Here is a 45,972-nt window from a genome sequence, read left to right on the forward strand (position 1 = left end):
CGGACCCGCGCTGGGCCGACGTGGTGGCCGCGCTGGACCTGGATGCCCCGCCGGCCGCGCTGTGGGAGCCCGGACCGGCCGGCGGGCGCTGGCTGCCCGGGGCGCGGCTGAACCTGTCGGTGCAGTGCCTCGACCGGCAGCTGCCCGAGCGGGCCAGCACGGTCGCGCTGCACTGGGAGGGCGAGCCCGGCGACCGGCGCAGCCTCAGCTACGGCGAGCTGCACCAGCAGGTGCGGGCGCTGGCACGGGCGCTGCGCGCGATGGGGGTCGGCGAGGGCGACCGGGTCGGGCTGCACCTGGGGTGGCTGCCGGAGACGGTCGTGACGATGCTGGCGTGTGCCCGGGTGGGTGCGGTGCACAGCCTGCTGCCGGTGCCGCTCCCGGTGGAGCCGCTGGCCGACCGGCTCTCCCAGCTGGACCTGAAGGTGCTGTTCACCCAGGACGGCGCGTGGCGGCACGGTGCCGTGCTGCCGCTGAAGGCCCGCGCCGACGAGGCCCTGCTGGCCGCCGGCAGCGTCGAGCACACGATCGTGGTGCGGCGCACCGGGATGGACGTGGCCTGGTTCGAGGGCGACCGCTGGTGGCACGACGTCGTGACCAGCGCCCCCGCCGACGAGCCGGCCGGTCACGACTCGCCCGTCTCGGTCCCCGCCGACCACCCGGTCGTGATCGTGCCGCTGGCCAACCGGGGCGGGGAGCCGGTCTTCACGGTGCACGGCACCGGCACCGTGCTGACCGCCGCGAGCGCGGTCCACGCCCACCTGCGCACCGGCGGGCCGTTCTGGTGCGCCGGTGACATCGCCTGGGCGGTGACCCAGTTCCACGGCATCTACGGGCCGCTGGCCTGCGGCGACACCACGGTGATGTACGAGGGCACGCTGGATGTGCCCAACCACCGGCGGGTGTGGGACATCATCGACCGCTACGGCGTGGAGTCCCTGCTCACCTCCCCCTCGGTGGTGCGGACCGTCCGCGGCTGGGCCCGGGAGATGCCGGCCCCGAACGCGGCCCCGTCGCTGCGGCGGCTGGTGACCGCCGGCGAGCCGGTGGAGCCGGAGCTGGCCGAGTGGCTGGTCGACGCCTTCGCCGGCCGGCGCATCGAGCTCGGTGACGCCTGGGGGCAGCTGGAGCTCGGCGGCATCGTGCGCGTCACCGGCCTCTCCGGCACCCCGATGCCCGACTGCGGGCTCGACCTGGTCGACCACGACGGCCGGCCGGCACCGGACGGCGAGCCCGGCGAGGCGGTGCTGCGCCGCCCCTGGCCGGGCACCGTCGTGGGGGTGGAGGGCAGCCAGGCCGCGGTCGCTGAGACGCACTGGACGCGGCATCCCGGCTGCTACTCGACCGGGGACATGGCGGTGCGGCGCACGGGTGGCGGGCCGGGCGGCGACCTGGTCTTCCTCGGCCGCACCGACGACGTGGTCTCCATCTCCGGACAGCTCGTGTCGCTGCGGGAGGTGCAGGAGGTGCTGACCGACCACCCGTACGTCCGGCAGGCCGAGGTCACCTGGCGCAAGGACCCTGAGCTCGGCCGCAGCATCGTGGCCGCGGTCGCCCTCGAGCAGGGCGCGCCGACCGGGGACCTGGACGGCGTCGCCGTCGAGCTGATGGACAACGTGCGGGAGCTGATGGGCGGCCTGGCCCGGCCGCGGGCGGTGCTGGTGGTGGACCGGTTCGGCGACGAGCTGAGCCGGGACCAGCGGGCGCGGGCGTTCGCGACGCTGGCGACGCCGGACCGGCGCGGCGGGCCGCGGCAGGTCAGCTGGGCGCAGGTGCTCGCCGCCGCCGGTCACCCGGTGGTGTAGCGGCGGCCGGACCCCTGTCCTCCCCCGATCCGGCTGGCCTACCGCACGGTGGAGTGAAGGGTGCGCTGGAGCGCACGGTTTGCCCTACCGAGGCGGTCACCGGCGGCCGCGTCACGCCCCCACCCGGTCACCGCCTCACCCCACCATCCCGATCCGCCGCTGCGCCGCGACCCGCAGCGCCCGCGCCACCTGCTGCATGAACGCCTCCGGCTGCAGCCGCAGCCCCAGGACGGGCAGCCGGAGCACCACGACGTCGGCGATCATCAGGTCGTTCTGCCGCAGCGCGTCGTCCACCGCGGCGAGCCCCCAGGTGTGCTGGGCGCCCTCGACCTCGACGGCGATGCCGAGCTCCTCCCACAGGACGTCCAGGTAGACCCGACCCCGCCGCCCGCGCCGGACCACCTGCCGGGTGGGCGCGGGCAGCCGGTAGCGGCGGCACAGCGCGGCGAAGTCGAGCTCACCGAGCGCTTGTGCACCCTCGCAGGCGTCACGGACGACGGCGTCGACGAGCCGCCGCCGGCGGGACCGGCGTCGCCGCGACCACGCCCGGAGCAGCCGGTCCGGTGCGACGAGGCCCTGCTGCACGCTGCTGACCACATAGAGCGCGGCCTGCCGGTCGGTCCGCGCCCACTCGGCCGCGTTGAGCACCGCCACCTCGGTGGGCGCACGGGGGAGCCGCTGTCCCGGCGCGCGCACGACCTGCCTGGTCTGATGACGCCGGACACCGGGCAGGTCGACACGGGGGGCACCCGACGGAACGGTCACATGGAGTCGCCGCTCCTCCACCCTGACCAGCCCGGCCGCCTGCAGGGCGGACGGCCCGTCCAGCACCGCGCCCGACCCTGACTCCCACACCGCCCAGAACGCCCGTGCCGGCCAGTCCGCCGGGCCGCGCTCGGGCGCCGGCCACGACGCGGGACCGGTCACCGCGACGGTGTGCCGGCCCAGGACGCTCCAGCGACCACCGGCCACCTCGTTGCGCACCGCCCACCGGTCGATGCCGACGTCCCGCAGCTGCGCCCGGTGCACGACACCGCCCTGGCCGGCGGCGATCCGGCCGGCGAGCTGCTGGCGGCGGGCGGACCGGGAGAAGGTCACGCACGCCACCCTGTCGGTGGCCGGGAGCCGCTACCGGCCGGCGCCCTCGGCGCTGTGGATGCCGGCCGTGGCCGTCCATCGCTGCGAAGCCCGGACGGTAGGACAGGGAGTGCGCTCGAGCGCACCCGTTGTCATCCCGTCCGGGATGGAAGCGGGAAGGAAGGGGAGAGCGCCGCTACGCGCCGGGGAGCTGGTACACCCGTTCGGCGGTGCGGTGCCAGATCGCGGCGGACTCGTCACCGGACAGGCCGTCCAGCACCTCCTGGAGCACCTCCAGCGTCGGGGCATAGCCGCCGTCGGGCACCGTCATCGGCCAGTCGCCGCCGTACATCAGCCGGTCCGGCCCGAACGCCTCCAGCGCCACCTCGACGGCCGGGCGCAGCGTCGCCGCGTCGTAGTGGGAGCCCGGGATCCGCAGCCCGGAGACCTTGGCGACCGCCCGCGGGGCGCGGGCGATGCGCCGCATCAGCTGCTCCCACTCCTCGAACGCGGCCGCACCCGGCCCCTGGTCCAGCGGCGGCTTGGCGAGGTGGTCGACGACCACGGTCAGCTCCGGCAGCTCCTCCACCAGGGCGGCCACCTGCGCCAGGTGCCTCGGGTAGGCGTCCGGCACGTCCAGCGGCAGCTCCCGCTCGGCCAGCAGCCCCAGGCTCTCCCGCACCGGCGGCAGGTCGAGGAAGTCGGCGCGCGGGTCGCCGTGCACCAGGTGGCGCACGCCCCGGAACGCCGGGTGCTGCTGCCACCGGTCCAGTGCCGCCTCCGCCTCCCGCGGGACGTCCAGCGGCACCCAGCCCACCACGCCCACCGCCCATCCGAACCGGTCACAGGTCTGCAGCATCATCGCCGTGTCGGCCAGGGTGTCGTCGGCCTGCACCAGCACCGCCGCGTCCACGCTGGCCGCGGCGAGCTCGGCCTGCGCCTCCTCGGGCTGGTAGTCGCGGTAGAGCACCCCCATCTCCGGGGTGATCCAGGCGTAGGGGCTGTCGCCGCGGGCGGTGGGCAGCCGCCACACGTGCAGGTGGGAGTCGACGACGCGGGTCATGGCTGCCCCACCGGCAGCGGCGGCTGGGCCAGCAGCCCCTGGTCGACCAGGTCCCGCCACAGCGCGTCGGGGATCTCGGCAGTGGCGTTGGCGACCCCGGCGCGGATCTCGTCGGGGTGCCGGGCGCCGAGCATGACGACCTCCACGGCCGGGTGGCGCGCGACGAACTGCACGGCCGCCTGCGGCACGGTCACGCCGTGGGCACCGCAGACCTCGTAGAGCCGGCGCACCTTCTCGACCACGTCCGGTGGCGCGGCCAGATAGTCGTAGGTCAGCTCCTCCGGCGCCGGCATCACCGGCCGGGCCAACGCCCCGGAGTTGTAGACGCCGGCGGCGACGACCCGCACCCCCCGCTCCAGGCAGAGCGGCAGCAGGTCGGCGGCCGCGGGCTGCTCCAGCAGCGAGTAGCGGCCCGCGCACATCACCACGTCCAGGTCGGCCGCGCGCACGCAGCGGGCGATGACGTCCTGGTCGTTGCAGCCCACCCCGACCCGGTCGACCAGCCCCTCCTCCCGGAGCGCGACCAGCGCCGGCAGCCCCTCGCGGATGCCCTGCTCCAGGTCGTACTGGTCCGGGTCGTGCAGGTAGAGGGTGTCCACCCGGTCCAGCCCCAGCCGCTCCAGCGACTCCTCCACGCTGCGGCGCACGCCGTCGGCCGTGGGGTCCCACACCCGACGGGTCGTGGCCGGCACTGCGAACCACTCCGGGTCCCGGTCGCCCTCGCGGTAGTCAGGGTTGTCACGCAGCAGCCGGCCCACCTTGGTGGAGACGCTGACGCCCTCCCCACCGTGCTGGGCCAGCAGGGGGGCCAGGACCCGGCCCATCCGCCGCTCGGACAGCCCCATCCCGTAGTGCGGGGCGGTGTCGAAGTCCCGTACCCCCAGCTCCCAGGCGGTGCGCACGGTCGCGTCGGACTCCTCCTCGGTGAGCGGCCGGTACAGGTTGCCCAGCGGGGCCCCGCCCAGGCCCACCCGCGCGGGCGTGCCGGCCGACGGCGTCCCGGCGCTCACGCCGACGCCCCCGCCCCGCCGCTACCCGGCTGCTCGCGCCAGACCGGGCCGTCCGGGAAGGAGTAGTCCGCGCGGGTCCCGGCCAGGATCTCGGTGCCGGCGCCCGGGGCCAGCGGGGCCCGGTAGCGGCCGCCGGCCACCTCGGTGGGGGTGACGAAGTGCTCGTGCAGGTGGTCGACGTACTCGATGACCCGGCCCTCGGTGGTGCCGGAGACGGCGACGTAGTCCAGCATGCTCAGGTGCTGCACCGCCTCGCACAGGCCGACGCCACCGGCGTGCGGGCAGACCCGGACGCCGAACTTGGCGGCCAGCAGCAGGATCGCCAGGTTCTCGTTCACGCTGGCGACCCGGGTGGCGTCCAGCTGCAGCACCGACAGCCCGCGGGCCTGCAGGAACTGCTTGAACAGCACCCGGTTCTGGCCATGCTCGCCGGTGGCGACCGGCGTCGGCGCGATCCCCTCGGCGATGGCGGCGTGCCCGAGCACGTCGTCGGGACTGGTCGGCTCCTCGACCCAGGCCAGCTCCCCCTCGGCCGCGAGCGCCCGGACCCACTCGATCGCCTCCGCCACGTCCCAGCGCTGGTTGGCGTCGACCGCGATCCCGATGCCGGGGCCGACGGCCTCCCGGGCGATCCGCAGCCGGCGCAGGTCCTCGGCCAGGTCCGCGCCGACCTTGAGCTTGACCTGGCCGAACCCCTCGGCGACCGCCTCACGGCACAGCCGGGCCAGCTTCTCGTCGTCGTAGCCGAGCCAGCCGGGCGTGGTGGTGTAGGCGGGGTACCCGCTGCGCAGCAGCTCGGCCTCGCGCGCGGCGCGGCCCGGCTCGGCCTCCCGCAGGATCGCCAGTGCCTCCTCGCGGGTGAGCGCGTCGGTGAGGTAGCGGAAGTCGACGAGGTCGACCAGCTCCTCGGGGGTCATCGAGGCCAGCAGCCGCCACAGCGGCTGGCCGGCACGCTTGGCCTTCAGGTCCCACAGCGCGGTGATGACCGCGCCGATGGCCATGTGCATGACGCCCTTCTCCGGACCCAGCCAGCGCAGCTGGGAGTCGTGCACCAGGGCGCGCCAGGTGCCGCCCATGTCCGCCAGCAGCGGCTCGACCTGCTGGCCCGCCAGGTGGGGGCGGAGCGCGTCCAGCGCGGCGCGGACCACGTCATTGCCGCGGCCGATCGTGAAGACGAACCCGTGCCCCTCGTGCCCGTCCCCGGCGTCGGTGCGCACGACCACGTAGGCGGTGGAGTAGTCCGGTTCGGGGTTCATCGCGTCCGAACCGTCCAGCTCGCGCGAGGTCGGGAACCGCAGGTCGGCGGTCTCCAGCCCGGTGATGACGCTCACGTACTCCTCCTTGAGTCGGCCGTCGGTGGCTGCGCCACCCGGCCCGTCGCACTATACATCCGATGTTTTCCGGTGGGAACGGGCCAGACCCGGGCCGGCCGGGCCCGACACCCCGCTCCCCGTCCGGACAGCGGCGCGCACCGCGGACCGAGCCGCGGTGCGCGCCGTCGTGACGGTGGAGTCGTCAGCTGCTGCCAGCCGCCGGCTCACTCGTAGAGCATCGCCTGGATGTCCTCGTCGTCGATGTTGCTCTGGTCGACCCAGTAGGAGCCGGTGTCGATCTCCTCGGGCAGCTCCTCACCCTCGATCGCCTTCACGGCCGAGTCCACGGTGGCGCGGCCGATGCCCTGCGGGTCCTGGGTGATCAGGCCGGCCATGACGCCGGACTTGATGGCGTCGATCTGGGCCTGGCCGGAGTCGAAGCCGACGATGGTCAGCTCACCGGGCTGCATCCCCAGCTCGTTGACGGCGTTGACGACGCCGATCGCCGAGCCCTCGTTGGTGCCGTAGAGGCCCTTGAGGTCGGGGTTGGCCGAGATCATGGCCTTGGCGATGTCGGCGGACTTCAGGTGGTCGCCGTCGCCGTACTGGATGTCGACCACCTCGATGTCGGGGTAGTCCTCCTCGATCTTGTTGACGAAGCCGTCGCGGCGCTCGACACCGGTGCTGTTGATCTGGCTGTGCGCGACGACCGCGACCTTGCCCTCGTTGTCGATGAGCTCGGCCATGTGCTCGGCCGCCAGCGCGCCGGCGGCCAGGCTGTCGGTCTTGGCGATGGTCTTCTCGATGTCGGTGTTGCACCCGGCGTCGAACTCCACGACCGGGATCTCGGCCTCCTGGGCCTGCTCCAGCAGCGGGATGCAGGCCTCGGGGTCCAGGGCCGCGTAGCCGATGGCGTCCGGCTGCCGCTCGATCGCCGAGCGCAGCATCTGCAGCTGGGCGTCGACCTCGGTCTCGGAGGCGGGGCCGTCGAAGGTGATGGAGACGCCGAGCTCCTCGGCCTTCTCCTCCGCCCCCGACTGCACCGCCTGCCAGAACTGGTGCTGGAAGCCCTTGGAGACCAGGGCGATGTCGTACTCACCGTCCTGGGCGCCGCCCGACTCGCCGCTGGCAGCGGCGGCGTCGCCGCCCTCGCCCTCGGCGGCAGGGTCCTCCACGAGCTCGTCGGAGCCGCCCCCGCCGCAGGCGGACAGGGTGAGCGCGGTCGCGGCGGCCATCGACAGGAGGGCCACTCTGGTGTTCTTCATGTCTGCTCCCTTGCAGGTGTGGGGTGCCCCGGGTGGGGCCTCACGGGTGGGTCTTGGTGCAGCTGTGTCGTCGCGGGTAGCGGCTGGGCTGGGTGGTCGGCTAGACGGGGCCACCACCCTCGGCGCGGCGCTTGCGCAGGTTGTCGGCGAAGACCGCGACCAGCACGACGATGCCGGTGACCACGGTCTGCCACTCGGACTGCACCGCCATGATCCGCAGCCCGTTGATGAGCACGCTCATGATGAGCGCACCGATCAGGGTGCCGAGGATGGAGCCGCGGCCGCCCATCAACGACGTCCCGCCGATGATGACCGCCGCGATCGCCTGCAGCTCGTAGCCCATGCCGAGCTGCGGCTGCGCCGAGCTGAGCCGGGAGGCCATCACGACGCCGGCCAGGCCGGTGCAGGCGCCGGCGAGCGCGTAGACGCCCAGCAGCCAGCGGCGGGTGTTGATGCCGGAGAGCCGGGTGGCCTCCGCGTTGCTGCCGATGGCGTAGGTCATCCGGCCGAGCACCGTCTTGGTGAGGATGATGCCGAGCAGCAGCGCCAGCCCGAACAGGATGAGCACCGCGTTGGGGATCCGGGGGACGAGCTGGCCGAGCGCGATCTGCTGGAAGCCCGGCACGCCGCTGAGGTAGATCGGGCGGACACCGGAGAGGACCAGCGCCAGCCCCTGGGCCATCATCATCATCGCCAGCGTCGCGATGAACGGCGGCAGCCCGAGCACGGTGACGTTGAAGCCGTTGACGAACCCCAGCAGCGCGCCGAAGGCGATCCCGCCGAGCACGCCCACCACCAGCGGCATCCCCATGTTGGTGAGCAGCAGCCCGGTGACCACCGAGCACAGCGTCATGCCGGTGCCGATCGACAGGTCGATCCCACCGGTGATGATGACGAAGGTCGTGCCCACGGCCAGGATCCCGATGACCGCGGTGGCCAGCAGGATCGAGCTCAGGTTGCTGATGGTGAAGAAGTTGGGGCTGGCGACCGAGAAGAAGGCCACCAGCGCGATCAGCGTCCCGAAGGCCAGCGCCTGCTGCAGCCGCTGGCCCAGGCTCTGCCGCCAGCCCGGGCCAGCGGCCGTGGGCGCCGTCGAGGTCGCGGCGGCGTCGGTGGTGGTGGTGTCGGTCATGCTGCCGCTCCCTCGTCGATGTTCTTGGTGGCCAGCTCCATCACGGCCTCCTGGTCCAGCCCCTCGTTGTCCAGCACCCCGGTGACCCGGCCCTGTGACATCACCACGATGCGGTGCGACAACCGCAGCACCTCGGGCAGCTCGGAGGAGATGACGATGATCGCCTTGCCCTGCTCGGCCAGGTCGGCGAGCAGCCGGTAGATCTCCTCCTTCGCGCCCACGTCGATACCTCGCGTGGGCTCGTCGAAGATCAGCACGTCGCAGTCGCGGGCGAGCCACTTGGCGATGACGACCTTCTGCTGGTTGCCGCCGGAGAGGTTCTTCACCCGGGCCCGCCCGGAGGGGGTCTTGATGCGCAGCGACTCGATGTAGGAGTCGGTGACCTCACTGGCCTTGCGCCCGCGCAGGAACCCGGCCGGTCCGCGGAAGGAGCGCAGCGCCGACATGGTCAGGTTGAACACGACGTCCTGCTCCAGCATCAGCCCGTGCCGCTTGCGGTCCTCGGGCAGGTAGCCGATGCCGTGGCGCACCGCCACGTCCGGCCCGGTGATGCGCACCTGCTTGCCGTGCACGGTCACCGTGCCGTCTGTCATCGGGTCGGCCCCGATGACGGCGCGGGCGGTCTCGGTGCGCCCGGCGCCCATCAGCCCGGCGAAGCCCAGGATCTCCCCGCGGTGCAGGTCGAAGGACACCTCGCGCAGCAGCGTCCGGGTCGACAGGCCGCGCACCGAGAGCACCACGTCCTCGGCGGCGCGCCGGGGTCGGGGACGGTCGTCGTGGCGCTGGCTGAGCTCGCGACCGACCATCATGGCGATGATCTCGGCGTCGGTGACGTCGCTGATGTCACGCGTGCCGATGTACTGGCCGTCGCGCAGCACGCTGACCCGGTCGGCGATCTGGCGCAGCTCCTCCATCCGGTGCGAGATGTAGACGATGCCGACGCCGCGCTCGCGCAGCGAGCGGATGAGGCGGAACAGCACCTTCGTCTCCGACAACGAGATGGCCGAGGTGGGCTCGTCCATGATCAGGATCTTGGTCGACTCGAACGACAGCGCCTTGGCGATCTCCACCATCTGCTGCTGGGCCACGGTGAGGTCGCCCACCATGGCCGTCGCCGACAACCCGATGCCCAGCTCGTCCAGCAGCGCCTGGGTGCGCCGGCGCAGTGCCCGCTCCTGCACGAACGGGCCGAGCCGGGGCTCGCGACCGATGAAGATGTTCTGCCCCACCGTCAGGTGCGGCAGCAGGTTCATCTCCTGGTGGATGATGCTGATACCCAGCTGCTGGGCCTCGCGCGGCCCGGCGATCTCCACCTCCTGGCCGTCGACGGTGATGGTGCCGCTGTCGCGGGTGTAGATGCCGGAGAGGATCTTCATCAGCGTCGACTTGCCGGCCCCGTTCTCGCCCACCAGGGCCAGGACCTCACCGCGCGACAGCTCCAGGGTCACCCCCTGCAGCGCCTGCACGCCGGGGAATCCCTTGGACACGTCTCGGATCTCCAGGAGCCGGGTCACGTTCCACCTTCTTCGTCGAGGTGTGGGTCGGGGAGGATGCTGGTCGGCGTCGGGCTGGTCGGGCTGGTCGGAAGGGTGCCGTTGCCGCGGGCTACGGTACCGCGAAACATCCTATGTTTGAACACGTCCGTGCTTCGCGCCGGGGCGTGCGGCTACACCACGCCCTTGCGGAGCAGGTAGCAGCTGTAGGGCACCGTCTCCCCGGTCTGCACGAACACGGTGGCCTGGGCCGCCTGCTCGTAGAACGCGAACCGCTCGACGGAGGCGATCGTGACCTGCCGCCCCTCGGCGGCCGCGGCGATCTGCGCCAGCGCCCGGGTGGCCTCGTGCTCGGTGTCCGGCTCGCCGTCGATCTCCATCCGGTGCACGCTGTGCTCGACGAAGCCGTCCAGCGGCAGCACCGACAGCAGCGCGCGGGCCGCGGCGGCGGTGTCGGCGCCGCGCAGGTCCACCACCGGGCGACCGTAGCGGTAGGCGGGGAAGTTGCGGTCGACCAGCCCCAGCACGTCCCCGTGGCCCAGCTGGTCCAGGTGGTGCAGCAGCTCGCCGGTGAGCAGCGGGTCGATGTCCTTGAGCATCAGGTCCTCCGGTAGCCGGTGTGGTCGGGGTTGGGGCGGGTGGTCCACCCGCCGGTGCCGTCGGTGACGACCAGGCTGGCCATGCCGCCGGCCTGCTCGATGAGGGCGTAGTCCTGGCCGGCGTCCGCGGGGTAGCAGAACAGCGTGACGAACGGCTCGTCGCCGGTGTTGACGCTACGGTGCACCCAGTGGCCGGGCACGTGCACCGCCTGACCGGGGGTCAGCGGCAGCGCCTCGCTGCGGCCGTCGACGGTCTCCAGCAGCATCACCCCCTGCCCGGACAGGCAGTGGTAGAGCTCGGCCCGGTCGGCCCGCGCGTGCAGGTGGCCGCGGGTCATCGCGAACTCCGCGCCGACCCGGCCCGGCAGCAGCGTGCTGGTGCCGATGATGATCGCCCCCTCGGAGCTGAGGTTGCGGTGCTCCTGCACGGTGTACACCAGCGCGTCCGCGCCGCGCTCGGCCAGCAGCGCCTGGTAGGCGTCGGCGTCCCGGTAGACGCCGGCCATGTCCCCCAGCTGCTTGGTGTAGGAGCCGGTCGCCCCCGTCAGCGAGCCGTCGGCGCCCACGACGAGGGCCCCGGGGTCGGCCACCGGAGAAGTGGCACCGGGGCTGCCGCTACTGCTCAATGCACTCTCCTCGGGCATCGGGGACGGAGCCTCACCGTAAAGCCTGCGCGCTTGTCATGACAAGACCTTGACATCCTGTCATGACAACTGGAACGGTCGGATCAATCGCCCCGTCCGCCTGTTCTCGTTCGAGCACCCTGGAGCGCCGGCATGATCATCGCCCACGACCTCGGCACCACCGGGGACAAGGCCTCCCTGCACGATCCCGACGGCCGCGCCGTCGCGTCGGTCACCGTGGACTACCCCACCCGGTTCGCCCCTGGGGGCGTCGCCGAGCAGGATGCCGAGCGCTGGTGGCTGGCAGCCGCCGAAGCCACCCGGACGCTGCTGGCGCGGACCGGGACTCCAGGCTCGGCCGTGCAGGGCGTGGGGCTGTCCGGGCAGATGATGGGCGCGGTGCTGCTGGACGCCTCGCTGCGCCCGGTGCGCCCGGCGATCATCTGGGCCGACCACCGCAGCACCGTCGAGGCCGACCGGCTGCTGGCCGCGGTCGGGCAGCAGGAGGCCTACCGGGAGCTGGGGCACCGCATCCACCCCACCTACACGCTGGCCAAGCTGATGTGGGTACGCGAGCACGAGCCGGAGGTGTGGCGGCGCAGCCACCGGGCCTGCCTGGCCAAGGACTACGTCGCGCTGGCGATGACCGGCCGGCTGGTCACCGACCCCTCCGACGCCTCCGGCACCGACGCCTGGGACCAGGCCAACGGCCGCTGGTCCGCCCGGCTGCTGGGCGCCGCCGGGGTGGCGGAGGACCTGCTGCCACCGGTCGTGCCGTCGACCACGGTGGTGGGCGGGCTCACCCCGGAGGCGGCCGCCGCCACCGGGTTGCCGGTCGACACCCCCGTGGTGATCGGCGGCGGGGACGGGCCGATGGCCGGCGCGGGCGCCGGGGTGGTCGCGCCGTCGGACGGCCCGTACGCGTGCCTGGGGTCCTCCTCCTGGGTGCAGGCGGCCACGACCGCCCCGCTGCACGATCCGGCGATGCGGTCGATGACGTTCGACCACGTCGTGCCCGGCCTCTACGCGCCGACGGCCACCATGCAGGCCGGCGGTGCCAGCCTGAGCTGGGTGGCCGAGCTGCTGGGGGCCGAGGACGACATGGCCGCGCTGCTCGCCGCCGCCGGTGAGGCGGCCGCCGCGGACGAGGGGCTGTACTTCCTGCCGCACCTGCTCGGGGAGCGCTCGCCCTACTGGAACGCGGCCGCGGCCGGGGCGTTCGTGGGGCTGGAACGGCACCACGGCCGCGGCCACCTGGTGCGCGCGGTCCTGGAGGGAGTGGCCTTCAACCTGCGCACCTGCCTGGACGCTTTTACCGAGAACGGTGTCGCGGTCACCGGGCTGGACGTCATCGGCGGCGGCGCCCGCAGCGAGGTGTGGATGCAGGTGCTGGCCGACGTCTGGCAGGTCCCGGTCCGCAGCCGCAGCATCGTCGCCGACGCCAACTCGCTGGGCGCGGCGGTCACCGCCGCCGTCGGCCTCGGCCTGGTCGACGACTTCGGTGTCGCCCGGGAGCTGAGCACGATCACCGCCGAGTACGCCCCGGACACGGCCCGCGCCGACCGCTCGGCCGAGCAGCACCAGCGCTTCCTCGACGCCTACGGCCGGCTGGAGCCGTGGTTCGGCGGCCGGGTGGTGGGCGCGTGAGCAGCCACCACCCGGCCGCGCCGGACCGGCGCCCGGTGGTCCTGGTGACCTCTCGCTCCTTCGGCACCGGCGGGGCGAACCTGGTCGCGTGCCTGGAGCAGGGCGGCTACCAGGTGGTGCGCGCCGGCTCCGACCACGACCTCGCGGGGCTCGCCCCCGCGCTGGGCCGTGCCGTCGGCTGGGTCGCGGGCACCGGCCCGGTCACCGCCCACCACCTCGCGGCCGCCCCGGCGCTGCGGGCCATCGCCCGCTACGGGGTGGGCGTGGACGCGGTCGACCTGGCGGCCGCGGAGTCGGCCGGGGTGACGGTGACCAACACCCCCGGCGCCAACACCGAGGCGGTCGCCGAGCACGCCCTGGCGTTGCTGCTGGCCGTGCTGCGGCGGGTCCCCGACGGCGACGCCCGGCTCCGGGCCGGCGACTGGACGGTGCGCCGGGGCCGCCAGCTCGGCGGCAGCACGGTCGGCGTGGTCGGCTTCGGGCGGATCGGCCGGGCCAGCGCCCGGCTGCTCGCCGGGCTGGGCTGCACGGTGCTGGTGCACGACCCGTACGTGCTGGAGGAGCAGGTGACCGCCGCGGGGTACACCCCGGTGCCACTCGCACGACTGCGGACCCGGGCGGGCGCGGTGTCCCTGCACTGCCCCGGCGGGGAGGTCCTCGTGGACGAGCGCTGGGTGGCCGAGGCGCCCGCCGGCCAGGTGATCGTCAACACCGCACGGGCCAGCCTGGTGGACGAGGCGGCGGTGGCCGCGGGCCTGCGGTCCGGCCGGCTGCACGGCTACGCCGCCGACACGCTCGCGACCGAGACGGCCGGCGCCGGCGCCGACGGGGTCTCCCCGCTGCTGGACCCGGCGCTGCGGGACCGGGTCGTGCTCACCCCGCACCTGGGCGCGCAGACCGAGGAGGCGATCGACCGGATGGGCCGGGCGGCGGTCGAGGACCTGCTGGCGGTGCTCGCCGGCCGCGAACCCGCCCACCCGGTCGTCCAGCCCCGTCCCCGACCCTCGGAGGTTCCCGCGTGAGCAGCCCGACCGGACCGGCCCCCGGACCGCACCTGCGGTTCGTGGGCGTCAGCACCGGCTCCTCCTCGATCATGACCGTCTTCCCGCGGTGGGCCGAGGCGCTCGGGCTGCAGGCGAGCCTGCGGGGGGTGGACCTGCCGCTGGACGCCGACCCCAGTGACTACCGGGCCGCGCTGGTCGACATGCGCGACGACCCGGACTGCCTGGGCGCGCTGGTGACCACGCACAAGATCGGTCTGCACGACGCGGCGCGGGACCTGTTCGACGAGCTGGACGAGTTCGCCGACCAGGTGGGCGAGGTCTCCTCGGTGGCGCTGCGCCCGCCGGCCGCCCCCGGGCGGCCGCGGCAGGTGCTCGGGGCTGCCAAGGACCCCATCACCGCCGGGCTGGCCCTGGAGGAGGTGCTCGTGCCGGACCACTTCGCGCGCGGCGGGGAGCTGCTCTGCCTCGGCGCGGGCGGTGCGGGCACCGCCATCGGCTGGTACCTGGCGGGGCGCCGCGACCGGCCGGGACGGCTGACCTTCCTCGACGTCGACGAGCACCGGCTGGCGCACCTGCGGCAGGTGGTGACCGGGCACGCCCCCGGCGCGGCCGTCGAGACCGTGCCCGTCGCCGGCGCCGACCTGCCGGCGCTGCTCGCCTCGCTGCCGCCCCACAGCGTCGTGGTCAACGCGACCGGCATGGGCAAGGACCGGCCGGGCAGCCCGCTGCCGGGGGGCGCGGTCTTCCCCGGGCAGGCCGTGGTGTGGGAGCTGAACTACCGCGGCAGCCTGGAGTTCCTGCACCAGGCCCGCGCCCAGGCGCAGCACCGCGAGCTGCAGGTGGTCGACGGCTGGCGGTACTTCATCCACGGCTGGACCCAGGTGATCGCCGAGGTGTTCCAGGTGCCGATGGGCCCCGACGTGGTCGAGGAGCTGGCCGCGCTGGCCGGGGACGGACGCCGATGACCGTGGTGCGCACCGTGCTCGGAGACATCCCGCCGGAGCGGCTGGGCGTCACCGACTACCACGAGCACCTCTTCCAGCGCAGCCCGCTGCTGCCCGGTGAGGACCTGGACGACGCAGCGGCCAGCGAGCAGGAGGCCGCCGCGCTACGGGGGGCAGGCGCCGACGCCATGGTGGACGCGACCCCGATCGGGCTGGGCCGTAACCCCGTCCAGGTGGCGGCCATCTCCAGGCGGACGGGGCTGCACGTCGTGCACGTGACCGGGCTGCACCGCGAGCCGCACTACCCGGTGGGCAGCGAGGTGCTGGCCGCGCCCGTCGACCGGCTGGCCGCCCGACTGCGCGGAGAGCTGCTGGAGGACATGCGCTCCCCCGGCTGCGACGACGGGGCCGAGGGCAGCCCGGTGCGGGCCGGCGCGCTCAAGGCCGGGATCGGGCTGTGGTCGGTGACGCCGTTCGAGCGCCGAGCGATCGCCGCCGTCGGCCAGGTAGCGGCCGGGACCGGTGCCCCGGTGATGGTCCACCTGGAGCACGGCAGCGCCGCCCACGAGGTGCTCGACCTGCTCGCCGAGGACGGCGTGGCGGCGGACCGGGTCGCCCTCGCCCACGTGGACCGCAACCCCGACCCGGGCCTGCACGCCGAGCTCGCCGCCCGGGGCGCCTACCTGGGCTACGACGGCGCGGCCCGGCACCAGCGCTGGCCCGACTCGGTGCTGCTGGACTGCCTCGCGGCCGTCGTCGCGGCCGGGTACGGCGAGCGGCTGCTGCTCGGCGGCGACGTCGCCCGGCGGTCCCGGTACGTCGCCTACGGGGGCATGCCGGGCCTGGCCTACCTGCTCACCAGGTTCGTGCCGCGGGTGCGCGCCGCCGTGGGCGAGGCCGCTACCGACGCCGTGCTGCGCGGCAACCCTGCTCGCTGGCTCGCGTGGGCGCCGCCGCGATGACCGGCCACAATGGGCGCGTGCAGGAGTTCGACGCGGTGGTCTTCGACTTCGACGGCGTGCTGGCCGACACCGACGCCGGGTGGGCGCGGACCGAGGCGGCGATGCGGGAACGCTACGGCCTGCCGTACACGGCCGCCGTGGCCGAGCAGACCCACGGCGTGGGGATGCTCGACTCGGTGCGGCTGCTGACCGCGGACGCCCCGCACCCGGTGGACGAGGACGAGGCGCTGGCGGCGATGCGCGCGCTGGCCGCCGAGGCGGTGCCCGCAGCGGCCCGTCCGTTCCCAGGGGCCCGGGCGGCGGTGGCCCGGATCGGCGAGCAGCTGCCGGTGGCCATCGCCTCGAACTCCGAGCGCCCGATGCTGGAGCTGCTCGTCAACCGGCTCGGCCTCGACGACCTGGTCGACGCGGTCGTGTCCGCGAGTGACGTCGCCGCGGTGCTCGACGCGGACGTCGACGGCGAGGCGCCCTACATCGTGACCGAGTACGTCCCCGGCCGGCCGCTGGACGAGATCATCGCCCGGGAGGGGCCGCTGGAGGGGGAGGCGCTGGTCCGGCTGGGCCGCGGCCTGTCCGAGGCGCTCGGCGCGATCCACGGCGCGGGCGTGGTGCACCGCGACCTGAAGCCGGGGAACGTGCTCATGGTCGGCGCCGACCCGGTGGTCATCGACTTTGGCATCGCCCAGGTCGCCGACGACGCGCGGCTGACCATGACCGGCATGGTGATGGGCACCCCCGGCTACCTCTCACCGGAGGTGGTCGAGGGCGGTGAGGTCACCGAGGCCACCGACTGGTGGGGATGGGCCGCGACGCTCGCGTTCGCGAACAGCGGCGACCCGCCGTTCGGGCGCGCCCCCGCCAGCGTGGTGCTCGACCGGGTGACCCGGGGCCGGACCCGGCTGGACGGCGTGGACCCGCAGCTGCGGCCGCTGCTGGCGGCGGCGCTCGACCCCGATCCCGGCTACCGGCCGCACGCGCAGGAGGTGATGGACGCCCTGCAGCTGTACGCCCAGCACCGGCCGGTCACCGGCGCGCTGACCCGGCAGCTGGGGCGTCGGGGGCCTGGTGCCGGTCCGGTCCCGGAGGCGTCCGGCCGGCAGCACACGCCGCCGGAGCCCTGGGCCGGGGACGCGCGCGCCATGGACCTGACCTCGGCCATGCCTCCGGTCGACCCCACCCGGGTGCAGCAGCTCCCGCCGGCCTCCGGCCATGTCCGCCGTGAGCCCGCGGCCGACCGCGCGGCGCGGGTGCTGCCGCCGCCGGCCGACCCGTGGTCGCCAGGGCCAGGACCGCAGCCGCCGGAGCCGCTGCGACCGGGAGCCGAGGACGACTACGGGCGGGACCCCCGCATCGGGCGGCCCCCGCGTAGCGGCACCGTGGCCGCGATGACGGTGGGCCTGGTGGGGCTGGCCTCGTTCGTGCCGCTGCTGGCGTGGGCGGCGTTGGCGGTGTGGTCGGTCGCGGCCCGCACCACCGACCACGCCCTCACCTCCCTGGTGCTGCGCCGGCACGACGCGGGGCCCCGCCGGTCCGACGTGCCGGTGCTGGTGCTGAGCTCTCCGTGGCATCTGCTGCAGGCGCTGCTCGGGACCGCGCTCGCGCTGCTGCTGCCGCTGGCGCTGGGCGCCGCGGTCACGGTGGTGACCGCCCTCGGCCTCACCGAGTTCGCGGGCTGGCCGGTCGGCTATGAGCACCCGGTGCCGGTCGCCACCGGCATGCTCGTCGGCGGCGTGTTCGCGTGGTGGGGGCCCGGTGGCCTGTCGCTGCGACGGGGGAGCCGGACGCTGTTGCGCGGGATGCTGCCCGGGCACCACACGACGACGCTGGTGGTCGGGTTCCTGCTCGCCGCCGGCGCGGCCCTGCTGGCCTGGACGATGCTGGAGGGTGGGTCACAGGGCACGGTGTCCTGGTGGCCGCTGCCGCCCGGGGCCCGGCCGCTGGAGTCCTGGATCCCGCCCGGGCTGCTGCCCTGACCGGCGCGACCCGGCTCGCTGCGCGCCGGTGACCGGCACGCGCGGGCACCCGGAGCGTCCGCGCAGCGGACGCCGGGGCTTCCATGATGGTCACGATTCGGTTACGGTGGTCCGCGTTCTCGCCCCCCGTGACCCCGGAGCGCCGCCCCGCGCCCTCTGCCCGGAAGGACCCCCCCATGGCTCGCATCGCCAAGCACCGTGCGCCCAGCGCCACCCGCCGCCAGCTCCCCAGGCTGGCCGGCCTGGTGGCCGTGGGCGCGACCGCGCTCGCGTCCCTCGGCGTCGCCGCCCCAGCCAGCGCCGCCGCGGCGCCCGCCCCGGCCACCGTCAAGACCGCCACCTCCGGCAACGTCTGGGACCGCGTCGCGGCGTGTGAGTCCAGCGGCAACTGGTCCATCAACACCGGCAACGGCTTCTACGGCGGGCTGCAGTTCTACCAGCCCACCTGGGTCGGCTTCGGCGGTCAGCGGTACGCGCGCTACGCCCACCAGGCCAGCAAGTCGCAACAGATCGCCGTCGCCCAGCGGGTGCTGCGGGTGCAGGGCCCGGGCGCCTGGCCGGTCTGCTCGGTCCGGGCGGGGCTGACCCGCACCAACGGCTTGGCCGTGTCCACCACCTCGTCGACGGGCAGCCGCACCTCCACGGCGCCCTCGCGCACGTCCTCCCGGTCGATGGCCGAGCTGGTCATCGACGGCAAGCGCGGCCCGCTCACCACCAAGGCGATCCAGCGCTGGGTCGGCACCTACCGGGACGGCATCTTCGGCCCCATCACCACCCGGGCGCTGCAGCGCAAGGTCGGCACCGTGCCGGACGGCATCTGGGGGCCCAAGTCCCAGGCCGCGCTCCAGGACTACCTGGGCATCCGCCGCGACGGCTCCAGGTTCATGAACTACCGCACCGTCGTGGCGCTGCAGAAGTACCTGAACGCCAACGTCATCCGCTGACGGCAGCAGCCTCCGGCGCCCTCCCTCCCGCCCGGGAGCGGAGGGCGTCGGCGCGTGTCCCGTGCCAGCTCCGAGCAGATAGCATCGACGGGCCGCGCTCGGCCGAGTCACCGGGCGCCCGGCCCCTGTAGCTCAGTTGGTAGAGCATCCGCCTTGTAAGCGGACGGTCGCGGGTTCGAATCCTGTCGGGGGCTCCGCGTGACCGCCCTGGCGGGGTGCGCGGCGGACCAACCGCCGGTCAGCGGCGCGTCCTGCCAGTCGCGTGCCCGGGGGTGGCCCGGTTGGACATTCGCCCGCATGGTATGTAACGATTTGGTAACGACGCGGAGATGCGTCGTCGCCACAGTACGTGTGCGTGCCCGCCGCGCCTGACCTTGTCAGCGGGCACCTCGGCCGGAACGTCCGGGCACCGGCAAGGGCGGGAGACCGCGGTAGGCCCCCCTGTCCGCCACCGCGGCGGTCGCGACCAAGCGGCCGAGTGAGTCACGGCCAGCAGCGCCCGACCCCTCTCGCCGGCGTGCGTCAGGAAGGAAACCCCCTGCATGAAGTACACCCCCAAGCACGCGGCTGCGCCCATGCGCCGCCGTCGCCTCGCCGGCGCCGCCCTCACCGGCGCCGCCAGCCTGGTCGCGATGGGCATGGCCGCCCCGGCTGCCCAGGCGTCCTCGGTCTGGGACCGCCTCGCCGAGTGCGAGAGCAGTGGTAACTGGTCCATCAACACCGGCAACGGGTTCTACGGCGGGCTGCAGTTCGCCCACTCCACCTGGGTCGGCTACGGCGGCCAGGAGTACGCGCAGTACGCCCACCAGGCCAGCCGCGCGCAGCAGATCGACATCGCCCAGCGCGTGCTCGAGGGCCAGGGGCCCGGCGCGTGGCCGGTGTGCTCCGTCGAGGCCGGGCTGACCGCCTCCAACGGTGGCAGCAGCGACGGTGCCAGCGGTGGGGCCGCCGCCTCCACCGAGACCGAGACCGAGTCCACCGAGACCGAGACCCAGAGCGAGCCCGAGCCGCAGCCCGAGCCGGAGACCTCGACCGAGGCCCCGGCGCAGTCCGCGCCCGCCCCGACGCAGTCCGCCCCGCAGCCGCAGGCCGCGGGCCAGCAGGTCACCGTCCGTCCGGGCGAGACCGTGGCCGGCATCGCCCAGCAGCACGGCGTGACCGTGCAGGCCATCGTGGAGGCCAACGGCCTGGCCGACGCCGACTTCGTGGTGGCCGGGTGGACCCTGGTCATCCCGCAGAGCTCCGAGGTCCACACCATCCAGCCCGGTGACACCGTCGCCGAGCTGGCCCAGGAGCACGGGGTCGCCGTGCGCGACATCGTGACCGCCAACGGCCTGAACGACGCCGACTTCATCGTCGTCGGCGAGCAGCTGCAGATCCCCGCGAACTGAGGATCTGCCCCCGCGGTGCCCGCACCGCAACCCTCCCTCACGACGGACCCCCGGCGGCCAGCAGGCCGCCGGGGGTCCGTCGTGCTGCGCCCCGCCTCCGCGGGGCGAGCGGCTCACCGCGGCGGCATCCGCAGCGCCCCGTCGAGCCGGATCACCTCGCCGTTGAGCAGCGGGTTGTCGACGATGTGTGCCACCAGCGCGGCGTACTCCTCGGGGTGACCCAGCCGGGAGGGGTGGGGGACCAGCGCCTCGAGGGTCTGCCGGACCTCGCCCGGCATACCGGCCATCATCGGCGTCTCCATGACGCCCGGGGCGATGGTGACCACCCGGATGGCCTTGTCGGCCAGGTCACGGGCCGCCGAGAGGGTCAGCCCGACGATACCGCCCTTGGACGAGGCGTAGGCCGCCTGGCCGACCTGACCGTCGAACGCCGCCACCGAGGCGGTCATCACCACCACGCCCCGGTCCTCGTCGACCGGCTCGTTGCCGGCCATCTGCTGGGCGGCCAGCCGGAGCACGTTGAAGGTGCCGACCAGGTTCACCTCGACGACGCCGCGGAAGGTCTCCAGGTCCAGCACCCCCCGACGGGACAGGATCCGGCCGGGCGTGGCCACCCCGGCGCAGGCGACGACCACCCGCAGGTCGCCGATGCCGGTGGCGCGCTCGACGGCCGCCGCGACCTGCCCCTCGTCGCGCACGTCGGTCGGGACGAAGTGGGCCCGGTCACCGAGCTCGGCGGCCAGCTCCTCGCCGCGGCCGCCCGCGAGGTCGGCCAGGACGACGTGGCCGCCCTGCTCCAGCAGCCGGCGGGCGGTGGCCTCGCCGAGCCCGCTGGCGCCGCCGGTCACGAGCGCGACGGTGGTGGGGGTGATACGCACGGGTGCTCCTTTGCGGTGCGGTGTCGGTGTCGGGTCCGTGGGCGGCTCAGCCGGCCGCCTGGGTGACATCACGCACCAGCTGGCGCGCGATGACCATCCGCTGGATCTGGTTGGTGCCCTCGAAGATCTGGGTGACCTTGGCCTCCCGCATCAGCCGCTCCACGACGAAGTCGCTGGTGTAGCCGTAGCCCCCCAGTACCTGCACCGCGTCGGTCGTGACCCGCATCGCGGCGTCGGAGGCGACCAGCTTGGCCACCGACGCCGCCTGGGTGTGCGACCGGCCGGCGTCCTTGAGCCGGGCAGCGTGCAGGTAGGTCGCCCGGGCGGCGCCGACCGCCGCGGCCATGTCGGCGAGCAGGAACGCGACGCCCTGGTGCTGCACGATCGGCTTGCTGAACTGCTCGCGCTGGGTGGCGTACTCGGTTGCCTCGTCCAGCGCCCGTTGCGCCAGCCCCGTCGCCGCGGCGGCGATGCCGAGCCGGCCGGAGTCCAGCGCCGTCAGCGCGATCGCCATCCCCTGGCCCTCGCTGCCGATGCGCCGGTCGGCCTCCAGGACGACCCCGTCGAGCAGCACCTCGCGGACCGTGTCGCAGGCCAGCCCCATCTTGTTCTCCGGCTCGGCGAACCCCAGCCCCTCCGCGTCGGCCGGCACCAGGAAACAGCTCAGCCCGCGGGTGCGGTCCTCGGACGTGCGCGCGAAGACGGTGTAGAAGTCGGCGTGACCGGCGTGGCTGATCCAGGCCTTGGTGCCCGACAGCCGGTAGTGGCTGCCGTCGTCGGAGCGGACCGCGCGGGTGCGGATGCCTGCGACGTCGGAGCCGGAGTGCGGCTCGGACAGGCAGTAGGCCCCGAGCAGGTCGCCGGAGAGCATCTCCGGCAGCCAGCGCTCCTGCTGCTCTGGGGTGCCGAACGTGGCCAGCGGGTAGCAGCTGAGGGAGTGGACCGAAACCCCCACCGCCACCGACGTCCACGCCCAGGCCAGCTCCTCCACGGCCTGCAGGTACACCTCATAGGGCTGGCCGCCGCCACCGAACTGCTCGGGCCAGGGCAGCGACAGCAGACCGGCGCGGCCGAGCTGGCCGAACACCTCCCGCGGGAAGCGCGCCTCGGCCTCGGCCTGGTCCACCTGGGGCAGCAGCTGCTCCCGGGCGATCTCACGCACCAGCGCGATCAGGTCCTCGGACTCCTCGGTCGGCATGACACGGCTCACGGGCATGCCTGGACTGTAGCCCGGGGCGGCCCCCGCCCCTGACCATCGGTCGCCGGTGTCCGGAGCGCCCGTGCGAGGATCGGCGGGTGGAGCTGCGCCGTCTCCTGCGCGAGGGCGCCGGGGCGCTGGGCGACCTCGGCGTGCTGGTGCCGATCGCGGTGGCGCTGGTCGTCGTCAACGGGCTGTCCGCGACCGCGGTGCTGCTGCCGGCCGGGCTGCTCTACGTCGCTGCGGGGCTGGCCTACCGGCTGCCGGTCCCGGTCCAGCCGCTCAAGGCCTTCGGCGCGCTCGCGGTCGCGCTGGGGCTGGGACCGGACGAGGTCGCCGCCGGGGCCATGCTGCTGGGCGGCGTCTTCCTGGTCCTGGGGCTCGCCGGCGCCCTGGGCGCGGCGGCACGGTGGGTGCCGTTGCCGGTCGTGCGGGGCGTGCAGCTGTCGGTGGGGCTGCTGTTCCTGCGGATCGCCTGGGACCTGGTCACCGACCCGCCCGCCGTGTTCACCGACGCGGGCCGCCCCGGCTGGTGGTTGGTCGGCGGCGCGGCTGCGGTGGCCGTGCTCTCCGTGCTCGCCCGCCGGCACCTCATCACACTGCTGTGGGTGCTGCTCGCGACCGGGGCGGTGCTGTGGCACGGGGCCGACCTGCGGCCCGGGCCGGCGCCGCTGACGACCCCGGCGCTCTCGGCCGAGGTGTGGGTGACGGCGGCCACGGCCCTGGTGCTGCCCCAGCTGCCGCTGACGTTCGCCAACTCCTGCCTGGCCACGGCGGACGTGGCCCGCCGCTACTTCGGGGCCGCGGCGTCCCGCGTCACCCCCGACCGGCTGGCGGTCTCGCTCGGACTGACGAACCTGCTGGCCGGCGCGATCAGCGGGATGCCGGTCTGTCACGGCGCGGGCGGGATGACCGCGCACCGTTACTTCGGCGCGCGCAGCGGCCTCGCCCCGGTCCTGCTCGGGTCGGCGCTGCTGGCGCTGGCGCTGCTGGCCGGTGCCTCGCTCGCCGGCTTGCTCGCTGCGTTCCCGCTGCCGGTGCTGGCCGGCCTGCTGGCGGTGGCGGGGCTGGCGCACATCGGGCTGGTGCGCGACGTGCGCGGGCGCCGCTCGTGGCTGGTGGTGCTGGTCGTCGCGGCCGCCGGCGTGCTGGGCCAGCTGGCCCTCGGGCTGCTGGCCGGGGTCGCCCTGGCCGCCGCGCTGGGGTTGTCCCGTCGCCGGGAGCCGTCCCTCGTCGGCTGACCGGTGTCAGAGCCGCGGCGGGGGCGTGGGGCGTGGCCGCTTGGGGTCAAGGTGGTCGCCGGAGGAGCGGCCCTGCAGCCGGCGCTGCACCCACGGCGCGACGTAGGTCCGGGCCCACTGGGCGTGGCCGCGGACCGTCTCCAGCCGGCCGGGGGCCGGCTGCGGGGGCAGCGGCACCTGCCAGTCCGCCTCGGCGGGGTCGTGCCCGAGCGCCTCGTAGGCCGCCAGTGCCACCCGCCGGTGCCCCTCGGTCGTCAGGTGGATCCGGTCCTCGGCCCACATCCGCCAGTCGTGGAGGAACTCCAGCCCCCACTGGTGGATGACCGAGCAGTCGTGGCGCTGGGCGATCGACCAGATGTGCGCGGTGTACACGGCGGCACGCCCCCGGGTCCGCCGGATGACCGGGGCGTGGACCGGGTCGGTGGGCGTGGCCAGCAGGACGTCGGCCCCGGCGGCGCGGGCCTCGGCGACCGCCTCCTCGAGGCGGGCGGCGAGCGCGTCGACGTCCGCGCGGGGGCGCAGGATGTCGTTGCCGCCGCCGACGATGCTGACCAGGTCCGGGCCCAGCTCCAGCGCCGCGGGCAGCTGCCGGCCGACCACGTCCTCCAGCTTGCGGCCGCGGATGGCCAGGTTGCCGTAGCTGAAGTCGTCCACCTGGGCCGACAGCAGGGCGGCGAGCCGGTCGGCCCAGCCCACGTAGCGGCCGGCCTGCTCCGGGTCGGGATCGCTCATGCCCTCGGTGAAGGAGTCGCCGACCGCGACGTAGCGGCGCCACGGCCGGGGCTGCGGACGGGTGCGGGCGGTCCGGCGGGCCGAGGCGGTCGGGTCACTGGGGCCGGTGGTGCCAGTCGGGTCGGTCACGGCAGGCTCCACTCGATCGGCTCGCCGCCCTGGGCGACGAGCAGCTCGTTGGCCCGGCTGAACGGGCGGGACCCGAAGAACCCGCTGCGGGCCGACAGCGGTGACGGGTGGGCGCTCTGCACGGTCGGCACGTCCCCCAGCGCCGGCGCCAGCGACCGGGCGTCCCGGCCCCACAGGACCGCCACCAGCGGGCCGCCGCGCCGGGCCAGCGCGGCGATCGCCAGGTCGGTGAGCTGCTCCCAGCCCTTGCCGCGGTGGCTGGCGGGGGCACCCGGGCGGACGGTCAGCACGCGGTTGAGCAGCATGATGCCCCGGTCGGCCCAGGGCGAGAGGTCGCCGGTGGTGGGCGGCGGCACGCCCAGGTCGGTCGACAGCTCGGCGTAGATGTTCTGCAGGCTGCGCGGGATCGGGTCCACGTCGGGCGCCACGGAGAACGACAGCCCGACGGCGTGCCCGGGGGTCGGGTACGGGTCCTGGCCCACGATGAGGACGCGGACCTCCTCCATGGGGTGCTGGAAGACGCGCAGCACGTGCTCGCCGGCGGGCAGGTAGCCGCGCCCGGCCGCTACCTCCTCGCGCAGGAACCGCCCCAGCCCGGCGACCGCCTCCTCGGCCGGGGCCAGCGCCTCGGCCCAGCTGGGGTGCACCAGCTCTCGCAGTCCCCGGGCCGTGCTCACGGGTGGCACTGTATGACGGGGTCGTGGCCGCCGCCGAGAGGGGGCGCGGTGAGCGGGGGCCGGGAGCAGGGCTCGCCCGGGACGGCGGCGGGGCGGAATGACACTCCTGTAGTTCGGTGCGTACAGTGGTCGCGCAGCAGGCACCAGCAGGAGTCGAGGAAGGAGCTGCGCATGGGCGCCGCCCCGCAGGTGAGGTCCCAGTCGTCGGCGGAGGAGCTGACCGAGCGTGACCGCCGGATCATCGACTTCGAACGGCAGTGGTGGAAGTACCCCGGCGCCAAGGAGCAGGCCATCAAGGACCTGTTCGACATGTCCTCGACCCGCTACTACCAGGTGCTCAACCAGCTCATCGACTCCCCGGCAGCGGTGGAGCACGACCCCATGCTCATCAAGCGGCTCCGCCGGATGCGCGCCCAGCGGCAGAAGTCCCGTTCAGCGCGCCGGCTGGGTTTCGAGCTCTGAGGGCGCTGGCTGGGCCGTGACCGGCCGCGGCGGACCGCGATGACCGCCGGGGGATGGCAGGAGGTCGGCCCGGGCGTCCTGGTCCGCCGGCACCAGGAGCTGGACCTCAACTGCGGGCTGGTGGTGGGCCAGGAGCGCGCCCTGGTCATCGACACCCGCGCCACGACCCGACAGGGCGAGGCGCTGGCCGCCGCGGTGCGCGAGGTCACCTCGCTGGAGCAGGTGGTGGTCAACACCCACGCCCACCACGACCACTGCTTCGGCAACGCCGCCTTCCGGGACTCCCAGGTGTACGCGCACGCCGGTGCCGCCGACGACCTGCTGCGCACCGCCGAGCACCAGCGCGCCCAGGTGATGCAGGCGCTACGGGCCGCGGGGCGGCAGGACGAGCTCGCCGACGTGGCAGCGACCGAGGTGGTGCTGCCGTTCTACCTGGTCGAGCAGGACACGCCGCTCGACCTCGGTGGGCGGCAGGTCCACCTGCTGCACGGCGGCCGCGGCCACACCGACCACGACCTCGTGGTCGCGGACCCCGGGGGCGGCGTCGTGTTCTGGGGCGACCTGGTCGAGGAGGGCGCCGACCCGGCGATGGAGGACTCCTACCCGCTGGAGTGGGCCGCCACGGTGGCCCGGCTGCGCCAGCACCCGCAGGTCCGGGACTGCCCCATGGGGGTGCCGGGACACGGAGCGGTGGTCGACACCGACTTCGTCGACGAGCAGTGCCAGGTCCTGCACCGGCTGGCGGCCCAGCTGGCGGAGGCGGTCGCGGAGGGGGAGGGCGACGTCGCCCGGCTGGTGCAGCGGTGCCAGGGCCTGGGGCTGCAGCTGGACACGGTCCGCACGACCGCGGTGCGGGTGCTGGAGACGCGGGGCAGCGGCCCGGGGCCGGGACCCGGCTGACCGGTCCGGTCCTCCGGCTGCGCGCGGGTGGGTCCACGGCATTTGCACTCGGGGGGCCCGAGTGCTAATCATTGGGTTAGCACTCGACACATCAGAGTGACAACCGACCGAACGGTCGAGGATTCGTGCGCCGGGCGACGTGAGCCCGTCACGCGGGTCCGTCCGTCGCGGGCGACCACGGTCGGCAATCCGTTCAGCGTGTGGGAGGAACCACCCGAATGGCCAAGACCATTGCATTCGACGAGGAGGCTCGCCGCGGTCTCGAGCGAGGGATGAACACCCTCGCCGACGCCGTCAAGGTGACCCTGGGCCCGAAGGGCCGCAACGTCGTGCTCGAGAAGAAGTGGGGCGCGCCCACCATCACCAACGATGGTGTCAGCATCGCCAAGGAGATCGAGCTCGAGGAGCCGTACGAGAAGATCGGTGCCGAGCTGGTCAAGGAGGTCGCCAAGAAGACCGACGACGTGGCCGGTGACGGCACCACCACCGCCACGGTCATCGCCCAGGCGATGGTCCGCGAGGGCCTGCGCAACGTCGCCGCCGGCGCCAACCCGATGGCCCTGAAGCGGGGCATCGAGGCCGCCGCCAAGGCCGTCAGCGACGAGCTGCTCTCCCAGGCCAAGGAGGTGGAGACCAAGGAGCAGATCGCTCAGTCGGCCTCCATCTCGGCCGCCGACGAGGAGATCGGCAACATGATCGCCGAGGCCATGGACAAGGTCGGCAACGAGGGCGTCATCACCGTCGAGGAGTCGCAGACCTTCGGCCTGGAGCTGGAGCTCACCGAGGGCATGCGCTTCGACAAGGGCTACATCTCCCCCTACTTCGTCACCGACACCGAGCGCATGGAGACCGTCCTCGAGGACCCCTACATCCTCGTGGTCAACTCCAAGATCAGCGCGATCAAGGACCTGCTCCCGCTGCTGGAGAAGGTCATGCAGTCCGGCAAGCCGCTGATGATCATCGCCGAGGACGTCGAGGCCGAGGCGCTGGCGACGCTGGTCGTCAACAAGATCCGGGGCAACTTCAAGTCGGTGGCCGTCAAGGCCCCTGGCTTCGGTGACCGCCGCAAGGCCATGCTGGCCGACATCGCCATCCTCACCGGTGGCCAGGTCATCTCCGAGGAGGTCGGCCTCAAGCTCGAGAACGCCGACCTGGACCTGCTGGGCCAGGCCCGCAAGGTCGTCGTCACCAAGGACGAGACCACCATCGTCGAGGGCGCCGGCGACGGCGAGGCGATCGCGGGCCGGGTCAACCAGATCCGCGCCGAGATCGAGAACAGCGACTCCGACTACGACCGGGAGAAGCTGCAGGAGCGGCTGGCCAAGCTGGCCGGTGGCGTCGCGGTCATCAAGGCCGGTGCCGCGACCGAGGTCGAGCTCAAGGAGCGCAAGCACCGGATCGAGGACGCCGTCCGCAACGCGAAGGCGGCCGTCGAGGAGGGCATCGTCGCCGGCGGTGGCGTGGCCCTGATCCAGGCGTCCTCGGCCTTCCACAACCTCCAGCTGGAGGGTGACGAGGCCACGGGCGCCAAGATCGTGCGGCTGGCGATCGAGGCCCCGCTGAAGCAGATCGCCATCAACGGCGGTCTCGAGGGCGGCGTCGTCGCGGAGAAGGTGCGGAACCTGACCCCGGGCCACGGCCTGAACGCCGCGACCGGTGAGTACGGCGACATGCTCGCCTTCGGCATCGCCGACCCGGTCAAGGTCACCCGCTCGGCGCTGCAGAACGCCGCCTCCATCGCGGCGCTCTTCCTCACCACCGAGGCGGTCATCGCCGACAAGCCGGAGAAGCAGCCGGCCGGTGCCGGTGCTGACGCCGGTATGGGCGGCATGGGAGGCATGGACTTCTGAGCCGACCCTGAGACTCCCGCGTTCCTCGCGGACTCTCGCGGAGGGCGGTCCCCGTACGGGGACCGCCCTTCGTGCTGCTCGGGGGTGGGCAGCGCGCCGCCGGGCCGGTCGGGGCCCACTAGGGTTCGCTGCTATGACGCTCGCCCGGTCGGTGCTGCTGTTCGGTCTGGCTGCCCTCCTGGAGATCGGCGGGGCCTGGCTGGTCTGGCAGGGAGTGCGGGAGCACCGCGGCTGGCTGCTGGTCGGACTGGGGATGGTCTCGTTGGGCCTCTACGGGCTGGTGGTCACCCTCCAGCCGGAGCTGCACTTCGGACGGGTGCTGGCTGCCTACGGCGGCGTGTTCGTCGCTGGGTCGCTGCTGTGGGCGGTCGCGCTCGACGGGTTCCGCCCCGACCGCTATGACCTGGCCGGAGCCGCCCTCTGCCTGCTGGGGGTGGTCGTCATCATGTACGCCCCCCGCGGCGGGTGAAGCGACAGCGACTACGGTCGGCAGACCGGCCCGGGAGCGACCGTCAACCTTCCTTGGCTTCCTGTTGCCATGTCTTGAGGAGTGGGTGAAACTGGGCCTGGCAGCTCAACATCACGGTGACCCTCAGTCGGGTCGCCTGTCAGGAAGGGCGGGTCGGCGTGAGAGGCAGGGTCGCAGCCGGGCACCGACAGGTGCTGCGCGGCCTGTTGCGTACCGGTGGGGTGGCCGCCCTCGTGCTCTGTGGCGGCTGGCTCTCTGTGACGACCGCCGCCGCCGACGACTCATCCGGGTCGCTCACCGTCGGTGGACTGGTCGACACCGCCGAGGACCTGATCGGGGACACCGTCGGGGCCGTCGCTGACCCGGTGACCACTCCCGTGGGACGGTCGGGGGCATCGGACGCGGCCGAGAACGCGGAGGTGCCGGACACTGCCGTCGGAGGGGTCACGCAAGTGGTGTCCGAGGCCGTGGAGGGAGGCGCTGAGGTCGTCGAGCCGGTCACCGAGTCACTCGGGGAGGTTGTGGAGACGGTCGCCCCCGTTGTCGACTCCGCTGGGGAGCAGCCGCAGCTCGTCACCGAGGATGTCGCTGAGCCAGTCGCGGAGACGGTGGCCACGGAGGTGGAGCGCGCCGTCGAACCCGTCGTGGCGACGGCGAGCCCGAAGGCAGAGCGTGCCGTCGAGCCTGCTGCGGATGTCGTCGCCCCGGTCGCCGAAACGGTCGCTGAGGTTGCCCGGCCGGTGACCGGCGCGGCTGCGAAGACGACCAAGCCGGTGGTGAAGGAGCTCGCGCCGGGCACCGACACCGTGGAAGACGTCGGGAAAGCACTGCCAGAGGTCTCGGACACGCCGACCCCGGTCGCCGACGCCATTGCGCCGGTGCTGCAGGCAGCCGACCCCGTTACCGAGGCGGTGGCTCCCGCGGTCGAGGGCGTGCAGGCAGCGCTCGACCCGGTCGGACGTATGGGGACGGCGGTCGTGCCTGTCGCCGAGGCGTTGACCCCCCTCGTCGAGGCGCTGGATCCGGTCGTCACGGCGGTCATGCCGGTGGCGGACGTGTTGAGCCCGGTGGTGGAGGCACTGGACCCCACCATCGAGGCGCTCGACCCGATCACCGAGGGCCTGGAGCCGGGTGTCCCGGGGCCGCAGCCCGCCTCTCCGGCTCCCGGACCGGATGACCCGCCAGGGGTGGCAACCTCACCGGAACCGGTCTCCGAACAGAGCAGCTTGGTCGGGGGCGCCGCGCTCGACTTGCTGCTGCCAGGCGACATCACCCGGTCCGCGAGCGTGCCGACCGAGGCCAGCGCCGCGTTGCTCTCGCCGACGGGCATCGCTCCGGCAGCGACCGACCGACCACACACGGTGACGTTCGCCGACCCACCGGCCAGGGCGACGACGCCAGCGATGGTCCCGTCCAGCCGCTCGGCCCCCGCTGTCACGGCTGCCCCTCACGACGCCACCGGAACCGTGGAGCGCGGTCCTGGCGCGGCCGCCGACAGCGCGCCGCGTTCGCTTGCTGCGCCGTGTGCCGAGGCCGCGGCCTCGGCGACGCGTCACGCTGACTCGACCGCTGCCGCCTTCGGCAGTGAACCCACGCTGCTGACCGGGGTCTCCTCGGCCAGCACCTCCGTCCTCGGTCCGCGAGACCGGGCCGAGGAGATTCCGACCTCTCCCGCCTGAGGGATACCGCGGTCGGCCGCTCACGCAGCCGACCTGTCCAGCCGCGCCCTGGTGCGCGGCTCCCTCAGACCAACTCGTGATGAACGGGAGAGACAGACATGCACACACAGACACGGCGAGCGCTGCGCTGCGCGCTCGCGACAGGAGGGCTGGTCCTGCTCGGCGCGACCGGAGCGCAGGCCCAGCAGCAAGGACTGCTTGACGACACGGCAGTGAACGCTGAGGTCACCGTCACGGCCGACGTCGACGCTGGTCAGCCACAACGGCTGGCCGATGACGTCATCGACGCCGCGGAGGAGACCCTCGGGTCCGCCATGGTGGAGGCGGACCTCGAGGCGGAGGTCTCGGCAGACCCCGCAGGAGCCCATGGTGACGTCGATGCGGAGGCTGTGGTCGAGACCGCCACGAAACCGGCGGCTGAGCCGGTGGCGGAGACGGTCGAGGACGTCAGCAGCACCGCACGATCGGCTGCTGAGGTCGACGCCACGGTGGACGTCACCACCGAGGCGAGCGCACCCGACACGGCTACCGACGCTGAGGTCCCGGCGGAGAACGCGGGAGCCGATACCGACGTCGATGCGGAGGTCACCGTGGACACCGCCGCGGAACCGACGGCTGAGCCGGTGGCGGAGACGGTCGAGGAGGCCAGCAACACCGCAGGTTCGGCCGCCGAGGTCGACGCCACGGCGGTCGTGGATACCGAGGCGACGACTGAGCACGCCACAGTGGCTGACGCCACCGTCGACCCGGGTTCTGTGGTGCAGCCGGACACACCGGACATCACAGACCTGTCCGTCGACGCCGACCTCACGGTCGACCCGGATAACGCACTCGTCGACGGTGACGTGGACGCCACGGTGGACCTGGGCACCACTCAGGCACCTGCCGGTGACGCGACTGACGGTACGGCCGGAGACGGTGTGGTCGGTGGTCTGCTGCCGGAGGACTCGTTGTTGGAGACCGACCTCGATGCTGTCGCCGGGGTGGGTGAGCTGGTTGGCGTGGAGACCGTGGACCAGGTCACTGTGCTGCCGGACGGGCAGTTGGGTGCTGAGGCCGATGTCTGTGTGGGCGTCGTCGTGGGCGGCTCGCTCGAGGGTCGGTGCGGGGCCACCCAGCAGCCAGCTGACGGGGCGGTCGGTGGTGACGTGGACCTCACGGTGGACCTGGGCACCACTCAGGCACCTGCCGGTGACGCGACTGACGGTACGGCCGGAGACGGTGTGGTCGGTGGTCTGCTGCCGGAGGACTCGTTGTTGGAGACCGACCTCGATGCTGTCGCCGGGGTGGGTGAGCTGGTTGGCGTGGAGACCGTGGACCAGGTCACTGTGCTGCCGGACGGGCAGTTGGGTGCTGAGGCCGATGTCTGTGTGGGCGTCGTCGTGGGCGGCTCGCTCGAGGGCCGGTGCGGGGCCACCCCGCAGCCAGGCGACGGGTCGGTCGGAATCGGCGCCGACGCCGAGGTGGTCGTCGACCCGGGAACCATCGGCCGGGTCGAGGCGAATGCCTGCGCCGAGATCGTCATCGGCGCGGGACTGACTGGATTCTGCTCGGACCCGAGGGGCCCGACCGAGCCGACGGACCCGACCGAGCCGACGGACCCGACCGAGCCGACGGAGCCGACGGAGCCGACGGAGCCGACGGAGCCGACCGAGCCGACCGAGCCGACCGAGCCGACCGAGCCGACCGAGCCGACCGACCCGACCGAGCCGACCGACCCGGCGGAACCCGTGGGCTCTGCGGGTGACCCCACGGACGTGAGCGAGCCGACGGGCTCGGTGGGGCCCTCCGGCGCTGCGGGAGACCCCACGGACCCGGTGGGCCCGCTGGACTCCGGTGACCGTGCTGACCAGGGTGCCTCCCGAGGTGACGGCCGGGGGACTCCCTCGGCCCCGCTGGCCTCCGGCGTCCTGAGCGGTGGTGGTGACCTGCGCACTGATGGTGATGAGGTGACCGCGCGCCGCGGTGTACTGGCACAAACCGGTGCGGACGCCAACCTCATGGCAGGCCTCGCCCTCGTGCTGCTGTCGCTTGGTGGGCTCATGCTGGGCCTCCGGCGGCGGCTGAACGGCTGACCGCAGAACCCCAACAGGTGGCCCCGGCGACAGGATCGCCGGGGCCACCTGCCCCGGCCCGCGTGTGCCCCGCTGGGAGGACCCGACAGCAGCCGCTAGCGTGGCCTCGGTGCTCCAGGGAGGTGCGGCGCGAGGCGAGGAGGTGGGGCGGCAGTGATCTGGATCGACCCGCCCGTCTGGGCCGCGCACGGCCGGCTGTGGTCCCACCTCATCAGCGACGCCTCGGTGGAGGAGCTGCACGCCTTCGCGGCGCGGACCCACCTCCCTTCCCGGTCCTTCGAGGGCGACCACTACGACGTCCCCGCGGAACGGCACGCCGAGCTCGTCGCCGCGGGAGCCGAACCCACCAGCGGCGGTGACCTCGCCCGTCGGCTGCGGGACAGTGGGCTTCGCTTCCGCAAGCGCCGCGGGGAGCGGCCGCTGGCCCGGATCGTCGACGGCCTCGCCGCGGTCGGTGGACGGCACACCCTCGAGGTGATCGCCTCGACGCTGGAGCCGCCGGCGTCCTCCGGCGCCGCCGTCGTCCTGGTGCACGACGGGGAGGGCCACGTGGTGCTGGTACGCAGCCACTCGCGCCCCGGGTGGGCCCCGCCCGGTGGCAAGCGCGAGCCCGGCGAGACGATCCGGGCGTGCGCGGTCCGGGAGGTCGCCGAGGAGACCGGGCTGCAGCTGGACCCGGTGCTGCTGTCCCCGGTGGGCTACGAGCGCGTCGTGGTCCGCGCCGGCGAGCAGGTGCCTCCGTGGGACGCCGGGGACAACCACATCGCGGTCTACGCTGCGCGGGTCAGCCGCCGGCCGGTGCGGCCGGTCGCCGACGACGTCGCAGAGGCCGGCTGGGTGCCGGTGGACACCGTGCGGCAGCAGTGCGGCAGCCAGCCGTGGTGGGTGCTGGTGGACCACTGGCTGTGGCGGCTCAGCGGGGCGGGCGCCCCGAGCTGAGCCTCAGCGGCTGGCCGCCAGCCGCTGCAGCTCCCGGGCCACGTTGGCGCGGGCCCGGTCCTCCCACCTCGCCGTGCCGTGCCGGGTGCGGTAGACCGGTCCGGCGACCAGCTGCTCCAGGATCTCGCTCCGTGCGCTGGCGTAGCGTGCTGGCGGCACGTGGGCGTACTCCTGCCGCACCTGGCGGCAGTACTGGTCGAACCGGCCGGTGGGCGCCGCGAGCACCCACAGGTCGGCGTCGTGCATGACCGCCAGCGGCCCCGTCGGTCCTCGGCCGGCGGTTCCGTGCGCGAGCGTCATCAGCACCAGCCGCTCGACCGCGTCGATGACCTCCTCGGCGGCCCCCAGCCGGTGCAGGTGGTCGCGGGCGATCGCGGCGCTGCGGTGCTCGTTGCTACCGGCGGCGGCCCGCGGGTCGTAGACGACGTCGTGGTACCAGGCCGCCAGCCGCGCGGTGGTGGCCTCCGACGGCGTGCAGCTCCCCGCACCGGCCAGCTCCTCGACCGCCGCCAGCACCTCCGCGAGGTGCCGCACGGTGTGGTAGCGGCGGGCAGGCTCGGACCAGCGCTCGAGCAGGAAGGCGGTCTCGGCCCGCCAGCGGTCCGGGCCGGCGTGCGGGGCCGCGGTGGCCAGGTCCGCCGCACCGGAGGCCGCCAGCTGCTGGCGGGCAGGCTCAGGCGTCTGCGTCACGCTGCCCAGTGTGCCGCCCGAGCGCTACCGTGCCGATATGTGGCAACGCATCCTGAGGCGCGGCGCCCGCATGGCAGCACGGACCGCCGCCAGGGAGGCCCGGCGGGCACGGCAGCGACAGCGCCGGGCCGGCCGGGCCGAGCAGGCCCGGCCTGTCGACCATCGCGAGCCGCCCCGCGGCTACCCAGGGGACTTCTCCGGGACGCCGCGCATGGCGTACCGGCCGGTGGACGACGGGCAGCCCGACCCCGGCGAGATCATCTGGACGTGGGTGCCCTTCGAAGAGGACCACTCCCGGGGCAAGGACCGGCCGGTGCTCGTCGTGGGCCGGGACGGGCGCTGGGTGCTCGGGTTGCAGCTGACCAGCAAGGACCACGACTTCGACGCCGAGCAGGAGGCTCGCGCGGGCCGCTACTGGGTCGACATCGGCACCGGCGACTGGGACCACCAGGGCCGGGCCAGCGAGGTGCGGGTCGACCGGGTGCTGCGGCTGGACCCCGACCGGCTGCGCCGGGAGGGCGCCGCGCTGGACCGTGCCCGCTACGAGCAGGTCGCAGCCGCCGTCCGCCAGCACGCGGGCTGAGGCTGTGGAGGCCGGTGGGGTGAGCGCGAGCGGAGCGCGCGAGGAGTCGGTGCGCCGGGCCGGTCGCCGGTTCCTCCGTCCGATCCTGCTGGACCGACGGTTCGCGCTGGCGGTCAAGGCCGGCGTCGCTGCCGCGCTCGCCTGGAAGCTCGGGGACATCCTGCCCCCGGACTGGATGGCCGAGTACGCCTACTACGCCGCCATGGGCGCGATGTCGGTCATCTACCCGGTGGTCGGCGACTCGTTCAAGGAGGCGATGCGGGCCACTGCCGCCATCCTCATCGGGACGGTGCTCGCCTCGCTCATGCAGTGGTTCACCTGGCCCAACACCTTCACCGTCGGCCTGATCGTGCTGCTGGCGGCGCTGGCCAGCAACCTGCGCTTCCTCGGTGCCCAGCGCTCCTGGGTGCCGATGGCCGCGCTGTTCGTGCTGGTCTTCTCCGGGGACCCGCCCCGGGACTACGTGCTGGCCTACACCAGTCAGGTCGTGCTCGGGGCAGCCGTCGGCCTGGGGGTGAACTACGCGCTGGTGCCGTCGCTGAACCTGACCAGCCTCGGTGCGGCCATCGACAACCTGCGCGAGGAGGTGATCCGGCAGCTGCGGCAGATCCAGCAGGTGCTGGAGGCGGAGGCCGCCGCCGACGACGGCACCCTCGCTCAGGCGGTGGAGGCGCTGGAGCTGGACCGCGACGCGCTGCGCGACTCCCTGGAGGAGGTGCGCCGGTCCCAGCGCGGCAACCCGCGTGCCCGCCGCTACCTGGAGTCCCGACAGCGGCTCCGCAGGCACGCGGAGGGGCTGGGCCGGATCGCCTTCCTGGTCCAGGACGTGGGGGTCGTGCTGCGGGAGTTCGAGGTGGACCGCTACCACGTGCTCGAGGGGCAGCTGCGGGAGCGTACCGGGCGGGCCTTCGGGGCGATCGCCGACCTGCTGGAGCAGCCCGCGGACGAGACCCGCGAGGCCGCCGAGCAGGCCGTGCTCGCGTTGATGGACGGCATCGAGGAGAGGACCTTCGAGGACCGCCAGGGCCGCTACCTCGCCGGGGTGGTGGGGGTGTCGGCCCAGCGGTGCCTGCAGACCTTCGGGACCCACCTGGCCCCGCCGGGCGGCCGACAGTGAGGCGCGTGCCGCCCGGACCGGCCAGGTCAGCGAAGAGGGGACGCACCTGACCGGTCCGGGGCGGCTGTCCGCCCCGCCCGGGGCGGTTACTGCTCGTCCGGGCGGGTGTCGAGGGTGACGGTGGCCTCCTGCTCCTCGCCGTCGCGCAGGTAGCTGAGCACTGCCTCCTCGCCGGCGGTGCGGGCCCGCACCTGCGCGACGAGGGCCACCGCGCTGTCGACGCGCTCGCCGTCGATGGCGGTGATGACGTCGCCGCGCTGCAGCCCGGCGGTCTCGGCGGGGGAGCCCTCCTCGACCTGGGTGACGCCGGCCGCGGAGATCACCGCGCCGTCCGCCTCGGCCTCGGCGTCGGCCAGCCCCACGCCCACGAAGGCGTGCTCCACCGTGCCGTCCTCCAGCAGCTGGCCGACGACCGACTCGGCCACCCCGACCGGGATGGCGAACCCGATACCGATGTTGCCGGCCTGGCCGCCCGCCCCCTGGGAGAGGCTGGCGATGGATGAGTTGATGCCGACCAGCCGGCCGGAGGCGTCCACGAGCGCGCCGCCGGAGTTCCCCGGGTTGATGGGGGCGCTGGTCTGGATGGCGTTGGTGACCACGGGCTGACCACCTGCGGCGCCCGGGCCGACGGACTGGGTGGTGACCGGCCGGTCCAGGGCGCTGACGATCCCGGTGGTGACCGTCCCGGACAGGCCCAGCGGGTTGCCCACCGCCATGACCGGCGCACCGACCCCCAGCTCCTGGTCGTCGCCGACCTGGACGGGGGTCAGGTCGTCCGGGCCCTCCGCCAGCTGCAGCACCGCAAGGTCGGTCGCGACGTCAGTCCCCACCACGTCGGCCTGGTAGCCGCGGCCGTCGGACAGCGTCACGCGCACCTGGTCCGCCCCCGCCACGACGTGGGCGTTGGTGACGACGTGGCCCTCGCCGTCCCAGATCACGCCGGAGCCGGCGCCGCCGCCCTGGCCGCTGCCGGAGCCCACCGTGATGGCCACCGAGCTCGGAGTGACCTGGTCGGCGACCTGCCCCCAGTCCACCGAGTCAGCGAGCGAGGCGTTGGCGGCCGAGGGCGCCGCCGTCTCGGGCTGCGCCGCACCGTCCGTGGCGGTCTCGGTGACGATCGGGGCGTCGTCGTCGGCCAGCTGCACCACGCCAGCGGTGCCGGCGGTCGCCAGCGCGGCCGACAGCAGGCCGACCGCCAGCAGCGCCCCCCAGCCGGGTCGCCGGTCGCGGGCGGGGGGCGGGGCAGAGTGTGGCTGCATGGGGTAGGTCATCACGGGCTCCTTCCGTGGCACGGGCCGAGCGGCCAGGCCGGGGACAGGTTCCAGTGGACCATCCGGCCCTCGGGGCCGGCTGGGTCGCTGCTGGGCCTCCGCTGAACGCCGCAGCGGGGCGCTGGTCCTCCCGCCACGGCCGCCATGGGTGGTGGTTTTGGTTGCGAACGGGTAACGATCGGCACGCGCGTTGCCGGTTCCCCGCAGCCCGCCGGAGACGCGTCCGGGGGTACGTTCCTGCAGGTCAGCGCGGGTCACTGGACAACTTCTGGCGCGCCCCCACCGCGGTGGGCGAGCCGGCGCGCGGGGAGGTGGGTGGTTGAGCCGGTGATGGCCTCGCCCTACGGTCATCGCAGTAGTTCCGAGTCCAATCGGGGCGGCGTGTTCCCACCGGCCGTGACGCCGGTGCGGGTGGCATGTGCCTCGTCCGACCGAAAGGACGATCGAAATGTCCCTGTCCAGGACGCGTATGGGCGGCGTGGCCGCCCTCGCCGCGAGCGGCGCCATGGTGCTGGCCGCCTGCGGTGACGACAACGGGGGGTCCGACGGCGGTTCCGGTGGTGGTACCGGCGACGGTGGTGGCGGCGAGGCCAGCACCCTCGAGCAGCTGCAGGAGGAGGGCAGCATCACCGTCGGGTTCGCCGGTGAGGAGCCCTACAGCTACCAGGATGAGAACGGCGAGCTCACCGGTGCCACCATCGAGCTGCACCGGGAGGTCTTCAGTGCCCTGGGCATCGACGAGGTCGAGGGCCAGCTGGTGGAGTGGGACGCCCTGATCCCCGGGCTCAACGCCGGGCGCTTCGACGCGATCTCGGCCGGCATGTCCATCCTGCCGGAGCGGTGCGCGCAGGCCGACTTCGGCGACCCGGAGATCATGTACACCACGGCCCTGCTCGTGCCCGAGGGCAACCCGATGGACCTGCACAACATGCAGGACATCCAGGAGGCCGACGCCACGCTCGCCGTGATGAGTGGCGCCATCGAGCAGGGCTACGCCGACGAGATGGGTATCCAGACCCAGACCGTCAACAGCCCGCAGGACGGGCTGGACCAGGTCGTCAACGGCCGCGCCGACGTCTACGCGCTGACCGGCATCTCGCTGCGTGCCATGGCCGAGAACAACGCGGACGCCCCGGTCGAGGTCACCGACTCCTTCGTCGCCGTCGTCAACGGTGTCGAGCAGGTCGGCGCTGGCGCCACCGTCTTCCGGCAGGAGGACGACGCCCTGCGCGAGGCCTACAACGAGGAGCTGGCCAACATCGTCGACGACCCGGCTGAGTATGAGCGGGTCCTCGGCCCGTTCGGCTTCACCGAGGCCGAGCGCCCGCCGGAGGACATCACCACGGAGATGCTGTGCGAGGGCGAGCTGCCCCAGGTTGACGAAGGGGACGACGCCGCCGAAACCACCGATTCGTGAGCGATCTGCTCGACACGCTGGCAGCGGCGTCGCCGCAGCTGTGGGAGGGCACCCTCGTCACCCTGCAGCTGACCTTCGGCGGCGCCGCGCTGGCGTTCCTCGTCGCGGTGGGGCTCGGCCTGGCAGCGCTCTCGCCGTGGGTCATCGTGCGCACGCTGGTGCGGGTGATCGTGGAGCTCTTCCGCGGCACCTCGCTGGTGGTGCAGGTGTTCTTCCTGTTCTACGTGCTGCCGCTGTGGGGCGTCGAGCTCGCGCCGTACACCACCGGGATTCTCGCGCTCGGGCTCAACTACGGGGCCTACGGGTCCGAGGTGGTGCGTGGCTCGCTGACCTCGGTGCCCCAGGGGCAGTGGGAGACCACCACCGCGCTGTCGATGTCGTGGCTGCACAAGATGCGCCGCGTGATCTGGCCGCAGGCCTGGGCGCTGATGCTGCCCGGGCTCAACAACCTGCTGATCATGCTGGTCAAGGGCACCGCGCTGGCGAGCTTCTTCCTGATGAACGACCTCACCTTCGTCAGCGACCAGATGCGACGCACCGCCGGCACGTTCACCTCCTACGGGATCGCGATGGTGATCTACCTGCTCATCGCGCTGGCGCTGTCGTGGGCGCTGCGGGTGCTGGAGGCCCGGGCGTTGCGCCGGCTCGGGCTGCGTGAGCCGACCAAGGGCGAGACCGCCAAGGCCACGGCGGAGGCGGTCGCATGACGTGGGACACGGAGTTTGCCCTCAGCGTCTTCCCGGAGCTGCTGTCGGCGTTCGTGCGGGTGACCCTGCTGGTCACCGTGGTGGGCTCGCTCATGGCGGCGGCCCTGGGCCTGGTCTGGGCGATCACGCAGCGGAGCCTGGGGCGGCGCAGCCTGCCGCTGCGATGGGTCCTGGACTTCATCCGGATGACCCCGATCCCGGTGCAGCTGCTGTTCGTGTACTACACGTTCAACAACCTGTCGGCGCTGACCGTGGGCATCCTGGTGTTCGGCATCCACTACTCCACCTACATGGCGGAGTCCTACCGGGCCGGCATCGAGTCGATCCGCAAGGGCCAGTGGGAGGCCGCGACGGCGCTGAGCCTGCCGCCGCACCGCACCTGGCGGGCCGTCATCCTGCCGCAGGCGCTGCGGGCCACGCTGCCCTCGCTGGGCAACTGGGCGATCGCGATGTTCAAGGACACCCCGTTCCTGATCTTCATCGGGGTACTGGAGATGGTCACCGTCGCCCGCCAGATCGGCGGCAGCACCTTCCGCTACACCGAGACGTTCACCATCGCCGGCCTGATCTTCCTGGCGGCCAGCTACCCCACGGCCATCCTCATGCGGAGACTGGAGAAGAGACTTGCCTACTGACACGACGCCGATGATCCACTTCCAGGACGTCGTCAAGCGGTTCGGCGACACCACGGTCCTGGACGGGCTCGACTTCACCGTGGCCCCCGGGGAGCGGGTCACCCTCATCGGCCCCAGCGGGTCGGGCAAGACCACCATCCTGCGACTGCTGATGACCCTGGAGGACCTGACCGAGGGGTTCATCTACGTCGACGGGGAGCCGCTGACCCACGAGCTGCGCGACGGCAAGCGGGTGGCCCGCCGCCCCCGGGACGTCAGCAAGACCCGCCGCCGCATCGGCATGGTGTTCCAGCAGTTCAACCTCTTCCCCAACATGTCGGTGCTCGAGAACATCACCGAGGCACCCATCCACGTGCTCGGCAAGCCCAAGCAGGAGGCCCGCGAGGACGCGCTGCGGATCCTGGAGCAGGTGGGGCTGCGCGAGCGCGCCAACGCCCACCCGATGCAGCTCTCCGGCGGCCAGCAGCAGCGGGTGGCGATTGCGCGCGCGCTGGCCATGCACCCCGAGATCCTGCTGCTGGACGAGGTCACCTCGGCGCTGGACCCCGAGCTGGTCGGCGACGTGCTGGAGGTGCTGCGGGAGATCGCCCGCACCACCAACATCACCATGCTGATCGTCACCCACGAGATGCAGTTCGCCCGTGACGTCTCCAACCGGGTGCTGATGTTCGACAGCGGCCGGATCCTCGAGGAGGCCGAGCCGGACAAGATGTTCAGTCATCCCGAGCACGAGCGGACCCGGCGCTTCCTGCAGGCGATCCTGTAGCGGCTACTCCTCCGCGGCGCCCTGCCGCGCCGGCAGGCTGACCGCGAACGTGGCGCCGCCGCCGGGCGTGGGCCGGTGCCGCACCGACCCGCCGTGCTGGCCCACGATCGCGGCGACGATCGGCAGCCCCAGCCCGGTGCCGCCGCGGGCCCGGCTGCGGCTGGGGTCGGCGCGGAAGAACCGCTCGAACACCCGGGCGGCCGCCCCCTCGTCGATGCCCTCGCCGTGGTCGCGCACCTCCACCAGGCACCAGCCGTCCGCCCGGCCCAGCGCCACCTCCACCGGGGTGCCGTCGGGCGTGTGGGACAGCGCGTTGGCCACCAGGTTGGTCAGCAGCTGCCGCAGCGCGTTGTCGTCACCCGTGGTGACCACCGGGCCCTGCCGGTCATCGGTGCCCTCCACCCGGGTCAGCGTGATGCGGCGGTCGGGCGCGCGGACCCGCGCGTCCTGGACGATGTCGGCCGCCAGCACCGTCAGGTCGACGGGGGCCCGGTCCACCGACGGCCCACTGTCCAGCCGGGTCAGCAGCAGCAGGTCCTCCACCAGGCGCGACATCCGGCGGGCCTCGTCCTCGATGCGCCGCATCGCCTGCGCGACGTCGTCGGGCTCACGCACCCCGCCCACCCGGTAGAGCTCGGCGTAGCCGCGCACCGTGGCCAGCGGGGTGCGCAGCTCGTGAGAGGCATCGGCCACGAAGGTGCGCATCCGCTCCTCGGAGGCCTCCCGCACCGCGAACGAGGCCTCCACGTGCGCGAGCATCCGGTTGAGCGAGTTCGACAGCGAGGCCACCTCGTCGCGGCCCCCGCGCTGGGGGATGCGCCGGGCCAGGTCCCCCGCGGCGATCGCGGCCGCCGTGTCCTCGATGCGCGACAGCGGCCGGAACGCCCGGCGCACCCCGACCCAGCCGAGCAGGGCCACCGCCACCAGGGTCGAGCCGCCGACCAGGCCGGTCAGCACCCACAGCTGGTGCACGGTGTTGTCGACCGAGGTCAGCGGCAGCGCGACCGCGAGGGTCCCCTCGCCGGTGCTCATCCGCCGCACCAGCACCCGCCACTCGGTGGAGCTCTCGACGGAGGACACGGTGAACGGCCCCTGCTCGACCCGGCCGTCGTCCCACTCGATGCGGCCGAGGTCGGGTTGGGCCTGCACCTGCGCCGGCGTGGTCCACACGTAGAGCGCGTCGCTGTCCTCGCGGGGCGTGATGGCCACGTAGTAGGCGTTGGGCGGCACCGTCTCGCCGCTGCCCTCGCCGCCGCGGAGGTCGGCGTAGGCCATCCGGCCCAGCGGCTCGATGTAGGCGCGCAGCTCGGCGTCGGTGCGGTCGGTGAGGTAATCCCGCAGCAGGGTCGCCGTCAACGTCGTGGTGACGGCGTAGGCGGCCAGCACCAGCAGCACCACCACGGTGACCAGGCGCGCGGTGAGCGACAGGTCGTGCAGCCGGGTCCGCAGCCGCTCCCGGATCCCGGCAGCGGATCCCTCCTCGGTGGTGGCGGGTGCGGGACTGCTCACGCGTCCTCGCGCGGCTCCCGGAGCACATACCCGACGCCCCGCTTGGTGTGGATCATCGGGGGCCCGACGACGTCGATCTTGCGGCGCAGGTAGGAGATGTAGGACTCCACGATCCCCATCTCGCCGCGGAAGTCGTAGTCCCAGACGTGGTCGAGGATCTGAGCCTTGGACAGGACCCGGCCCCGGTTGAGCATGAGGTAGCGCAGCAGCTTGAACTCGGTGGGGGAGACCTCGATGACGGTGCCGGCCCGGCGCACCTCGTGGGAGTCCTCGTCCAGCTCCAGGTCGCCGACCCGCACCAGGGTCTCGTCCTCCTCGGCGGTCGGCCGGGTGCGCCGCAGCACCGCGCGGATCCGGGCCACCACCTCCTCCAGGCTGAACGGCTTGGTGACGTAGTCGTCACCGCCGACGGTCAGCCCCTTGAGCTTGTCGTCCAGGGAGTCCCGGGCGGTGAGGAAGACGATCGGCAGGTCCCGGCCCTGGTCGCGCAACTTGCGGGTGACCGTAAAGCCGTCCATGTCCGGCAGCATCACGTCGAGCACGGCCAGGTCGGGGTCGTGCTCGCGGGCCAGCTGGAGGGCGGTGGCGCCGTCGGGGGCGGCGTGCACCTCGAACCCGGCGAACTTCAGGCTGGTGGCCAGCAGCTCGCGGATGTTGGTCTCGTCCTCGACGACGAGGAGGGTCGCCTCAGCGGTGGTCATGGCTCCCAGTCTGCGACCGCAGGCTGAGTGCTGGCTGAGTATGGCCTGGACGGGCAGGCGGGCCGGGCGCGACGGCGGTGCCCTCAGGGCAGCGGCGAGTGCGCCCGGTCCGAGCCCTGCGGCGGGCGGCTGCGCGCGAGCTCGGCCCAGTCGGTGCCGAGCAGGTCGGTCGGCTCGTCGGCGATGAGCGCGGCCCCGGCGTCCTGCAGCTCGGCGGTACCGAACCCGCCGGTGCGCAGCGCCACGCACGGGGCGCCGGCCCGGGCCGCGGCCGCGACGTCGTAGGGGGTGTCGCCGACGGCGAACGCGATCTCTCCGCCGGCCTCCACGATGGCCGCCTCGAGGATGTCCGGCTCCGGCTTGGACTCACCGGCCTGGTCGGAGGAGGTCACCGCCGACAACGTCCCCTCGGGCAGGTCGAGCAGCGCGAGCACGTGCTGGGTGAACCGGTCCTTGCCCGAGGAGGCCAGCGCGATCGTGAAGCCGGCCTCCTTCAGCTCCAGCACCAGCTCCCGCGCGCCCGGCAGCAGCCCGACCTGGTCCAGCAGCTGGGCGTACTCCTCCTCCCAGGCCTCGCGGAGCCGGTCCCCGAGCCGGTCCTCGACCTCCTGGCCGGCGACCGCGGTGGGCAGCCGGTCGCCGCCCATGCCGATGGCGCGGTGCAGGCGCCACAGGGCGGGGGCCGGGCCGTCGATGTCGGCGAACGCGCGCCGCCAGGCGACGGCATGGTGGTAGGTGCTGTCCGCGAGCGTGCCGTCGACGTCGAGCACGGCGGTGTTGCGGGCGCCGTCCGGTGCGCCGTCGGCAGAGGCGGGCTGGTTCGTCATGGCCCCTGCCTACCTCAGCCCGACGGCGGTGTCACATCGAGCTGGTCGATGTCGTCGGCGTCGACGATCCGGTAGCCGTAACCCTGCTCGGCCAGGAACCGCTGCCGGTGGGCGGCGAAGTCGGCGTCCACGGTGTCGCGGGCGACCACGGTGTAGAAGTGCGCGGTGCGGCCGTCCTCCTTGGGGCGCAGCACCCGGCCCAGCCGCTGGGCCTCCTCCTGCCGGGAGCCGAAGGTGCCCGACACCTGGATCGCGACGGTGGCCTCGGGCAGGTCGATCGAGAAGTTCGCCACCTTGCTCACCACGAGCAGGTTCAGCTCCCCCTCCCGGAACTGGCCGAAGAGGCGCTGGCGGGCCGCTACCGTCGTCTCGCCGGTGATCAGCGGGGCGTCCAGCCGCTCGGCGAGCTCGTCGAGCTGGTCCAGGTACTGCCCGATGACCAGCAGCTGCTGGCCGCGGTGCTTGGCCACGAGCTTCTCGACGACGGCGGTCTTGGCCGGCGCGCAGGAGGCGAACCGGTAGCGCTCGTCAGGCTCGGCGGTGGCGTAGGCCATCCGCATCGACTCCGGCAGCGTGACCCGCACCTCCACGCAGTCGGCCGGGGCGATCCAGCCCTGGGACTCGATGTCCTTCCAGGGGGCGTCGAACCGCTTCGGGCCGATGAGGGAGAACACGTCGGACTCGCGGCCGTCCTCCCGCACCAGCGTGGCGGTCAGCCCGAGCCGGCGGCGGGCCTGCAGGTCGGCGGTCATCCGGAAGATCGGCGCCGGCAGCAGGTGCACCTCGTCGTAGACGATGAGACCCCAGTCGCGGGCGTCCAGCAGGTCCAGGTGGGGGTAGACGCCCTTCCGCTTCATCGTCAGCACCTGGTAGGTGGCGATGGTCACCGGGCGGATCTCCTTGCGGGCGCCGCTGTACTCCCCGATCTCGTCCTCGGTCAGCGTGGTGCGGCGCACCAGCTCCTCGCGCCACTGCCGGGCGGCGACGGTGTTGGTGACCAGGATCAGCGTGGTGGTGGCCGAGCGGGCCATCGCGCCGGCACCGACCAGCGTCTTGCCGGCGCCGCAGGGGAGCACCACCACGCCGGAGCCGCCGTGCCAGAAGCCCTCGACCGCGTGCTCCTGGTAGGGGCGCAGCGCCCAGCCGTCCTGCTCCAGGTCGATGGGGTGGGCCTCGCCGTCCACGTAGCCGGCCAGGTCCTCGGCGGGCCAGCCGACCTTGACCAGCTCCTGCTTCAGGTGGCCGCGCTCGGAGGGGTGCACGACCACGGTGTCGAGGTCGACCCGCTCCCCGGTCAGCGGCTTGATCCGCTTGTGCCGCAGCACCTCCTCCAGCACCGGCCGGTCGGTGGTGCGCAGCACCAGCCCGTGCTCGGCGTGCGTGTCGAGGGTGAGCCGGCCGTACCGGTCCATCGTGTCGGCCACGTCCAGCAGCAACGCGTTCGGCACCGGGTAGCGGCTGTGCCGTACCAGCGCGTCCACCACCTGCTCGGCGTCGTGGCCGGCCGCCCGGGCGTTCCACAGTCCCAGCGGGGTCACCCGGTAGGTGTGGACGTGCTCGGGGGCGCGCTCCAGCTCGGCGAAGGCCGCGACCGCGCGCCGCGCCTCCTCGGCGTCGGGGTGGTCGACCTCCAGCAGGAGGGTCTTGTCGCTCTGCACGATCAGCGGTCCGGTCATCGCCACCGGCAACGCCTCGCGTCCCCGCCCTGTTCCCGTCACCCGCCCGCTCGCGGCGGGTCGACTGCGTCCGGCAGCGCCGGTGGATGAGCCCGGCAATGGCATGCCGCTGCCGCACCGGCCTGTGCGATACTGCCAGTGACGCGCTCCGGGGTCGGTGAAACTCCGAGCCGGCGGTAACAGTCCGCGACCCGGCCGCAGCCAGCGGCCGGCTGACCCGGTGAAATCCCGGGACCGACGGTGACAGTCCGGATGGGAGGCAGCGCGCGCACCCGGCACCAGCCGGGTGAGGCACGGACCCGGTCCGTCGCGTAGTGGACGCTCCAGCGTCCGGGCGCGGCACCGATCCCGGATCCGCCGCCCGAGGTCCCCGGAGCCCGTCACGGACGAGGCACCGAGGAGGACCGGGACGGTGGAGCAGGACACTCCCCACCAGCTGACCGCGGAGGACCGCGGCTGGATGGAGCGCGCGCTGCGCGAGGCGGCGCGCGGCCCGGTCGCCGACCCCAACCCCCGGGTCGGAGCCGTCGTGCTGGACGCCGGCGGCCGGCTGGCGGGCCTTGGGCACCACGGTGGCGCCGGCACCCCCCATGCCGAGA

41 protein-coding genes, 1 tRNA gene, 1 pseudogene and 1 riboswitch are annotated in these 45,972 nt (G+C 73.7%); of the genes and pseudogenes, 24 read left to right on the top strand and 19 right to left on the bottom strand.

Features of this window, described 5'->3' with window-relative positions:
* On the top strand, positions 1 to 1,805 hold a 1,805-nt coding region (locus GFJ45_RS04580), incomplete at its 5' end, for an acyl-CoA synthetase (RefSeq protein WP_153394630.1).
* Between the two features lie 135 nt (positions 1,806 to 1,940).
* Here GFJ45_RS04580 and GFJ45_RS04585 read toward each other — a convergent pair.
* The 9 genes from GFJ45_RS04585 to GFJ45_RS04625 form a co-directional block, all read right to left on the bottom strand.
* Positions 1,941 to 2,903, bottom strand: coding sequence for a hypothetical protein (locus GFJ45_RS04585; protein ID WP_153394632.1), 963 nt, complete (start codon positions 2,901 to 2,903; stop codon positions 1,941 to 1,943).
* A 175-nt stretch (positions 2,904 to 3,078) separates the two neighbouring features.
* On the bottom strand, positions 3,079 to 3,945 hold the full coding sequence (locus tag GFJ45_RS04590; protein ID WP_153394634.1) for an amidohydrolase family protein: 867 nt from the start codon (positions 3,943 to 3,945) through the stop codon (positions 3,079 to 3,081).
* Positions 3,942 to 4,955 carry an aldo/keto reductase gene (locus tag GFJ45_RS04595; RefSeq protein WP_153394636.1) on the bottom strand — a complete coding sequence of 338 codons (1,014 nt, stop codon included), beginning with the start codon at positions 4,953 to 4,955 and terminating at the stop codon, positions 3,942 to 3,944. The genes GFJ45_RS04590 and GFJ45_RS04595 overlap by 4 nt, the downstream gene beginning before the upstream one ends.
* Complete coding sequence (locus GFJ45_RS04600; RefSeq protein ID WP_153394638.1) at positions 4,952 to 6,286, bottom strand: enolase C-terminal domain-like protein; 1,335 nt, start codon at positions 6,284 to 6,286, stop codon at positions 4,952 to 4,954. The genes GFJ45_RS04595 and GFJ45_RS04600 overlap by 4 nt, the downstream gene beginning before the upstream one ends.
* A 206-nt stretch (positions 6,287 to 6,492) precedes the next feature.
* The gene (locus GFJ45_RS04605; protein ID WP_153394640.1) at positions 6,493 to 7,533 is read right to left on the bottom strand and encodes an ABC transporter substrate-binding protein; all 1,041 of its coding nucleotides are present in this window, start codon (positions 7,531 to 7,533) and stop codon (positions 6,493 to 6,495) included.
* A 100-nt stretch (positions 7,534 to 7,633) separates the two neighbouring features.
* Positions 7,634 to 8,665, bottom strand: coding sequence for an ABC transporter permease (locus GFJ45_RS04610; protein WP_153394642.1), 1,032 nt, complete (start codon positions 8,663 to 8,665; stop codon positions 7,634 to 7,636).
* Complete coding sequence (locus tag GFJ45_RS04615; protein ID WP_153394644.1) at positions 8,662 to 10,179, bottom strand: sugar ABC transporter ATP-binding protein; 1,518 nt, start codon at positions 10,177 to 10,179, stop codon at positions 8,662 to 8,664. The genes GFJ45_RS04610 and GFJ45_RS04615 overlap by 4 nt, the downstream gene beginning before the upstream one ends.
* Before the next feature lie 152 nt (positions 10,180 to 10,331).
* Positions 10,332 to 10,757: an RbsD/FucU family protein gene (locus GFJ45_RS04620; protein ID WP_153394646.1), complete on the bottom strand. Its 426-nt coding sequence runs from the start codon at positions 10,755 to 10,757 to the stop codon at positions 10,332 to 10,334.
* A complete protein-coding gene (locus GFJ45_RS04625; RefSeq protein WP_194288518.1) occupies positions 10,757 to 11,347 on the bottom strand; it encodes a glucose-6-phosphate isomerase family protein in 591 nt (196 codons plus the stop codon). Before GFJ45_RS04625 ends, GFJ45_RS04620 begins: the two co-directional genes overlap by 1 nt.
* Positions 11,348 to 11,533: 186 nt before the next feature.
* Between GFJ45_RS04625 and xylB the strand changes: the two genes are divergently transcribed.
* The 8 genes from xylB to GFJ45_RS04665 all read left to right on the top strand — a co-directional run bounded on the left by xylB (position 11,534) and on the right by GFJ45_RS04665 (position 20,245).
* On the top strand, positions 11,534 to 13,027 hold the full coding sequence (xylB, locus tag GFJ45_RS04630; RefSeq protein ID WP_153394650.1) for a xylulokinase: 1,494 nt from the start codon (positions 11,534 to 11,536) through the stop codon (positions 13,025 to 13,027).
* Entirely contained in the window at positions 13,024 to 14,049 is a 1,026-nt protein-coding gene (locus GFJ45_RS04635) for an NAD(P)-dependent oxidoreductase (protein WP_153394652.1), read from the top strand. Before xylB ends, GFJ45_RS04635 begins: the two co-directional genes overlap by 4 nt.
* Positions 14,046 to 14,996, top strand: coding sequence for a shikimate dehydrogenase (locus GFJ45_RS04640; protein ID WP_153394655.1), 951 nt, complete (start codon positions 14,046 to 14,048; stop codon positions 14,994 to 14,996). Before GFJ45_RS04635 ends, GFJ45_RS04640 begins: the two co-directional genes overlap by 4 nt.
* Entirely contained in the window at positions 14,993 to 15,937 is a 945-nt protein-coding gene (locus GFJ45_RS04645) for a phosphotriesterase family protein (RefSeq protein ID WP_153394657.1), read from the top strand. Before GFJ45_RS04640 ends, GFJ45_RS04645 begins: the two co-directional genes overlap by 4 nt.
* 17 nt (positions 15,938 to 15,954) lie before the next feature.
* Positions 15,955 to 17,910 (top strand): protein kinase domain-containing protein, encoded by a 1,956-nt coding sequence (locus tag GFJ45_RS04650; protein ID WP_194288519.1) that lies wholly within the window; start codon positions 15,955 to 15,957, stop codon positions 17,908 to 17,910.
* A gap of 176 nt (positions 17,911 to 18,086) precedes the next feature.
* Complete coding sequence (locus tag GFJ45_RS16985) at positions 18,087 to 18,854, top strand: transglycosylase family protein (RefSeq protein ID WP_153394661.1); 768 nt, start codon at positions 18,087 to 18,089, stop codon at positions 18,852 to 18,854.
* 121 nt (positions 18,855 to 18,975) lie between these two features.
* Positions 18,976 to 19,048, top strand: a tRNA-Thr gene (locus GFJ45_RS04660).
* 348 nt (positions 19,049 to 19,396) lie between these two features.
* Positions 19,397 to 20,245 carry a LysM peptidoglycan-binding domain-containing protein gene (locus tag GFJ45_RS04665; protein ID WP_153394663.1) on the top strand — a complete coding sequence of 283 codons (849 nt, stop codon included), beginning with the start codon at positions 19,397 to 19,399 and terminating at the stop codon, positions 20,243 to 20,245.
* A gap of 113 nt (positions 20,246 to 20,358) precedes the next feature.
* Here the strand turns inward: GFJ45_RS04665 and GFJ45_RS04670 are convergent, their stop codons facing one another.
* Both GFJ45_RS04670 and GFJ45_RS04675 read right to left on the bottom strand, forming a co-directional pair.
* Complete coding sequence (locus GFJ45_RS04670; RefSeq protein ID WP_153394665.1) at positions 20,359 to 21,123, bottom strand: SDR family NAD(P)-dependent oxidoreductase; 765 nt, start codon at positions 21,121 to 21,123, stop codon at positions 20,359 to 20,361.
* Between the two features lie 46 nt (positions 21,124 to 21,169).
* Positions 21,170 to 22,339 (bottom strand): acyl-CoA dehydrogenase family protein, encoded by a 1,170-nt coding sequence (locus GFJ45_RS04675; protein WP_153394667.1) that lies wholly within the window; start codon positions 22,337 to 22,339, stop codon positions 21,170 to 21,172.
* An 80-nt stretch (positions 22,340 to 22,419) separates the two neighbouring features.
* Here GFJ45_RS04675 and GFJ45_RS04680 point away from each other — a divergent pair, with 80 nt between their 5' ends.
* Positions 22,420 to 23,562: a putative sulfate/molybdate transporter gene (locus GFJ45_RS04680; RefSeq protein ID WP_153394669.1), complete on the top strand. Its 1,143-nt coding sequence runs from the start codon at positions 22,420 to 22,422 to the stop codon at positions 23,560 to 23,562.
* Positions 23,563 to 23,568: 6 nt separating this feature from the next.
* Here GFJ45_RS04680 and GFJ45_RS04685 read toward each other — a convergent pair whose 3' ends face one another.
* Positions 23,569 to 24,423 (bottom strand): SGNH/GDSL hydrolase family protein, encoded by an 855-nt coding sequence (locus tag GFJ45_RS04685; protein WP_228386491.1) that lies wholly within the window; start codon positions 24,421 to 24,423, stop codon positions 23,569 to 23,571.
* Positions 24,420 to 25,100, bottom strand: a complete 681-nt coding sequence (locus GFJ45_RS04690; protein ID WP_153394671.1) for a uracil-DNA glycosylase — start codon at positions 25,098 to 25,100, stop codon at positions 24,420 to 24,422. The genes GFJ45_RS04685 and GFJ45_RS04690 overlap by 4 nt, the downstream gene beginning before the upstream one ends.
* A 171-nt stretch (positions 25,101 to 25,271) precedes the next feature.
* Between GFJ45_RS04690 and GFJ45_RS04695 the strand changes: the two genes are divergently transcribed.
* From GFJ45_RS04695 to GFJ45_RS16275, 7 genes are all read left to right on the top strand, one after another.
* Entirely contained in the window at positions 25,272 to 25,562 is a 291-nt protein-coding gene (locus GFJ45_RS04695) for a DUF3263 domain-containing protein (protein ID WP_153394673.1), read from the top strand.
* A gap of 39 nt (positions 25,563 to 25,601) precedes the next feature.
* Positions 25,602 to 26,462 carry an MBL fold metallo-hydrolase gene (locus tag GFJ45_RS04700; protein WP_153394675.1) on the top strand — a complete coding sequence of 287 codons (861 nt, stop codon included), beginning with the start codon at positions 25,602 to 25,604 and terminating at the stop codon, positions 26,460 to 26,462.
* A 218-nt stretch (positions 26,463 to 26,680) separates the two neighbouring features.
* Positions 26,681 to 28,312 (top strand): chaperonin GroEL, encoded by a 1,632-nt coding sequence (gene groL / locus GFJ45_RS04705; protein WP_153394677.1) that lies wholly within the window; start codon positions 26,681 to 26,683, stop codon positions 28,310 to 28,312.
* Between the two features lie 133 nt (positions 28,313 to 28,445).
* On the top strand, positions 28,446 to 28,781 hold the full coding sequence (locus tag GFJ45_RS04710) for a YnfA family protein (protein WP_153394679.1): 336 nt from the start codon (positions 28,446 to 28,448) through the stop codon (positions 28,779 to 28,781).
* Positions 28,782 to 29,302: 521 nt separating this feature from the next.
* On the top strand, positions 29,303 to 30,460 hold the full coding sequence (locus tag GFJ45_RS04715; RefSeq protein WP_153394681.1) for a hypothetical protein: 1,158 nt from the start codon (positions 29,303 to 29,305) through the stop codon (positions 30,458 to 30,460).
* Between the two features lie 98 nt (positions 30,461 to 30,558).
* The gene (locus GFJ45_RS16680) at positions 30,559 to 32,535 is read left to right on the top strand and encodes a hypothetical protein (RefSeq protein ID WP_228386493.1); all 1,977 of its coding nucleotides are present in this window, start codon (positions 30,559 to 30,561) and stop codon (positions 32,533 to 32,535) included.
* A 153-nt stretch (positions 32,536 to 32,688) separates the two neighbouring features.
* Positions 32,689 to 33,474 carry a DUF4031 domain-containing protein gene (locus GFJ45_RS16275; RefSeq protein ID WP_194288522.1) on the top strand — a complete coding sequence of 262 codons (786 nt, stop codon included), beginning with the start codon at positions 32,689 to 32,691 and terminating at the stop codon, positions 33,472 to 33,474.
* 3 nt (positions 33,475 to 33,477) lie between these two features.
* Here GFJ45_RS16275 and GFJ45_RS04730 read toward each other — a convergent pair whose 3' ends face one another.
* Positions 33,478 to 34,164, bottom strand: a complete 687-nt coding sequence (locus GFJ45_RS04730; RefSeq protein WP_153394685.1) for an HD domain-containing protein — start codon at positions 34,162 to 34,164, stop codon at positions 33,478 to 33,480.
* A 70-nt stretch (positions 34,165 to 34,234) separates the two neighbouring features.
* Here GFJ45_RS04730 and GFJ45_RS04735 point away from each other — a divergent pair, with 70 nt between their 5' ends.
* Entirely contained in the window at positions 34,235 to 34,747 is a 513-nt protein-coding gene (locus GFJ45_RS04735; RefSeq protein WP_228386495.1) for a type II toxin-antitoxin system PemK/MazF family toxin, read from the top strand.
* 19 nt (positions 34,748 to 34,766) lie between these two features.
* Positions 34,767 to 35,864, top strand: coding sequence for an FUSC family protein (locus GFJ45_RS04740; RefSeq protein ID WP_153394689.1), 1,098 nt, complete (start codon positions 34,767 to 34,769; stop codon positions 35,862 to 35,864).
* A gap of 86 nt (positions 35,865 to 35,950) precedes the next feature.
* Here the strand turns inward: GFJ45_RS04740 and GFJ45_RS04745 are convergent, their stop codons facing one another.
* Positions 35,951 to 37,135 carry a S1C family serine protease gene (locus tag GFJ45_RS04745; RefSeq protein WP_228386497.1) on the bottom strand — a complete coding sequence of 395 codons (1,185 nt, stop codon included), beginning with the start codon at positions 37,133 to 37,135 and terminating at the stop codon, positions 35,951 to 35,953.
* A 448-nt stretch (positions 37,136 to 37,583) separates the two neighbouring features.
* Here GFJ45_RS04745 and ehuB point away from each other — a divergent pair, with 448 nt between their 5' ends.
* From ehuB to ehuA, 4 genes are read left to right on the top strand one after another with little or no spacing between them, the layout of a single operon-like run.
* Positions 37,584 to 38,552, top strand: coding sequence for an ectoine/hydroxyectoine ABC transporter substrate-binding protein EhuB (gene ehuB, locus GFJ45_RS04750; protein ID WP_153394691.1), 969 nt, complete (start codon positions 37,584 to 37,586; stop codon positions 38,550 to 38,552).
* Positions 38,549 to 39,259 carry an ectoine/hydroxyectoine ABC transporter permease subunit EhuC gene (ehuC, locus tag GFJ45_RS04755; RefSeq protein ID WP_153394693.1) on the top strand — a complete coding sequence of 237 codons (711 nt, stop codon included), beginning with the start codon at positions 38,549 to 38,551 and terminating at the stop codon, positions 39,257 to 39,259. Before ehuB ends, ehuC begins: the two co-directional genes overlap by 4 nt.
* Entirely contained in the window at positions 39,256 to 39,894 is a 639-nt protein-coding gene (gene ehuD / locus GFJ45_RS04760) for an ectoine/hydroxyectoine ABC transporter permease subunit EhuD (RefSeq protein ID WP_153394695.1), read from the top strand. The genes ehuC and ehuD overlap by 4 nt, the downstream gene beginning before the upstream one ends.
* Positions 39,895 to 39,904: 10 nt before the next feature.
* Positions 39,905 to 40,660: an ectoine/hydroxyectoine ABC transporter ATP-binding protein EhuA gene (gene ehuA, locus GFJ45_RS04765; RefSeq protein WP_153394709.1), complete on the top strand. Its 756-nt coding sequence runs from the start codon at positions 39,905 to 39,907 to the stop codon at positions 40,658 to 40,660.
* Positions 40,661 to 40,663: 3 nt separating this feature from the next.
* On the opposite strand, the gene GFJ45_RS04770 is transcribed toward ehuA, so the two are convergent.
* The 4 genes from GFJ45_RS04770 to GFJ45_RS04785 form a co-directional block, all read right to left on the bottom strand.
* Positions 40,664 to 42,169 carry a sensor histidine kinase gene (locus GFJ45_RS04770; RefSeq protein ID WP_153394697.1) on the bottom strand — a complete coding sequence of 502 codons (1,506 nt, stop codon included), beginning with the start codon at positions 42,167 to 42,169 and terminating at the stop codon, positions 40,664 to 40,666.
* A complete protein-coding gene (locus GFJ45_RS04775; RefSeq protein WP_153394699.1) occupies positions 42,166 to 42,870 on the bottom strand; it encodes a response regulator transcription factor in 705 nt (234 codons plus the stop codon). Before GFJ45_RS04775 ends, GFJ45_RS04770 begins: the two co-directional genes overlap by 4 nt.
* 83 nt (positions 42,871 to 42,953) lie before the next feature.
* Complete coding sequence (locus GFJ45_RS04780; protein ID WP_153394701.1) at positions 42,954 to 43,697, bottom strand: HAD family hydrolase; 744 nt, start codon at positions 43,695 to 43,697, stop codon at positions 42,954 to 42,956.
* 14 nt (positions 43,698 to 43,711) lie between these two features.
* Positions 43,712 to 45,373 (bottom strand): DNA repair helicase XPB, encoded by a 1,662-nt coding sequence (locus GFJ45_RS04785; RefSeq protein ID WP_153394703.1) that lies wholly within the window; start codon positions 45,371 to 45,373, stop codon positions 43,712 to 43,714.
* 141 nt (positions 45,374 to 45,514) lie between these two features.
* A riboswitch (FMN riboswitch) is annotated at positions 45,515 to 45,641 on the top strand.
* 144 nt (positions 45,642 to 45,785) lie between these two features.
* On the opposite strand from GFJ45_RS04785, the pseudogene GFJ45_RS04790 reads away from it, so the two are divergent.
* A pseudogene (locus GFJ45_RS04790) lies at positions 45,786 to 45,972 on the top strand (hypothetical protein); the annotation flags it as partial.

Origin of the sequence: Ornithinicoccus halotolerans, from assembly GCF_009602535.1 — a bacterium.
Taxonomy (GTDB): Bacteria; Actinomycetota; Actinomycetes; order Actinomycetales; family Dermatophilaceae; genus Ornithinicoccus; species Ornithinicoccus halotolerans.

Coding starts and splice junctions, on each gene's coding strand:
- GFJ45_RS04605 (WP_153394640.1), bottom strand. CDS start 7,533: ATGAAGAACACCAGAGTGGCCCTCCTGTCGATGGCCGCCGCGACCGCG.
- GFJ45_RS04665 (WP_153394663.1), top strand. CDS start 19,397: ATGAAGTACACCCCCAAGCACGCGGCTGCGCCCATGCGCCGCCGTCGC.
- GFJ45_RS04675 (WP_153394667.1), bottom strand. CDS start 22,339: ATGCCCGTGAGCCGTGTCATGCCGACCGAGGAGTCCGAGGACCTGATC.
- GFJ45_RS04700 (WP_153394675.1), top strand. CDS start 25,602: ATGACCGCCGGGGGATGGCAGGAGGTCGGCCCGGGCGTCCTGGTCCGC.
- GFJ45_RS04710 (WP_153394679.1), top strand. CDS start 28,446: ATGACGCTCGCCCGGTCGGTGCTGCTGTTCGGTCTGGCTGCCCTCCTG.
- GFJ45_RS16680 (WP_228386493.1), top strand. CDS start 30,559: ATGCACACACAGACACGGCGAGCGCTGCGCTGCGCGCTCGCGACAGGA.
- GFJ45_RS04775 (WP_153394699.1), bottom strand. CDS start 42,870: ATGACCACCGCTGAGGCGACCCTCCTCGTCGTCGAGGACGAGACCAAC.
- GFJ45_RS04735 (WP_228386495.1), top strand. CDS start 34,235: ATGGCAGCACGGACCGCCGCCAGGGAGGCCCGGCGGGCACGGCAGCGA.
- GFJ45_RS16985 (WP_153394661.1), top strand. CDS start 18,087: ATGGCTCGCATCGCCAAGCACCGTGCGCCCAGCGCCACCCGCCGCCAG.
- ehuA (WP_153394709.1), top strand. CDS start 39,905: ATGATCCACTTCCAGGACGTCGTCAAGCGGTTCGGCGACACCACGGTC.
- GFJ45_RS04745 (WP_228386497.1), bottom strand. CDS start 37,135: ATGACCTACCCCATGCAGCCACACTCTGCCCCGCCCCCCGCCCGCGAC.
- GFJ45_RS04645 (WP_153394657.1), top strand. CDS start 14,993: ATGACCGTGGTGCGCACCGTGCTCGGAGACATCCCGCCGGAGCGGCTG.
- ehuD (WP_153394695.1), top strand. CDS start 39,256: ATGACGTGGGACACGGAGTTTGCCCTCAGCGTCTTCCCGGAGCTGCTG.
- GFJ45_RS04780 (WP_153394701.1), bottom strand. CDS start 43,697: ATGACGAACCAGCCCGCCTCTGCCGACGGCGCACCGGACGGCGCCCGC.
- ehuB (WP_153394691.1), top strand. CDS start 37,584: ATGTCCCTGTCCAGGACGCGTATGGGCGGCGTGGCCGCCCTCGCCGCG.
- xylB (WP_153394650.1), top strand. CDS start 11,534: ATGATCATCGCCCACGACCTCGGCACCACCGGGGACAAGGCCTCCCTG.
- GFJ45_RS04590 (WP_153394634.1), bottom strand. CDS start 3,945: ATGACCCGCGTCGTCGACTCCCACCTGCACGTGTGGCGGCTGCCCACC.
- GFJ45_RS04785 (WP_153394703.1), bottom strand. CDS start 45,373: ATGACCGGACCGCTGATCGTGCAGAGCGACAAGACCCTCCTGCTGGAG.
- GFJ45_RS04695 (WP_153394673.1), top strand. CDS start 25,272: ATGGGCGCCGCCCCGCAGGTGAGGTCCCAGTCGTCGGCGGAGGAGCTG.
- GFJ45_RS04620 (WP_153394646.1), bottom strand. CDS start 10,757: ATGCTCAAGGACATCGACCCGCTGCTCACCGGCGAGCTGCTGCACCAC.
- groL (WP_153394677.1), top strand. CDS start 26,681: ATGGCCAAGACCATTGCATTCGACGAGGAGGCTCGCCGCGGTCTCGAG.
- GFJ45_RS04610 (WP_153394642.1), bottom strand. CDS start 8,665: ATGACCGACACCACCACCACCGACGCCGCCGCGACCTCGACGGCGCCC.